Below are 56,918 nucleotides of genomic sequence, written 5' to 3'. Positions count from 1 at the left end.
CGACGGCCCGCACCCGGTCCGACACCGGCCCGTAGGTGCGCGCGAGCGGCCCGACTCCCCCGCCGGTCACCGCGTCGGCGACCCGCTCGTTCGGCGTCGGCCCGGTGACGGTGGCCAGCCCGCACCGCGCGGCGGCCTCCGCCAGCCGCCGCCACCGCACCCCGCCGCCGACCCGCGCCCACCCCGCCGGGGACACGGTCACCTCGTCGAGGGCGTCGACGTCGACCACCAGCCCCCGTCCCGCCGCGCGCCCCACGGGGACGCCGTACCGGCCGGCCAGCCGCAGCGCCGCGACGACGTCGCCCGGCCCGGCCGCCGAGACCACCCCGTCGGCCAGGTGCGCCCCCGGGGACAGCCGCCCGCGCAGCGCGGCGGCGAGGTCGGCGGGCAGCACGGGCGGGGGTGCGAGCGGCATGGCGGGTCTCCGGACGGGGTGGCGACGGTGACCCGAGCGTGCGCGCGCGTGCTTGCCGTGACCTTGTCACGGGCTTGGGGAACGGAGCCGGTGCCGAAACCGCAGGTGAGGCCCTAGTCTGCGGAACGATGTCCGCGACCACGTTCCGCGTGCTCGGGCCCGTCGAGGTCTGGCGCGACGGCACGCTGCTGCCCACCCGCTCACCCCGCCACCGCGCCGTCCTGGCGGCGCTGCTCGTCGACGCCGGGCGCACCGTGCCGGTCGACCTGCTCGTCGACCGGGTGTGGAGCGGGCAGCCCCCCACGGCCGTCTCGGCGACGCTGCAGTCGATCGTGTCGCGGCTGCGCCGCGAGCTCGAGCCCGACGTCCCGAACGGCCGGTGGACGCTGCTGGTCACCCGCGAGCCCGGGTACCGGCTGGACGTGGCGCCGGAGGACGTCGACGCCGTCCGCTTCGTCCAGCTGCTGCGCACCGCCCGCGACCTGGCCGCCCGGGACGACGCCGGGCGGGCGCGGGCGGCGGTCACCGAGGGGCTGGCGCTGTGGCGCGGCCCGGCCTACGCCGACGTGTCGGCGACGTTCGCCGGGGAGGAGTCCGAGCGGCTCGAGCAGCTGCGGCTGGCCGCCCGGGAGCTCGCCGCCGAGCTGGACCTGCGGCTGGGCCGGCACGCCGAGATCGTCGACGACGTCCGCGAGCTGCTGCGCGCCGAGCCGCTGCGCGAGGGGCTGCGCGCGTCGCTGGTGCTGGCGCTGTACCGGTGCGGCCGGCAGGCCGAGGCGCTGGAGGTCTACGAGGAGGGCCGCCGGCTGCTCGCCGACGGGCTCGGCGTCGACCCCGGCCGGCCGCTGCAGGAGCTCCACGAGCGGATCCTGCGGCAGGACCCGGCGCTCGCCGCGCCCGTCCCGGCCGTGCCGCGCCCCGCCGCCGCGCCCGCCCCGGCGCCGGCGCCGGCCGCCGAGCCGGCGGCGCCCCGCCCGCTGCGGCCGCTGCCCGTGCCGCTGACCGCCTTCGTCGGGCGCACCCGGGAGCTGGCCGCCGTCGCCGCGGCGCTCGACGGCCGGCGGCTGGTGACCCTGGTCGGCCCGGGCGGCAGCGGCAAGACCCGGCTGGCGCTGGAGGCCGCCCGCCGGCGTCCCGCGGGGTCGCCGCCGGCGGTCCTCGCCGAGCTGGCCGGCGTCGAGGACCCCGACCTGGTGGCCGCGCAGGTGGCCACCGTCCTGGGCGTGAGCCTGACCGCGGGCGACCCGGTCGGCGCCGTCGCCACCGCGCTGCAGGACCGCCCGCTGCTGCTCGTGCTGGACAACTGCGAGCACGTGGTCGTCGCCGCGGCCGCGCTGTGCGCCGAGCTGCTGCCCCGCTGCCCCGACCTGCAGGTGCTGGCCACCTCCCGGGAGCCGCTCGGGCTGCCCGGTGAGGCGGTGCTGCCGTGCGGGCCGATGCCGGCCGGCACCCCGGGCAGCGACGCCGAGCAGCTGTTCCTCGACCGCGCCCGGCTGGTCGCCCCGCACCTGGCCGACCCGTCGGAGGCCGACCTGGAGCGGGTGCGCGACCTGGTGGCCGCGCTCGACGGGCTGCCGCTGGCCGTCGAGCTGGCCGCCGCCTGCCTGACCACGCTGCCGCTGGCCGAGGTGGCCGGGCGGGTCGACGACCGCTTCGCGCTGCTGTCGGGGGGCTGGCGCACCGCCGTCCCCCACCAGCGGACGCTCGCCGCGACCGTGCAGTGGAGCGTCGACCTGCTCAGCCCGGCCGAGCTGGCCGTCTTCCGCGCGGTGTCGGTGCTGCCGGGCAGCTTCGGCCCCGACGCGGTGGAGGCGGTCGCCGGGCCCGAGGTCGGCGGCGCCGCGGTGGCGCTGCTGCGGGAGCTGGTGGCCAAGTCGCTGGTCGAGCTCGACCACGGCGCCGGGCGCTACCGGATGCTGGAGACCCTGAGGCAGTACGCCGAGCAGGGCCTGGACGACGCGCTCGCCCGGCGGCTGCGCGACCGGCTGGCCGCCCACGTCGTCGGCCTGGTCGAGCGCCTCGAGCCCACGCTGCGCCGCGCCGAGTGGACCGCCAGCGCCCGCCGGCTCGACGCCGCGCAGCCGGCGATCCGCGCCGCGCTGGCACACGCGCTGGCCACCGGGCAGGGCGAGCTGGCGCTGCGGATCGGCTCGGCGCTGTCGTGGTGGTGGTACCGCCGCGGGCACGTGCAGGAGGGCCGCCGCTGGCTGTTCACCGCGCTGGAGGCCACGCCCGACGCGGCGCCGCGGGTGCGCAACGGCGCGCTGCTCGGCGACGCGCTGCTGGCCTACCTCTCCGGCGACGTCCCCTCGATCTGGGCGCGGACCAACGAGATCGTGTCGGCCGGCGCCGACGACTCCGACGGCGTCCTGGCGCTGGCGCTGGTGCTGCGCGGGTTCGTGCGGGCGCTGCTCGGCCAGGCCGACCCCGACGGGGAGACCGCCCGCGACATCGCCCGCGGCCTGCAGCTCGCGCAGGCGTCGGGCATCGAGTGGGTGCAGGCCGAGATCGCCATGACCCTCGGCCAGTTCGCCCGCGTCGCCGGGGACGCCGAGGGCGCGCTGGAGCACCTCGGCCGCGCCGAGCGGCTCGCGCTGGGCCTGGGCCACTCGTGGGCGCACTCGTCGGTGCTGTGGATCCGCGCCAAGGTCCTCGTCGAGCTCGACCGGGCCCCCGAGGCGCTGGCCCACCTGTGGCGGATGGTCGACCTGACCCACCAGGAGGGCGACGCCACCGGCACGCTGGCCGGGCTGCTCACCGCCGTCGGGGCGGCCGTCGCCGCCGGGCGGGCCCACGACGGCGCCACCCTGCTCGGCGCGGTGCGGTCCAGCGCCCGGATGGTGGGCTACGACCCGCTGCGGATGGACCCGGTCGACGGCGGGCGCTACGTCGCCGCGCTCGAGGCCGCGCTCGACCCGCACGAGCTGGCCGCCGCGGTGGCCCGCGGGTCGGGGCTCGACCTCGGCGGGGCCGTCGCGCTGGTGGGCCGGCTGGCGGAGGAGGCGCCGGAGTCGCCCGGGGCGCTGGCCGGCTCGGCGCGCTGAGCCGCCGGCCGCAGCGCCGCGTAGTGCCGGGCGAGGTCGGGCAGCTGGTGGTGGGCGTTGAGCCCGCTCGGGTTGGGCAGCACCCAGGTCTCCGCCCCGCCCAGCCGGCGCTCCTGCCGCCCCCAGGGGGCGCCGCGCCGGTCGACGGCCAGCCGCCACGCGGTGCCGCCGAGCACCGCCACCACCCGGGGACGGAACGCGCCGACCAGCTCCTCGAGCGCCGCCACCCCCGCGCGCAGCTCGTCGGGCGTCAGCTCGGCGGCAGTGCGGGTCGGCCGGTCGACCAGGTTGGTGACGCCGAGGCCGTACCGCGGCAGCTCCCGGTCCTCCTCCGGGCGCAGCCGCCGGGGCGTGAGCCCGGCCAGGTGCAGCGCCGGCCAGAACCGGTTGCCCGGGCGGGCGAAGTGGTGGCCGCGGGCCGCCGACAGCAGCGAGGGGTTGATCCCGCAGAACAGCACGTCGAGGCCGGGCGCCACGACGTCGGGCAGCGGCTTGCCCACCCGGGGTCAGCCCGCCGGGAGGGGGACCGGCGTGCCCCAGTCGACGGAGTGGTCGCGCACCCAGGCCTGCGGGTCGCGGCGGCGCAGCACCAGCGGCATGACCAGGTCGCGCACCAGGCGGCCCACGGCCGGCGGCGACTTGGCGCTGCTGGTGCGGAAACCCTGGGCGACGACCCGCTCGGCGCGGGCCCGGCGCAGGTCCTCGAACGCGCGGAGGGCCTGCGCCGGCGGCAGGTCGCGCAGGCAGCGGGCGAGCACGACGGCGTCCTCGATCGCCAGCGACGAGCCCTGCCCGGCGGCCGGCGAGGTGGCGTGCGCGGCGTCGCCGATCAGCACCGTGCGCCCGCGGGACCAGCGGCGCACCGTGGGCACGTCGTGGGTGGTCCACCCGCGCAGCGGTCCGGGCGTGGCCTCGACCAGCGCCGCGACCGGCGAGCGGTCGGCCCCGTAGAGGTCGGCCAGCCGGGCCCGCCACTGCCCGTCCGAGGTGCCCGCGACCTCCTCGGCCGACGGCTCCCGCGCCAGCGGCGGGTTGGCGAACCACCACGTGCCGCCGGTCGGGACGGCCAGGTAGCCGGCGAAGGCGCGGCGGCCGAAGACCATGGTCAGCCGGCCCACCTCGGCGCCGGCCGGCGTGTGCTCGGAGTACCCGGCGGTGTTGAGCACGGGCACGAACCGCGGCGGCGGGCAGTCGGGGTCCACCAGGGCGCGCACCGTCGAGCGGACGCCGTCGGCGCCGACGAGGAGGTCCGCGGTCTCGGTGCGGCCGTCGGCGAACACCGCGGTGACGCCGTCGCCGGTGTCGGAGACGCCGGTCAGCCGCGAGCCGTGGCGCACCTCGATGCCGCGCCGGCGGGCCTCCCCGTGCAGGGCGCGGTAGAGGTCCGAGCGGCGCAGCGACAGGCCCGTCGTCCGCCCGGACGCGGGAGAGCCGGTGGACAGGGTGCCCAGGACCCGGCCGGTGTGGGTGCGGAACTCGATGACCGGCGTGGGGAAGCCGACGGCGCGGACGGCGTCCTCGGCGTCGACGGCCCGCAGCGCGTCGAGGCCGTTGACCTGCACGCCGAGCCAGGCGCCGACGTCCCCGTCCGGGGCGGCGCGGGCCTCGTGGACGGTCGCGGTGATCCCGGCCTTCTGCAGCGCCATGGCCGCCACCGGCCCGGCGACCCCGCCGCCGACCACGATCGCTCGCGTCATGCCGGGCACCTCCCCCCTGACCAGCCCTGCCCCGGCATTCCCTCACACCCGGCGGCCGCGCTCCAGTCCCCGCGGCGCGGCGGTCGGCCCGGGGTCAGTCCATCGCCCGCACCGCCAGCGCCGCCGCGCCGTAGACCGCAGAGCTGGCCACCGCCCGCACCGTGGTGGGCCGGCCGGAGCCACGGGCCGCGCCCAGCGCGGTGAGGACGTCGAGGAGGTTCATCGCGGCGACCAGGAGCAGGCCCCGGTCGACCTCCTCCGGGGTGCGCGCGGTCAGCCCTGCCACCGAGACCGCCAGCGCGCGGCTGCCGAACAGCCGCTGCAACTGCAGGCCCTGCGGTGTCGGGGGGACGCCGTACCCGGCGGCGATCACGCGAGGGGCCAGCACGCTCACCGCCCCGAACGCCGCGCCGACGGCGCCGAGCGCCCGCGCTGCTGTCTGCTTGTCCACACCGGCGATGGTCGTTGCCACGGTGGTCTCCCGCTCCGATCAGGGTGGCCGACTGCTGAGCCGCCCTTGGAGCCAATCAGTCGCGCGGCCGCCGCGCACGCGGGAGGGAGCGCGGCCAGACTGGCCTCGGCGCCGCGGAGCCCTCGCGCCCGCCGTCCGGCTGCCGGAGGTGTGTGCTGACGACCGACCTCGTCCGGACCGACCGGGAGACTCCGTTCGGCCGGATGCACAGCCGCTCGGTGGGCACGCCCCGCGACGGCGTCGCCGAGGTGGTGCTCGTCCAGGGCATCGGGGTGGCCGACTACCTGGTCCCCGGGTTGCGGGCGCTCGGGACGTGGACCCGCGCCCACCTGGTGGAACTGCCGGGGTTCTCGGGCAGCGGGGAGCCGCCGCACGATCTGGACGTCGTCGAGTTCGGGGACGCCCTGGTCGCCTGGCTGGCGGCGGCCGGGCTGGACCGGGTGGTGCTCGTGGGGCACTCCGGCGGCACCCAGGTGGCCGCGCGAGCGGCGGTGCGGCACCCGCCGGGCGTGCGGGGTCTGGTGCTGGCCAGCCCGACGGTCGACCCGGCGTTCCGGAGCCTCGGCGGCGTGCTCCGGGCTTGGTACCGCAACCACCGGCGGGAGCCGCCGGACCTCGACGAGGTGCACCGGCCCGAGCGGCAGCGGGCCGGCATGCGCCGGGTCCTGCACGCCGTCCGGGCCTCCCTGGCCGACCCGCTCGAGGACGTCGTCACCGACGTCCCGGTCCCGGTGCTGGTGCTGCACGGCGCGCAGGACCTGCTGTGCACCGAGGAGTGGGCCCGCTCGCTGTGCCGGCTGGCCCGGGACGGCCGGTTCGAGTCCCTGCCCGGCGCGCACAGCTTCCCCTGGACCCATCCCGCGGCGTGGTCCGCCCCGGTGCGCCGGTTCGCCGAGCGGGGCGGCTGACGGCCGGTCCGGTCAGTCCAGGGTCCCGGCGAGCCGGTCGGCGGCCTCCCGGGCCACCTCCGGCGGCACCCGGTGGCCGCCGGCGAACTCGCGGTAGGTCACGTCGTAGCCGTCGTCGCGCAGCGCCGGCACCACCTCCCGGCTGGTGCGCTCGACCGGCAGCACGTCGTCGTCGGTGCCGTGGGAGACGAACACCGTCGGCCGCCCGGCGCGCGGGCCCGGCGGCACGAAGCCGGGCGAGAAGGCCACCACCTGGCGGAACAGCCGGCCGTTGGCGAGGCCCAGACCGAGGGCGTAGGACGCGCCGTCGGAGAAGCCCGCGAGGGCGACCCGGCCGGCGTCGACCGGCACCGCGGCGAGGACCGCCGCCAGCGCCCGGTCGACGACCGCGACGTCCGGTCCGTAGCCGCGGGCGACGGCGTCCCAGGTCGGCCCCCGGGACGCCGGGGCGAGCAGGACGAGTCCGCGCTCGTCGGCCAGCGGCCGCAGCAGGCCGAGGCCGGACTCCGCGTCCCCGCCGGCGCCGTGCAGGACGACGACCAGCGGGGCCGGCCCGGGCACGCCCGCCGGCGGCAGGTGCAGCAGCGGGTCGCGTGTCTCCTCCAGGCCGAGCGGGGAGGTGCCCGCCGGCGGCAGCGGCGTGCCGGGGGACGGCGGCGCCGGCCGGGCGGCCAGCGTGGCCGCACCGTCCCCCTCCCCCGCGCCGGGCAGCCGCCCGCCACACCCGGCCAGCACGCCGGCGGCCAGCCCGGCGGCCCCGAGGAACCCGCGCCGGGTGAGTTCCTGGTCGGAGCTCAGCCCCTCGGCCCGTCCTCGACGTCCGGCCCGCCCATGACCGCCTCCTCGTCCCCGTCGACGGGGCAGGACTGCCCGCCGGCGACCGGCGCCACACCCGGACCGGACCGGTGCCAGGCTGGCCGCGTGCTGCTCGCCGACGTCGCCGCCGCCTCGGCCGCGGTGGCCGCCACCCGCTCGCGCACCGCCAAGGCAGCGGCCGTGGCCGACGTGCTGCGCCGCGCGGAGCCCGGCGAGGTCGGGCCGGTCACCGCCTGGCTGGCCGGCGACGTCCGGCAGGGCCGCCTCGGCGTCGGCTGGCGCACGCTGGCCCGGCTCGCGCACGACCCGGCGGCCGCACCGGCACTGACCGTCGCCGCCGTCGACGACGCGCTCACCGGGCTGGCCGCCACCTCCGGCGCCGGGTCGGCGGCCCGCCGCGAGGCGCTGCTCGGTGCGCTGTTCGGCGCGGCGACCGCCGACGAGCAGCGCTTCCTCGTCCGGCTGCTCACCGGCGAGCTGCGGCAGGGCGCGCTCGAGGGCGTGGTCCTCGACGCGGTGGCCGCGGCGGCCGGCGTCCCGGCCGAGGCGGTCCGGCGGGCCGCGATGCTGTCGGGCTCGCTGCCGGCCACCGCGGCCACCGCGCTGGGCGGCGGCACCGACGCGCTCGCCGCGGTGCGGCTGGAGGTGGGCCGCCCGGTGCGGCCGATGCTGGCCAGCCCCGGCGCCTCCCTGGACGACGCGCTGGCCGACCTCGGCGCCGAGGTCACCGTCGAGCACAAGCTCGACGGCGCGCGCATCCAGGTGCACCGCGACGGCGACGAGGTGCGGGTGTGGACCCGCACGCTGCGCGAGGTCACCGGCGCGGTGCCCGAGCTGGCCGACCGGGTGCGGGCGCTGCCGTGCACCACCGCCGTCCTCGACGGGGAGACCCTCGCCCTGGACGACGACGGCGCCCCGCGGGCCTTCCAGGACACGATGAGCCGCTTCGGCAGCGCCGGCCCCGACCCGGCGGTGCTGCTGAGCCCGTTCCTGTTCGACGTCCTGCACCTCGACGGCCGCGACCTGCTCGACGAGCCGCTGGCCGTCCGCCTCGACGCGCTGGAGCGGCTGCTCGCCGCCCCCGAGCACGCGCCGCTGCGGATGCCGGGCGTGCGCCGGCCGACGCCGGAGCAGGCCGCCGGGGTGCTGGCCGAGGCGCTCGCCGCCGGGCACGAGGGCGTCGTCGTCAAGGCGCTGCGCGCGCCCTACGCCGCGGGCCGGCGCGGCCGGGCCTGGCAGAAGGTCAAGCCGGTGCACACCCTCGACCTCGTGGTGCTGGCCGCCGAGTGGGGCTACGGACGGCGCACCGGGCGGCTGTCGAACATCTCGCTGGGCGCCCGCGACCCCGACGGCGGCGAGCCGGTGATGGTCGGCAAGACGTTCAAGGGCATGACCGACGAGCTGCTCGCCTGGCAGACGGCCACCTTCCCCGGGCTCGCGGTGGAGGCCCCCGCGTGGGGCGTGCGGCTGCGGCCCGAGCTGGTGGTCGAGGTGGCCCTCGACGGCGTGCAGCGCAGCCCGCGCTACCCGGGCGGGGTGGCGCTGCGCTTCGCCCGCGTCGTCCGCTACCGGCCGGACAAGACGCCGGCCGAGGCCGACACCATCGACGCCGTCCGCGCCCTGCTGGCCGGCTGACCCTCCGTCGGCGGCCCCTGCACCGGCTGCGAGCATCGCCCGGTGCGGGGACGGACGGCGGAGATGCCCCGCGAGGTCGGCGTGCTCGCCGTCGTCGCCTTCGTGGTGGCGCTGGGCTTCGGCATCGTGGCCCCGGCCATCCCGCTGTTCGCCTCCTCCTTCGGCGTCGGGACGACGGCGGTCGGCCTGGCCGTGAGCGCGTTCGCCCTGTTCCGGTTCGTGTCGGCGTTCGGCGGCGGCCGGCTGGTGGAGGTGCTCGGGGAGCGCACCGTCCTCGCCGCGGGGCTGGCGATGGTGGCGGTGACCACCGGGCTGGCCGGGCTGGCGACGTCCTTCCCGGTCTTCCTGTGGCTGCGGGCCGCCGGCGGCGTCGGCAGCGCGATGTTCACCGTCGCCGCGCTGGCGCTGCTGCTGCGGGTGGCGCCGCCGACGGCGCGCGGCCGGGCCGCGGCCACCTACCAGGGCGGGTTCATCCTGGGCGGCATCGCCGGGCCGGCCGCGGGCGGGCTGCTCACCACGCTGTCCCCGCGGCTGCCGTTCTTCCTCTACGCCGCCGCGCTGCTCGCCGCCGGCGCGGTGGCGCTGGTGCTGCTGCGGTCGCCGTCGCGGGCGGCCGCCGACAGCGCCGCGGCCGCGGCACCGGACCTCGCCGAGGGGCCGGTGCCGCTGCGGGCGGCGCTGCGGTCGCGGGCCTACGTCGCGGCGCTGGTGACCAACCTGGGCATCGGCTGGGTGCTGTTCGGCGTCCGCAACTCGCTGGTCCCGCTCTACGTCACCGAGGAGCTCGGCCGGACCGCGGCCTGGGCGGGGGCCGGGCTGCTGGCCGGCTCGGCGGCGCAGGCGCTGGGCCTGCTCCGCTCGGGCCGGCTGGCCGACACGTGGGGACGGCGGCCGAGCCTGGTGCTGGGGGCCTCGGTGGGCACCGTGGCCCTGTCGGTGCTGGTGCTGCCGCCCTCGACGGGGGCGTTCCTGCTGTCGATGGCCGGCTACGGCCTGGCCGCCTCGCTGCTGGCGAGCGTGCCCGCGGCGCTGGTCGGCGACGTCAGCCCCGCCCGGGGCGGCCGGGTGGTGGCCGTGTTCCAGATGGCCGCCGACCTCGGCGCCGTCGTCGGCCCGCTGGTGGCCGGCTGGCTCACCGACGTCGCCTCCTACCAGGTGGCGTTCGCGGTGAGCACGGCCGTGGTCGGGGCGGGGCTGGTCGCCGCGCTGGCGCTGCCGCGCCGCTGAGGGCTCAGACGGCGTCCTCGCCGCGGCCGGCCAGCCGGTCGACGAACCGGTCGACCGGGCGCGGCTGCTCGCCCGGGGCGAGCGGCTCGGCGGGCGTGAGCACCCACAGGACGGCGTAGAGGACCAGTCCGGCACCGCCGGCCAGGGTCAGCGCGACGACGGCGGCGCGCCACAGCACGGCGTCGACGCCGGTGTAGCGGGCCAGGCCGCCGCAGACGCCGCCGAGCATCCGGTCGGACCGGCTGCGCCGGAGCTCCCGCTGCGGGGCGGGGGCGGTCGGGAGGACGGTGGGGGGAAGGGGGTTCGAGGTCATGGCACGAGCCTGCCGACGCCGGCGGCCGCGGGACATCGGGGGACGCCCGGAACCGCCCCGGATCCGACCCTGGCCGCCGACCCCGACCCGACCCCGATCCCGGCCCCGATCCCGGCCCCGATCCCATCAGCCGACGCCGCCGGGTCGCTCCCCCGACGCCGGGGTCGGTCACGGGCCGGGGCTCACCGCGGCCTCCGCCAGGGCAGCATCCGCGGGTCGACGGGCGCGCCGAACAGGCAGGCGATCCACCTCAGCTGCACGCCGATCGGTCCTAGGCTCCGGGGCGGTGACGGGTTCATGGCGTCCTCCTGACGGGTCCCTGCCGGACGAGCGTCGAGCCGGCGGGCACCCCGTCGCGTCGGGGGGAACCCTCGACCTGGTCGGGCGGACGGCCGAGCTGGACCGCGTCGCCCGGCTGCTGGACGGGGCCCGGGCCGGGCACCCGGGCCTCCTGCTGGTCGAGGGCGACGCCGGCGTCGGCAAGACGGCGGTGCTGCGGGCCGCCGCCCGGGCCGGCGGGTTCCGGCAGGTCACCGCCTGCGGCGTCGAGTCGGAGGCGGCTCTCCCGCACGCGGCCCTCGGCGAGCTGCTCGGCCCGCTGCGCCCGCTGCTGGGCGAGGTGCCGCCCGGGCAGGCGGCGGCCCTCGCGGCGGCCCTGGGGTGGGGTCCGGCCGACGTCCCGGGCGACCGGCACCTGGTCGCCGCGGGCACCCTGTCGCTGCTGGCCGCCGCCGCGGTCCCCGCGCCCCTGCTCGTCGTCGTCGACGACCTGCAGTGGGTCGACCCCCAGTCGGCCGGCGCCGTCCTCTTCGCCGCCCGCCGGGTGCACGTCGACCGCATCGCCGTGCTGCTCGCCCGGCGCCCGGGTCCGGACCCGCCCGCCGGCGCCGACGTCCTGCGGCTGGCCGACCTCGACGCGGGCGCCGTCGAGGAGCTGCTGGCCGGCACCGTCGCGGGGCCCGTGGCCCGCCGCCTGGGCGCGCGCCTCGGCGGCAACCCGCTCGCCCTCCTCGAGGTGGCCGGCTCGCTCACCCCCGGCCAGCGCGCCGGCCGCGAGCCGCTGCCGGCCCACCTCCCCGCGGGCCCCGCGCTGACCGCCGCCCTCGAGCCGGACGTCGCCGCGCTCCCGCCCGGTGCCCGGCAGGCGGTGCTGCTCCTCGCCGCCGCGTACGACGGCCGCGCCGGCGCCGTGGCCGCCGCGCTGACCCGGGCGGGCACCGACGCCGACGCCGCCCTCGACGCGGCCGAGGACCGGGGCGTCGTCGTCCGGTCCGGTGACGCCCTGCAGTTCCGGCACCCGCTGCTGCGCAGCCTGGTCTGGAGCCGGGCGACCCCCGCCGACCGCCGCCGGGCCCACCGGCTGCTGGCCGAGACGGCGCGCACCGGGGACGACGTCGCGCGCACCTGGCACCGTGCGCTGGCCGCCACCGGGCCGGACGAGGCGCTGGCCGGTCAGCTCGCGGCGCTGGCCGGCCGGGCGCGCGGACGGCGGGGGTTCGCGGCGTCGTCGGCCGCGCTGGAGCGGGCCGCGGCGCTCACCGGGGACGCCGCGCGGGCCGCGGGCCTGCTCGCGGCCGCGGTCGGGGACGCCGCCGTGGGGGGCGACGCCGCCCGCGCCCGCTCCCTGGCCGAGCAGGTCCTGCGGGCCGAGGCGCCGGCGGCGGCCCGCGCGGAGGTGCTGCACGTCCTCGGCCGCGTCGAGCAGGACACCGGCTCGGTGCCCGCGGCGCGCGACCTGCTGCAGGCCGCCGCCGAGCTCGCCACCGGCCGCACCGCCGCCTGGGTGCTCACCGACCTGGCCGTCGTGCAGCACCGCCTCGGGGACGTCGCCGGCCTGCAGGCGACCGCGCGACGGGCGGCGTCCGCCACCGACGACACCGATCCCCTGCAGCGGGCGCTGGCCGCCTGGGTGGCCGGCGCGGCCGCCGCCCACCGTGGGGGACCCGACCGCGGGGAGCCGCAGCTGCGGCAGGCCCTGCACACGATGGAGGCCGACCCCGAGGCGCGCGCCGACCCGCGGCTGCTCCCCCTCGTCACCCTCGCGGTGGGCTGGCTGCCCGACGGGCCGGCCGCCGTCCCGGTGGTCGAGCGGCGGCTGCGGGAGACGCGGGACCTGGGCGCGCTCGGCGTGCTGGTCGCCGTGCTGGCGATGACCGCCCACGGCCGGGCGCACCTGCTCGGCGACCACGCGGGCGCCTTCGCCGACGCCGGGGAGTCCGTCGAGCTCGCCGGGCAGCTCGGCTACGTCGCCGACGCCGCGCCGGCCCTGGAGCTGCTGGCCTGGGAGTACGCCGCGCGCGGCCGGCACGACGAGGCGGCCGCACACCTCGACCGCGCCCGCGACCTCGTCGTCCGGGCGGGCACGGCCGGCGTCGCCGCCCACCTGGCGCTCACCGCGGCCTTCTGCGCGCTGTGCCGCGGCGACCCCGCCGGGGCGGCGCGGCTGCTGGAGGAGCGGCTGGCGGCCGACGGCGGCGTCGGCGCGCTCGGCGAGCCGCTGGGCGTCGCGCCGCTGCTGGTCGAGGCCTGGGTGGGGCTGGGCAGGCAGGCCGAGGCGGCGGCGCTCGCCGAGGAGTACGCCCGGGTGGCGGGGTCCGCACCGGCGACCGCGGCACTGGCCCACCGCTGCCGGGCGCTGGCCTGCCCCGACGACCGCGCGGCGACCGTGCTGTTCGAGCACGCGCTCGCCGCACACCCGCGGGCCCCCGACCGGTTCGAGGAGCCGCACACCCGGCTGCTGTTCGGGGAGCGGCTGCGCCGGTCGGGGCAGCGCACGCGGGCCCGCGAGGAGCTGGCCGCCGCGGCCGACGCCTTCGCCGCGGTCGACCTGGCCCACTGGGCGCGGCGGGCCGAGGACGAGCTGGCGGCCACCGGGCGGACCGCGCGGCCCCGCCGCCCGCTGCCCGAGGAGCCGCTGACCCCGCAGGAGACGCGGATCGCCGTCCTGGCGGCGCGGGGGGCGTCCAACCGGGAGATCGCCGCGGAGCTGTTCCTCAGCCCGAAGACGGTCGAGCACCACCTCGGCAGCGTCTACCGCAAGCGCGGCCTGCGCTCCCGCGTGCAGCTCGCCCGGCTGCTGGACTAGAGCGCGGCCACCTGCGGCGCGACCTCGGTGCCGAGCAGCTCGATGCCGCGCAGCAGGTCGGCGTGGGCGAGGCGCGGGTTGGTCATCTGCAGCGCCACCCGGTCGACGCCGCCGAGCTGCTCGGAGACCCGCCGCAGCTTGGCCGCGACGGTGTCGGGGTCGCCCATGAAGAACGCCCCGTTCGGGCCGCTGGTGGCGTCGAACTGGGCCCGGCTGGGCGGGGCGAAGCCGCGCTCGCGGGAGACCTTGGTGAACATCTCGTGCCAGCCCGGGTAGATCGTGTCGGCCGCGGCCCGGACGCTGTCGGCGACGTAGCCGAACACGTGCAGGCCGACCCGCAGCGTCTCGGGCGCGTGCCCGGCCTGCGCGCCGGCGCGGCGGTAGAGGTCGACCAGCGGCGCGAACTGGCGCGGCTCGCCGCCGATGATCGCGACCATCAGCGGCAGGCCGAGCAGCCCGGCACGGACGAAGGACTCCGGCGAGCCGCCGACGCCCACCCAGATCGGCAGCGGGTCCTGCACCGGCCGGGGGTAGACGCCCTGCCCGGTGAGCGCGGGGCGGTGCCGGCCCGACCAGGTGACGTGCTCGGACGCGCGGATGCGCAGCAGCAGGTCCAGCTTCTCGTCGAACAGCTCGTCGTAGTCGGCCAGCGACAGCCCGAAGAGCGGGAACGCCTCGGTGAACGAGCCGCGGCCGACGACGAGGTCGATTCGGCCCTTCGCGATGAGGTCGAGGGTGGCGAACTGCTGGAACACCCGCACCGGGTCGGCCGCCGACAGCACCGCGACCGCGCTGCCCAGCCGGATCCGCTCGGTGCGGGCGGCGGCCGCGGCGAGGATCACCGGGGGCGCGGAGTCGTAGTACTCGGCCCGGTGGTGCTCGCCGATGCCGAAGGAGTACAGCCCCACGCGGTCGGCGAGCTCGATCTCCTCGAGCAGGTGCTCCATCCGCTCCGCGGGGCCGACGACGTGCCCCGTCGAGGGGTCGGTCACCGCTGCCACGAAGCTGTCGACGCCGAGGTGCACGGGGGTCCTCCAGTCCTGCGGGCGCCGGCGGGCTCACCACCGTTCAACGCTCAACCACAGTGAACCAGGTCGGGGCGACGACGGCGCCCCGCCGGCCTGGTCGGCCGGCGGGGCGCCGTCGGGTGCTCGGTCGGTCCGCGCTCAGGCCGCGGGCGCGGTCTCCCGGGCGGTGTCCGCGGTGGGACGGGTGCCGGGCACCGCCGTCCGGTCCTGGCGGCCGGCGCGCAGTCCGGCGAGGTACCAGGCGGTGCAGTCGGGGCAGCTGGCGAGCCAGACGTGCCGGGGGTGACGCAGACAGAGGGCGCGATCGGCCATGGTGGGGCACTTCCTGCCGCCGCGGGGCGGCTCCTGAACTCTCTCGAACAGGCAGTGCAACGCGGGGTGCCGGCCGGGGCATCCGCCTGCCGGTGTGGGCGTCGCCTCAGCCGGCCGCGCCGTCCACCCCTCCGGGTGAGGTGCCGCCGGCCGTCCGGGCACCCCTCGGAGCCCTGCCAGGGCCACCACCTGCACGGATGCCGCGCTTCGTCGAGATCTGCCGGACCGGGGCGCCGTCTTCGTCGGATCTGGCCGCTCCCTGTCGCCGGATCCCTGCCGATCGTGTGGGCATGTCCGCTCGACTCGTCGCGGCCGGCACCGTCGCCGGCCGGCAGCAGTCCCCCTGGCCCGCGCCGGCGCCGTCCGTCGAGGACGCCTGGTGGCGCTCGGCCGTGGTCTACCAGGTCTACCTGCGCTCGTTCGCCGACGGCAACGGCGACGGCATCGGCGACCTCGCCGGGCTGCGCGCCCGCCTGCCCTACCTCTCGTGGCTGGGCGTCGACGCGCTGTGGATCAACCCGCACTACCCCTCGGGTGGCGCGGACGGCGGCTACGACGTCGTCGACTACCGGGCGGTCGACCCGGAGTACGGCGACGTGTCCGACGTCGAGGCGCTGGTCGCCGACGCCCGGCAGCTGGGCCTGCGCGTCGTGCTCGACGTCGTCCCCAACCACACCTCCGACCGGCACCCCTGGTTCCAGGCGGCGCTGGCCGACCCCGACGCCCCCGAGGCGTCGCGCTACCACTTCGCCCCGCCGTCGGAGGAGCCGCCGAACAACTGGCGCTCGCTGTTCGGCGGCCCGGCCTGGTCGCGCACCCCGGACGGCCGCTGGTACCTGCACCTGTTCGCCCCCGAGCAGCCCGACCTCAACTGGCGCGACCCCGTCGTCGCCGAGGACTTCGAGCGGACGCTGCGCTTCTGGCTCGACCGCGGCGTGAGCGGCTTCCGCGTCGACGTCGCCTACGGCCTGTTCAAGGACCCGCAGCTGCGCGACAACCCCGGCAGCTACTCCCCCACCCTCTTCGGCCACGGCCCCGAGCAGGCCATGACCTGGAACCAGCCCGAGGTGCACGACGTCTGGCGCCGGTGGCGGTCGGTCTGCGACGAGTACCCCGGCACGATGCTGGTGGGCGAGGTCTGCCTGGCCGACCTCGACGAGGTGGCCCTCTACTCGCGGCCCGACGAGCTGCACCAGTCGCTGTCGTTCCGGATGCTGAAGTCGCGGTGGGAGACCCCGGCGTTCGCCGAGGCGATCGGCAGCGCGCTGGACGCCTTCGGCCGGGTGGGCGCGCCGGTGTCGTGGGTGCTGGGCAACCACGACAAGGACCGCATGGTCAGCCGCTTCGGCGGCGGCGACACCGGCCTGGCCCGCGCCCGCGCGGCGGCCCTGCTGCTGCTGTCGCTGCCCGGCTCGGCCTACGTCTACGCCGGCGACGAGCTGGGCCTGCCGCAGGCGCACGTGCCCGACGAGGCCAAGCAGGACCCGATCTTCTTCCGCAGCGGCGGCGAGCGCGCCGGCCGCGACGGCTGCCGCGTCCCGATGCCGTGGAACGCGACGGCCGGGGTGGGCTTCTCCCCCGCCGGCGCCGCGCGGCCGTGGCTGCCGGTGCCCGCCGACTGGCGGCGGCACGCCGTCTCCCGGCAGACCCGCGACTCCGGCTCGGTGCTGCACCTCTACCGCCAGGCGCTGGCCGTCCGCGCGGAGCACCCGGCGCTGGGCACCGGCGAGGCCACCGTGAGCACCCGCGGCGACGTCCTCACGGTGCGCTGCACCGGGGAGGGGCGCACCGTCCGCTGCGTGGTCAACATGGGCACCGACACCGCGCTGGTCGGCTCGCGCGGGCAGGTGCTGCTCGCCTCGGGCCCCGGCGTGCACGGCTCGGCCCGCTCGGTGGCGCTGCCGCCCGACACCGCCGTCTGGATCGCCGAGGACCAGCCCGCAGACTGAGCCCGTGCCCCCGACGCGCTGCCCCTGCGGCACCGGCCTGACCTACGCCGAGTGCTGCGGGCGGCTGCACGACGGGACGGCGACCGCGGGCACGGCCGAGCAGTTGATGCGCTCGCGCTACAGCGCCTTCGCCGTCGGCGACCCGGCCTACCTGCTCGCCACCTGGGACCCGGCTACCCGGCCGCGGTCGCTGGAGCTCGACCCGGCGGTGCGCTGGACCGGCCTGGAGGTGCTGGCCACCACCGGCGGCGGGCCGTTCGACGTCGAGGGCACGGTCACCTTCCGCGCGCACGCCCGCGCCCGCGGGGCCGACCACCTGCAGGCCGAGCGCAGCCGGTTCCGCCGGGCCGAGGGCCGCTGGGTCTACCTCGACGGCGAGGTCGGCCGACCGCTCACCGCCAGCGGTACTCCAGCTCCGGCCGGCCGGCGCCGCCGTAGCGGGGCACCCGGTCGACCAGCCCCGCCTCGGCGAGGTACTCCAGGTAGCGGCGGGCGGTGATCCGCGAGGCGCCGATGAGCTCCGCGGTCTCGGCCGCCGACACCCCGGTCGCCTGCCGGACGGCGGTGACGACCGCGTCCAGCGTCTCCCGGCCCATGCCCTTGGGCAGCGGCGCCGACCGCGCCGGGCGGACGGTGCCCAGCACCCGGTCGATCTCGGCCTGCCCGGCCGCGTCGCCCCCACCGGTCAGCTGCGCCCGGTACTCGGCGTAGGCCACCAGCCGGTCGCGCAGCGCCGGGTAGGTGAACGGCTTGAGCAGGTAGCCGACGACGCCGTGCACCGCGGCCGCCCGCACCGTGGCCAGCTCGCGCGCCGAGGTGACGGCGAGGACGTCGACGTCGGCACCGGCGGCCCGGATCCGCCGGCACAGGTCCAGGCCGGAGGCGTCGGGCAGGTGCAGGTCGAGCAGCACCAGGTCGACGGCGGTCCGGCCCAGCGCCGCCAGCGCCGCGGCACCGGTACCGGCGACGCCGACGGTGGCGAACCCGTCGGTGCGGTCGACGTAGGCCCGGTGCGCCTCGGCGGCCACCGGCTCGTCCTCGACCACCAGCACGCGGATCACCGCGGCACCCCCGCCGGCACCGACAGCGGGATGGACACCCGGAACTCCGCCCCCGGCCCGGGCCGCACGCCCACCGTGCCCCCGTGGCGCCGCACCACCTGCTGCACCAGCGCCAGGCCCAGCCCGCGCCCGAGACCCGCCGGGGCACCGTCGGGGTCGGCCTTGGTCGACCAGCCCCGCCGGAACGCCCGCTCGACGTCCTCCTCGGCCAGGCCCGGCCCGCTGTCCTCGACCCGGACCTCCAGGCAGTCGCCGTCGTCCCACACGCCGACCTGCACCTCGCGCGGCGGCTCCCCGGCCAGCGCGGCGTCGATGGCGTTGTCGAGCAGGTTGCCCACGACGGTGACCAGGTCGCCGCCCGGGATGCCGGTGACGCCCACCGACGTGCCCGGGTCGACCTCCAGGCGCACACCGCGCTCGGCGGCGGTGGCGGCCTTGCCGAGCAGCAGCGCCGCCAGCACCGGCTCATCCACCGCGCCGACCACCCGGTCGGTGAGCTCCTGCGCCGCGGCGAGCTGGGCGGTGGCGAACTCCACCGCCTCCCGGCTGCGGCCCAGCTCCACCAGCGAGACGGTGGCGTGCAGCCGGTTGGCCGCCTCGTGCGCCTGGGCGCGCAGCGACTCGGCGAAGGCCCGCACGCTGTCGCGCTCGCCGGTCAGGGCCTGCAGCTCGGTGTGGTCGCGCAGGGTGACCACCGAGCCGGTGCGGCCGGAGGAGCGCGCGGGCGAGCGGTTGACCAGCAGCACGCGGGTGTCGGTCAGGTGCACCTCGTCGACGCCGCGCTCGGCGCTCCCCAGCGCCGCGGCCAGCTCGGCGGGGAGGCCCAGCTCGTCGAGCCGGCGGCCGGCCGGGTCGCCGTCGAGGTCGAGCAGCCGGCGGGCCTCGTCGTTGGCCAGGGTGACCCGGCCGTCGCGGTCGAGCAGCACCAGCCCCTCGCGGACGGCGTGCAGCACCGCCTCGTGGTGCTCGAGCAGCGCCGCCATCGTCGTCGCGTCCAGGCCGCCGGTCTGGCGGCGCAGCCGCCGGCTGACCGCCCAGCTGCCCAGCGCGCCCACGGCGAGGGTGACCGCGGCGGTGCCGAGGATGCCCGGCACCGCGTCCGCGAGGTCGGCGCCCACGACGTCGACGGTGAGGCCGGCCGACACCAGCGCGACGACGTCGCCGTCGGCGCCGAACACCGGACCGGTGGTGCGCAGCGACGGGCCGAGGGTGCCGGTGTAGGTCTCGCTGAAGGTCTCCCCCGCCAGCGCCGGGGCGACGGTGCCGACGAACGGGCGGCCGATCTGCGCCGGGTCGGGGTGGGTGAAGCGGGTGCGGTCGGGCGCCATCACGGTGATGAACGACAGCCCGGTGTCGGCGCGCACCTGCTCCACGAAGGGCTGCAGCACCGCGGTGGCGTCCCCGGCGGCGACCGCGTCGACCACGAGCGGGGAGTCGGCCAGGCTCTCGACCACGGCCCGCGTGCGCTGCTCCGCGGCGCGCTCGAGGGCCGAGCGGGCGTCGAGGTAGGCGACCACGGTCGCCGTCGTCACCACGGTGAGCAGGACGAGCGCCTGCAGCCACAGCAGCTGGCGCGCCAGGCTCGTCCCCCTGCGGACCCGCCCCCGGCGGGTGAGGATCGACACGCTCCGCAGTGTCCCGCCGCGGGCGAGCAGGCGTGAACGCAATGAACGCATGCGTGACGCCGGTCACGGCGTCCGGCCCACTGGGAGCGACCACCGCCCGGACCCCGGGCGCCGTCCTCACCCACCCAGGAGCTCCCATGGCAGCTGGCACCGCGGCCGGCAAGCGCGACCGCACGCACTGGCTCTACATCGCCGTGATCGCCGCCGTCGTCCTCGGCATCGTGGTCGGCTTCGCGTTCCCCGAGTTCGCCGTGAGCCTCAAGTGGCTCGGCACGGCCTTCGTCGGCCTGATCAAGATGCTGATCGCGCCGGTCATCTTCTGCACGATCGTGCTGGGCATCGGCGCCATCCGGCAGGCGGCCAAGGTCGGCCGGATCGGCGGGCTGGCGCTGGGCTACTTCGTGCTCATGTCGACCGTCGCCCTGGCGATCGGCCTCGTGGTCGGCAACATCCTGCACCCCGGTGACGGGCTGCAGCTGTCCGACGAGCTCCGCGGCGCGGGTGCCGAGCTGGCCGGCACGGCCGAGGAGTCCGGCGGCACGACCGACTTCATCCTCGGCCTGATCCCGACCACGCTGGTGTCGGCGCTGACCGACGGCTCGGTGCTCCAGGCGCTGCTCGTCGCCCTGCTCACCGGCTTCGCGATCCAGGCGATGGGCCGCTCCGGCGAGCCGATCCTGCGCGGCATCGGCCACTTCCAGAAGCTGGTCTTCCGCATCCTGGCGATGGTCATGTGGGTCGCCCCGATCGGCGCGTTCGGCGCGATCGCCGCCGTCGTCGGCGAGACCGGGATCGACGCGCTGAAGAGCCTGGCGATCATCATGCTGGGCTTCTACGCCACCTGCGCGGTGTTCGTCTTCGTCATCCTCGGCCTGATCCTGCGGCTGGTGGCGAAGATCAACGTCTTCTCGCTGTTGAAGTACCTGGGCCGCGAGTTCCTGCTCATCGTCTCCACCTCGTCGTCGGAGACCGCCCTGCCGCGGCTGATCGCGAAGATGGAGCACGCCGGCGTCAGCGCGCCGGTCGCGGGCATCGTCGTGCCGACGGGGTACTCCTTCAACCTCGACGGCACCGCGATCTACCTGACCATGGCCTCGCTGTTCATCGCCGAGGCACTGGGCGACCCGCTGTCGGTGGGCGAGCAGATCGGCCTGCTGGTCTTCATGATCATCGCCTCGAAGGGCGCCGCCGGCGTCACCGGCGCGGGCCTGGCCACGCTGGCCGGCGGGCTCTCGGCGCACCGTCCGGACCTGCTGGACGGCGTCGGCCTGATCGTCGGCATCGACCGGTTCATGTCCGAGGCGCGCGCGGTGACCAACTTCGCGGGCAACGCCATCGCCACCGTCCTGATCGCCACCTGGACCCGGGAGCTCGACCGCGAGCAGCTCTCGGCCGCGCTGTCCGGCGACTCCCCGTTCGACGAGGCGACCATGATCGACGACCACGGCGGCCCGTCCGACGCCGAGCTGCCGGAGCAGGCCACCAACGCCGGTCCCGGCCAGCGCGACGGCGCGGACGCGCTGCGCCAGGCGGCGGCCGGCTCGACCCGCTGACGCACTCCCCGCCGGTGCCCGTCGTCCCCTCGGGGGCGGCGGGCACCGTCGCGTCCCGGGCCGGGTGTGCGCGGCCCCGGGGGGTGTGGTCGGCTGCGGTCGTGCCCGCCTCCCTCGACGTCGTGGTCGCGGGCGCCGGGCCGGCGGGGCTGTCCGCGGCGGCCGCGTGCGCGGCGGCCGGGCTGCGCACCGCGCTGGTCGCCCCGTCGCCGCGGGTCTGGCCGGCCACCTACTGCCTGTGGGCCGACGAGCTGGCGGCGGCCGCCCCGGCACTCGACCTGGACCCGGCCGCGGTGGCCGCGACGTACGCGCCCACCGTCGTCCGCACCGCCGCGGGCGGCGAGCGGTGGCTGGACCGGGGCTACGCCCGGCTGCGCAACGGCGTGCTGCACGCCGCGCTGCTCGAGCGGTTCACGGCCGGCGGCGGCGAGCTGGTGACCGGCCGGGTGAACGGGGTGCGGGGCCAGGACGGCGGCGGGGACGGCGGCGAGGTCGCCGTCCTGGCCGGCGGCGGCGAGCTGACCGCGCGGGTGGTGCTCGACGCCCGCGGCGGCGGCCCGGGGACGGCGCAGCAGCGGGCCTGGGGGGAGGTGGTGGCCGGCCCGGTCGAGGACCTGGTGCCGCCGGGCGGGGCGCTGCTCATGGACTGGGCCGCGCTGGCCGACCCCGCGGCGCCGCCGGCGTTCCTCTACGGCCTGCCCCTCGACGACGGCACGGTGCTGCTGGAGGCGACGTCGCTGGCCGCCCGCCCGCCGGTGCCGCTGGACGACCTGCGCGCCCGCCTCGGCGCCCTGCTCGCCGCCCGGGGCCTGCGCCCGGCCGGGGAGACCGAGCGGGTGGCCATCCCGCTGGACGCCCCGCCCCGCCGCCGCGGCACCGTGCTGGGCGCGGCGGCCGGGCTGGTGCACCCGGCCACCGGCTACAGCGTCGCCTCCTCGCTGCGGCTGGGCCCGCGGGTGGCCGCGGCGCTGGCCGCCGGCCGCGACCCCCGGCCGGCGGTGCGCGCGGCCCGCCGCCGGACGACGGCGGGGCTGCTGGGCCTGGGCCTGGAGGTGCTGCTGCCGCTGGACACCGCGGCCACCGACGCCTTCTTCGCCGCCTTCTTCACCCTGCCCGAGCGCGCGTGGGCGGCCTACCTCGACGTCGGCTCCTCCCCCGCCGCCGTCGCCGCCGCCATGGCGCGGACGTTCGCCGCCCTCCCCGCGGCCCAGCGCGCCCACCTGCTGCGCACCGTGCTGCGGGTGGGCGGCCGCGCGGTGACCCGGCGCGGCCGGTGAGGCAGGGCGGGGGCGGCAGGGCGCGGGCGGTCAGGTCCGGCGCCAGCCCGGCAGGCGGTGCAGCCACGGGTGCCGGCGGGCCCGCGCGGGCGGGACCGGCGGCCGGGAGTCCACCGCCGGCGGGTCGGCCGGCGGGTCGACCGGCGGCACCTCCGGCGGCGCCGCGGTCGGCGGGGCGGCGGGGGCCGACGCGGCGCGGGAGGCGGTCGCGCCGTGCGGGTGGGCGTGCGCCCGCTCGGCCACCCGCGCGCGGCTGAGCTGGTGCTGCACGCCGAGGGGGTCGCAGCGCGAGCCGCGGGCAGCCACGTCGTGCTGCGCCTCCCACTGCGCCATCAGCTTCTCACCCGGCGTCATCTCCCACGCCTGGCGGGTCTGCGACGGGTCCATGGTCATCCCTCCCGACGGCCCGGGTCCGGCCCGGGCACCTCGACGCGCTCCGGCCGCTCCCCCGGCCGCGGTGCGGTCCCCGACCGGACGACGGTCACCGGGCACCGCGCCGCCTTGAGCAGCGAGGAGCTCACCGACCCCAGGGAGCGTCCGACCGACGGGCCCCGGCCGCGGGCGCCGACGACGAGCAGGTCGGCGCCGTCCGCGGCGGCCAGCAGCGCGTCGACCGGCGCCCGGTGCTCGGCACGGCAGTCGACGTGCACCCCCGGCGGCACCCCGGCCGCGGCCAGGTCGTCGGCGATCGCCCGGCACACCGCCCGCTCGTACTCCGCGAGCGGTGGCACGTAGCCGGGCTCCCAGCAGTCCGGCCGCGGCGCCGTCGGGATGCTCCAGGCCCGCACCACGGTCAGCGGCATCCCCGCACGCGCGGCCAGGATCGCGGCCCAGGTCAGCGCCTCCCGCGCGCACGCCGAGCCGTCGACGCCCACGACGACGGCTCCGCTGCGTGGCGTCGGGTCCACGGCGCACCTCCTCGCCGGCCGGCGGGGCCGGTCGGGACCAGTGCACTCCCCGGCGGCCGCGCACGGCAGGGCCGGAGGTCCCCGCCGCGGTCAGCCGACGACGTCGAGCACCTCCTCGACCGGACGGCGGTTGGTCGACGGGCTGCGGTCGCCGGAGGGGTAGCCCAGCCGCAGCAGCATCTGCGGGTGCCCGCCCAACGACAGCCGGGAGCGCAGCTGGGTGCGGGTCGCGGGCCAGTCGAGGGCCTGGGTCAGCGGGGAGGCCGCCAGCCCGGCCACGGTGGCCTCGAGCAGCACCCGGCCCAGCGCCCGCCCCGCGGTCAGCCAGGAGGCCCGGCCGTCGCCGTCGGTGCCGAGCACCACGACGGTGGGCCGCTCGACGTCCGGGGGCGGCGCGTCGAGGTCGCCTCCGGGGACCCGCCCGGCCGGCCGCGAGCCGACGACGAAGTCGCGGACCAGCCAGTTCGACGGGCGGGTGGCCGGGTCCTCACCGGGCACCGCGCCGACGGGGATGCCGTCGACCGCGGCGGGGTCGGTGCGCACCCAGCGCTCCAGCTCGGCGAGGTACTCCGGCTCGCCCTGCTCGATCTCCTCGGCGCGGGAGAGCAGGAACACCGTGGCCACCTCCTCGTCGGCGTCGCTGATCGGCTTGAGCCACACCCGGAACGCGCCGGCCACCGCCTGCAGCCGGTCGACGACGCCGGCCGGCACCGCGCGCGGCAGGAACGGTGCCCGCTCGGTGTGCCGCGTCCCGATCGCCCGCGCCAGGTCGCCGTCCTCGTCGTCGGGCTCCCAGTCCCCGGTGACGGTCACCGTGGCCAGCAGGTCGGGGTCGGCGGGGTCGGGCAGCACGTCGACGTCCGTGGCGCGGCCGGCGGCGGTCAGCGCGACCACGGCGAACTCCACCGCCACGCCGCAGCTGACCACCCGCTGCCGGCCCGAGGGGTCGAGGGCCGACAGTGCCCGGGAGGGGTCGGTGCGCACGGTCAGCCGGTCGCCGTCGGCGCGGAACAGCCACGGCTGGGTGTTGTGGATCGACGGCGCGCGGGTGGCCGCCTCCACGACCCGGGTCCACTCCTGCCGGTCCATGCTGTGCCTCCGTCGTCGGGGTCGGGACGGTTGCGGCCCTACCCGTTCCGCGGCGCGGTTCACCCGGCGGCCCGGCGACCGGTCCGGGCAGCGCCCTGCCGGTGGCTCAGACCTCCTCGGTCGCCAGCCCGCCCGCCGACCGCTGCACCGAGCCGGCCACCACCACGGCGCACACCAGCGCGGCCAGCGCGCCGACCACGACCACGGCCGGGAGCTCCAGCAGCACGTCGAGCAGCGCGACCCCGGCCGCCAGCACCGGCCACCACCAGCCCCGGCGGGCGCTCGTCATCGCCGACGTCGTCACGCTCGCCGCCACCAGGAAGAGGGCCACCCCGCCGCCCAGCAGCAGCCGGGTCCCCGCCGGGACCTCCCCGGCCGCGGCCTCGACGACGGCGAGCTCCACCCCGGCGCCGACGGTGGCCAGCGCGAGGGCCAGTGGCAGGTGCCCGAAGACGTAGACGTCGTGCGAGTGCGCGCCGTTGGACTCGCCGACCTCGCCGAGCAGCCGCTTGGCCCGCGCACCGGCGAGGTCGAAGTAGCTCCACCAGAGCGCCGCCGCGAGGACGAACGCCAGCACCGCCACCGGCAGGGCCGAGCCGGACCACTCGGCGTCGTAGAGCCCGTGCGCCACCCCGGCGATCGGCTCCCCCAGGACGAGGATGGTGAACAGCGCGAACCGCTCCGGCAGGTGCTCGACGTGCAGCGGGACGTCGGCCGAGGACCGCGTGGCCAGCAGCGGCACCAGCGCCTCGACCAGGATCGCGGCGGCCCACAGGGCGAACCCGGCCGGCCGCGGCACCGCCAGCGACACCGCCCAGAGCACCGCACCCGCGGCGGCGCCGGCCAGGTAGAGCCGGGTGATGGGCCGCGCCTCGACCACGTGCCGGTGGGCGCGGTGGTACTGGAGCATCAGCATCAGGCGCAGCAGGACGTGGCAGAGCGCGAAGACGGCGAACCGCTTCCCCGTCGCCTCCGACGCCGAGGCGGCGAGGCCGACGACGGCGGCCATGCTGCCGAGCTTGTAGAGCCGGTACACGACGTCGTCGTGGTCGAAGCGGTTGGCGTACAGCGTCGAGCTGACCCACGACCACCACACCGTGGCGAACAGCCCGGCGAAGACGAGGTAGCCGTGCCACGTCACGTCCTCGCGCAGCGCGATCGCCAGCTCCGCCACGACCAGGACGAACGCGAGGTCGAAGAACAGCTCCAGGCGTGAGGCGGAGCGACCGCCGTCGGTCCGCAGCTCCGGCGCCCGGACCGCGTCGCCGCGGCCGGGGAGGACGTCCATCACCCGCCGGGCGAGCCCTCGGTCAGCCACGTGTCTCCCCCATCGCCGGGTGCTCCCGTGCCGAGCCCGCCCCTACCCGCCGCCGCGGCGGTCCACGCCACGACGCGCCGCGGGGCGTCAGGGCGCGGGAGTCGGCTCCGGCATCCGCGCCGAGCGCGACAGCCGCCGCCAGATCCAGCTGGTCGGCACCTGGCGGCCGGTGACGAGGTACTCCACGACCCCGTCGACCAGCAGCGTCGTCTCCAGCGCGCGGCGCATGCCCGGCCGCCCGGCGCACAGCATCTGGTCGTCCGGCGCGAGCAGCAGGTCGTCGCCGGGAGCGAGCAGGGTCTCCTGGCCCCGAAGCACCAGCAGGGGCACCACCGACAGGGGCTCGTCCCGGCGCGCCGGGCTGCGCAGCAGGTCGCCGAGCGTCAACCGGCCGGTGGCCAGCCACGGCTGCAGCGCCGGGGCCTCGGTGTCGGTGAGCCGCACCTTCCACAGCGGCTCGAGGTGCCGGCCGCAGGCGTCGACCAGCCGGTCGACGACGTCGGCCGACCACTCGTCGGTCTGCTGCGGCAGCTCGCGGAGCAGGCGCCACAGCAGGGGCGTGCTCAGCCGGGCGTAGGCGTCGTGGGCGACGACCTGGGTCGGGACGAGCAGCGCGTCGGGCTCCATGGCCGCGAACAGCGCCGCGTTGGTCGGCTGGTTCTGGCGGGCGGCGATGAACAGGTGGCGGTTGGCGCGCCGCGCCTCGGCGATCAGCGAGAGGTTCGTCGTGTCGTTGTCGGTGCCGGCGACCAGGCCGACCGCGGTCGTGAGGTCGGCGCGGCGGATGACCTGGGGCTCCGACGCGTCGCCGACCACGGTGGCCTCGCCGTCGACCGGGTCGACGGTGGTCACCTCCAGGCCCTCGGCGCGCAGGTCGGTGGCGAACTGCCGGCCGAACCGGCCGTAGCCGCACACCACCCACCGGCCGGGGGCCGGGGCGTCGGCCCGCGGGGGCAGCTCCGCGCCGGGCCCGCTCTCCAGCCAGGTGGTCAGCTGGTAGGACGACGGGGCCCGCAGGGCCAGCCGCAGGTGGTCACCGAACCGGTCGAAGGGGTTGATGACCGTGGGGCTGCCGAAGGTGCGCATCCGCTCGGCCACCACCGACGAGGTCGTGCGGGTCACCACGGTCAGGTCGGGGCGCAGCAGGGCGGCCGCCATCGTGACCGCCAGGTTCGCCTCGTCGTCGTTGGTGAGGGCCAGCACGCCCTCGCAGTACGGGTGTCCCAGGCCGGCGACGCCGAGCACGTGGGCATCGCGCGCGTCGCCGACCACTCCGGGGACGTCGGCGTGGGAGGTGTTGAGCTCCAGGGCGTCGATGCGGGCGTCGGCGATGTCGACGACGGTGAACCGGCGGCCCAGCGTGTCGAAGGCGCGCCCGAGGGTCTCGCCGGTCTCCCCGTAGCCGGCGATGAGCAGGAACGGCTCGCGGAGCGCCGTCACCTTGCGCGAGACGTGCCGCAGCGCCAGGGCCTGCCGGAACGCCCGGTCCTGCAGCAGCGCGAGCAGGGCGCCGATCGCGTAGGCCCAGCCGATGACGGTCAGGTAGATGGCGCCGGTGACCCACATCCGCTGGGCGTAGGTGAAGGCGTTCGGGATCTCGCCGAAGCCGATCGTCGTCGCCGTGTAGCTCATGACGTAGAAGGCGTCGAAGACGCTCATCCGCGCCGGCTGCCCGTTCGCGTCCTGCCCGGGGACCAGGGACAGCCCGAGCACGCTGATCGCGAAGATCGTGATGAGCGTGATGAGCGGGGCGCGCATGCGCCGCAGGACCACGAACACCGTGGCCGACCCCTCCGCCCGCGGCACCACCGGCATCCGCCGCCGTCCGCGCCGACCGGGCGCCCTCCCGCTGGCTGCGGTGGCCATCGTCAGTGCCGCTGGAAGGAGACGGTCTCCACGACCAGCAGGACGATGGAGACGAGGTTGGCCAGCAGTGCACCGCCCGAGAGCGAGACCATGCTGGCCGTCGCGCCGGCGGTCAGCCCCTCGCTGGAGATGTACTGCGCCCAGGCCCAGCTGAGCGAGGCCGCGATCAGCTGCAGGTCGGCCACCAGGCTGGTGGCCAGGTGGACGGCGCCGATCTGCGTCCGGTCGCCGAACTTGAGCACCGTGGCGATCAGGTTGACCACGACGGCGGCGAACAGCTCGTAGACGTTGTGCAGCTCGGGGTCGGAGATGTCGCCGATGAAGAAGCCGAAGTTCAGCGTGGCGGCGAGCACCACGAAGAACCCGAAGACCACCTTCTCGAGGTTCATGCGACTCCCGCGGCTGGCTGGCGGCGACCGGGCGACAGTATCGCCGCCGGAGCACCGGCGCCGGGGAGCGCGACGTCTCCCCGGCGCCGGGCGACTCGCCGCGGGCGGTCACCGTCGGCTCAGCGCAGGTGGTGCACCTCCTGCAGGCCGTACACCGGCGTGGGGATGCCGGCGTGGCGGGCCTTGAGCTGCAGCGCGAGGTAGAGGGAGTAGTGCCGCGACTGGTGCAGGTTGCCGCCGTGGAACCACAGCGCCTCCTGCTGGGTGGGCTTCCACATGTTGCGCTGTTCGCCCTCCCACGGGCCGGGGTCCTTGGTGGTGTCCGACCCCAGGCCCCACACCTTGCCCACCGTGTCGGCGACCTCCTGGCTGATCAGGTCGGCCGCCCAGCCGTTCATCGACCCGTAGCCGGTGGCGTAGACGACGAGGTCGGCCGGCAGCTCGGTCCCGTCCTCGAGGACGACGGCGTCCTCGGTGAGGTGGTCGACCTGCCCGTGCGCCAGTTCCACGTCGCCGTTGGCCACCAGGTCGGCCGCGCCCACGTCGATGTAGTAGCCCGAGCCGCGACGCAGGTACTTCATGAACAGGCCCGAGCCGTCGTCGCCCCAGTCCAGCCGGAAGCCGGCGTCCTCCATGCGGCGGTAGAAGTCGGCGTCGCGCTCCTTCATCTGCTCGTAGAGCGGGATCTGGAACTCGTGCATGATCTTGTACGGGATGGAGGCGAACACCAGGTCGGCCTTCTCCGTGGTGACCCCGTTGGCCACGGCCTCCTCGCTGTAGAGCGCGCCGAGCCCGATCTCCATGAGGCTGTCGCTCTTGACGATGTGCGTCGAGGTGCGCTGCACCATCGTCACGTCGGCGCCGTGCTCCCACAGCGCGCCGCAGATGTCGAAGGCGGAGTTGTTGCTGCCGATGACGACCACCTTCTTCCCCGCGTACCCGTCGGGGCCGGGGTGCGCCGAGGAGTGGTGCTGCTCGCCGCGGAACACGTCCTGACCGGGCAGCACCGGCACGTTCGGCTTGCCGCTCATCCCGGTCGCCAGCACCAGGTGCTGCGGCCGCAGCGTGAGCTCCTCGCCGTCGCGCACCACCTCGACGGTCCACCCGCCGTCGTCCGGCGAGTAGGTGGCGCTGCGCACCTCGGTGCCGCCCCAGTACGGGACCTCCATGACCGTCACGTACGACTCGAGCCAGTCGCCGATCTTGTCCTTGGGGGCGAACACCGGCCAGTTGTCGGGGAACGGCAGGTAGGGCAGGTGGTCGTACCAGACCGGGTCGTGCAGGCACAGCGACTTGTAGCGGCTGCGCCACTGGTCGCCGGGCCGGGCGTGCTTGTCGACGACGAGCGCCGGGACGTCGAGCTGCCGCAGCCGCGCGCCCAGCGCGATGCCGCCCTGCCCGCCGCCGACGACGAGCACGAAGGGCTGGGTGGTGCGGCCGAGCTCGGCGTCCTCGCGCGCCCGGCGCTCGGCCCAGGTCTGCCGCTCCCGGTTGACGCCGTGCTCGGCGCCCTTGGGCCGCGCCCGGCCGCGGGGCTCCTCGTGGCCCGTGAGCTCGTACAGCGTGGTGAGGAACGTCCACGCCCTGGCCTGCCCGTCCTCCTCGACGAGCCGCACCAGGCCCCGGCCGCGCCCGACCGCCGTCTCGAAGGTGAACCAGGCGGTGGTGACGCCGTCGGCCTCGTCGGGCTCCTCGGTCACGGTGAAGCCGGACGGGTCGGTGCGGTCGAGGGTGGCGGTGAGCAGGTCGGTGACACCGGCCCGGTCCTCGACGGTGGTGATGTTCCAGCTGAACGCGACCAGGTCGCGCCAGAAGCTGGTGCGGGCGAACAGGCCGGCGGCGCGCTCGACGTCGCGGGCGCGCAGCGCGTCCTCGAGGGCGGCGAACCAGTCCCGGGCCCGCTGGGCCGCCGTACCGGGGGGTGCGTCGAGGGTCTGCGTCATGGAGGGGGCTCCTCGCCGTCGTGCTGACGTGGTGTGATGTGCAGCACAGCGCCTCCGGGACGACGGCGGGAGGGTTGCAGCGGATTGCACGCGGAGGTGCAGGTGCCCGGCTGGTCTGCGGTCGCGCCGGGGACGGACCTCTCCTCCCACGCCCGGGTCCTCACCCGGGTGCACGACGCGGTGATCGGCGGCGGCCGCCCGCCGGTGGCCCCGCGCCGGGTGGTGCAGCGGTCGTGGACGCGGGTGCTGGGCATGGGCCTGGACCCCGGGCGGAGGGGCCCCCGCGACCCGCTGCCGCTGGACGCCGTGGAGGCCCGGCGCCGCCGCTCGGCGCTGTCGCTGGTGATCGGCGAGCTGCGCCAGGTGCTGGGCAGCGTCGCCGACGCCTCCCACTTCCTCGTCGTGGTCACCGACGCCGAGGGCGTGGTGCTGTGGCGGGAGGGCGCGGCGGCCACCCGGCTGCGCGCCGACCGGCTGGGCTTCGCCGAGGGCGCCACCTGGACCGAGGCGGCGGTGGGCACCAACGCCATCGGGACGGCGCTGGCCGAGGCCGCACCGGTGCAGCTGTTCTCCGCCGAGCACTTCGAGCAGGCGCAGCACCCCTGGTACTGCAGCGCCGCGCCGATCCACTCACCGGTCACCGGGGAGCTGCTCGGCGTCGTCGACGTCAGCGGGCCGGCGCTGACCCTGCACCCGGCCATCGGGGCGCTGGTCGAGACCTCCGTGCGGCTGGCCGAGTCGCGGCTGCGGTGGCACCACGAGCAGCGGCTGGAGCGGCTGCGCCGCAGCGCCGACCCGGTGCTGGCCGGGGTGCAGGGGCCGCTGCTCGTGGTCGACGACGACGGGTGGGTGGCGCACAGCTCCGGCGTCGCCGTCCGGCCGCGGGTCGCCGCCCCTCGCGACGACCGCGTCATGACCGTGGCGGGACTCGGGCTGTGCACGCCGGAGCGGCTCGGCGAGGGCTGGCTGGTCCGCCCGCGCGGCGCCCGCGAGCCGGTGACCGCCGAGGTCGACCTGACCGGCTCCCCGGTGCTGCGGGTGCGGGCGGGCGGGCGGCCGTGGGCAGCGGGGCTGACCCGGCGGCAGGCGCAGGTGCTGGTGCTGGTCGCCGACGCGGGCCGGTCCGGCCTGAGCGCCGGGGCGCTGAGCCGCGGCCTGTTCGGCGACGACCAGCACGTGGTCTCCGCGCGGGCGGAGGTGTCGCGGCTGCGCCGGGTGGTCGGCGACCTGGTGGCGACGGCGCCCTACCGACTCGCGGAGGGCGTGACGCTGACGGTGCGTACCGCTCCCGACGGCGGGTAGCCCCGGGGGCGTCCCGTCCCCGGCCCCGAGGAGACCCCGTGGCCCACGCCGTGCCCCCGCAGGACGTCGTCGCGCACCTGGGCGAGGTCGACTACCCCGCCGACAAGGACGCCCTGCTGGCCGCCGCCGAGCGGCACGGTGCCCCCGACGAGGTGCTGCGCGCCCTCCGGACGGTGCCGCCGGGCACCGACTACGCCCACGCCGACGAGGTGGTCCGCGCGCTGGGGCCGGCGTCGGACCCCGGCGAGGACCCGACCCACGCCGCCGAGGCGGCCCGCGCCGACGCGCGAGCGGCCTTCACCGGGCACCCGGCCGACGACGACGGTCCCGGCGCCGGCTGAGCCCGGTCCGGTCACCCGTCCGGGTGGTCCGCCCCCCGACCCCCTGCGGCACGGGACGCCCGGCGCCGAAGACGGCTGCGTGACCAGTCTCGCCGTCCGGCCGGAGGTGGGTCCCGACCCGGGGTCGGGCGTCCTCGCGCAGCTGGGAGCCACCCTCGACGAGCTCGAGACGCTGTCCCGCTTCGACTCGTCGGAGGCCGCCGCCCGCGCCGAGGCGGCGGTCGCCACCGCCGCCTCCCTCGGGCGCACCGACCTCGAGCAGCGCGCCCGGCTGGTGCGCGCGGACCTGCTGCGCCGCCGCGGCGCGGTCGACGAGGCCGGCCGGATCGCCCAGGACGTGCACCGCTGGGCCACCGAGGCGCACTCCCGTCACCTGCTGGCCCGCGCCTCCTTCGTGCTCACCGCCGTCTTCCAGGAGCTCGGCGACCTCTCCGGCGCGCTCGAGCACGCCGTGTCCGCCGTCGACCTGCTGGCCGACGACGCGCTGCCGGCGCTGCGCGTCGACCACCTCGTCCGGCTGGCCGACGTCCTGGGCCTGTCCCGCGACCCGGCCGCCCCGGAGCGCTACGACGCGGTGCTGCGGCTGGCCGAGGAGCTCGGTGACGTCGACCGCCAGGTCCGGGTGCTCAACAACCGCGCCTACACCGACCAGCTCGCCGGCCGGTTCGAGGACGCGCTGGCGGCCAGCACCCGGATGCAGGCGCTGGCCGCCGCGCACGGCACGCCCCTCGACGTGGGCGGGCTCGACACCGTCGCCCGCGCGCTCATGGGTCTGGGCCGGTTCGACGAGGCCGAGGCCGTGCTGCTGCCCGGGCTGGCCCCCGAGGTGCTCGGCGCCTCCGCGGACGGCGACGCCGGCGCCGACTTCCTGCTCACCCTCGCCGAGGTGCAGCGCCGCCGGGGTGCGGTCGACGCCGCGCAGCGCACGCTGGTCGAGTGCGTGCGCCGCTGCCGGCGGCACGGGCTGACCGCGATCCGGGTGCGCGCCCGGGCGGAGCAGGCCGAGCTGCACGCCGCCGCCGGTGACTTCCGCGCCGCCTACGCCGAGCACAAGCGCCACGTCGCCGAGCTGACCGAGCTGCAGTCGGCCCAGCGCGACGCCCGCGCCCGCACCCTGCAGGCGATGTACGAGACGACGGAGGCCCGCCGGCAGAGCCGCCGCTGGCGCGAGCTGTCGCTGCGCGACCCGCTGACCGGCCTGTACAACCGCCGCCACGTCGACGAGGAGCTGCCCCGCCTGCTCGACGCGCCCGGCGCGGAGCTGGTGTGGGTGGCGCTCGTCGACCTCGACCACTTCAAGACCGTCAACGACACCTGCTCGCACGCGGTGGGCGACGAGGTGCTGCGGGTCGTCGCCGGGCTGCTGCAGGAGACCGGCGCGCCGGGTCCCGGCTCCTTCGCCGCCCGGCTCGGCGGCGAGGAGTTCGTCCTGGTGCTGCCCGGCCCGGACGCCGGCGCGGTGGCCCGCCACCTCGAGGTGGTCCGCGCCGCGGTCGCCGCACACCCGTGGGAGCCGCTGACCGGCGCGCTGCCGGTGACGGTGAGCATCGGCGCCGCGAGCACCGCCGAGGTCGCCGACCGCACGGCCGCCCAGCTCCTCGGCCGCGCCGACGCCCGGCTGTACCGGGCCAAGCGCGAGGGCCGCGACCGCGTCGTCGTCACCGGCTGACCGCCGCCGACGGGCCGGCAGCCGACCGGGGACCGCACGCGCGGCCGCCGCGGGGCAGGCTGGGCGGCGTGAGCACCGACACCCCGATCAGCCGGTTCCCCGTCGCCGACCCCGCGGGCCTGCCCGCCGACCTCGCCGAGCGCTACGCCGACGTGCAGGAGCGCTCGGGCTTCCTGCCCCACGTGTTCGCCGCGCTGGCCTGGCGCCCCGACGAGGCCCGCGCCTTCTTCGCGATGCACGACGCGCTGATGGACAAGGACACCCCCGGCCTGTCCACCGGCGAGCGCGAGCTGATCGTGGTCGCCACCAGCGCGGCCAACGACTGCGCGTACTGCGTCGTCGCGCACGGGGCCATCGCGCGCATCCGGATGCGCGACCCGCTCCTGGCCGACCTGGTCGCCGTCGACTGGCGCAAGGCCCCGCTCGACGACCGCCAGCGCGCGGTGCTCGACGTCGCCGTCCGGCTGGCCACCGACCCCGCCGCGGTCACCCCCGAGGACCTCGACCGGCTGCGGGCGCACGGCCTGACCGAGGACGACGTGTGGGACGTCGGCGCCATCACCGCCTTCTTCGCGCTGTCCAACCGGCTGGCGCACTTCGCCGCGATCCCGCCCAACCCGGAGTTCCACTTGCTGGGCCGCCTGCCGCGCTGAGCGGGACCGTCCCCGCCCCCGGCTACCGTGGTGCCGGTGACCAGCACGGACGGGCCGGCCGACGACCCGGTGATCGCCGACGCCGACTTCGACCGGCTCGTCGCGCTGGTCCGTACCCTGCTCGACGTCCCCACCGCCCTGGTGACCCTGGTCGAGCCCGACGAGCAGGTCTTCCCCGGCGCGGTCGGCCTGCCGCTGCCGTGGCAGACCCTCCGGCGCACCCCGCTGTCGCACTCGTTCTGCCAGTACGTGCGGCACAGTGCGCAGCCGCTGGTGGTCAGCGACGCCCGCCAGGTGGAGGTGCTGGCCGACAACGGCGCCGTCGGCGACCTCGGCGTGATCGCCTACTGCGGCGTGCCGCTGCTCGGCCCCGACGGCGAGGTCGTCGGCGCGGTCTGCGCCATCGACGGCCGGCCGCGCGAGTGGACCGACACCGACGTCGCCGTGCTCACCCAGGTCGCCGGGCTCGCCACCTCGGAGCTCCGGCTGCGCGCCGCCACCCGGGACGCCGAGACGGCGCGCCGGGCCGCGGAGCAGGCCGGCGAGCAGAACCGCCTGCTGCTGCGGTTCGCCGAGTCCCTGGCCGACGCCGTCACCCTCCCCGACGTCGCCGCCGCCGTCACGTCGGCCGCCACGGAGGTCCTCGGCACCTCGCGGAGCTACCTCGGGCTGGTCGACCCGCGCACCCGCCGGCTGCAGCTGGTGCCCGCCGCGGGCCGGCGGGACGACGAGGCCGGCGAGTGGCCGTCGCTGCCGCTCGGGACCGACCACCCGCCGTCGGCGGCGCTGGCGGCCGGCCGCCCGCTCTTCCTGCCCGACGCCGCCACCACGCTGGCGCGCTTCCCTGCGGCCTCGTCCGCGGCCGGGGGTCCGGTGCCCTTCGAGGCGTCGGCGCACCTGCCGCTGCCGGTGGCCGGCGACGTGCCCGGCACGCTGAGCCTGGTCTGGGACGCGCCGCGGGCGTTCACCCCCACCGAGGAGGGCCTCGTCCTGGCCCTCGCCCGGTACACCGCCCAGGCCGTGGCCCGCGCGGTGCTGCTGGCCGAGCAGGAGTCGGTCGCCACCACCCTGCAGCGGGCCCTGCTCGGCGAGCTGCCCGCCCCGCCCGGGCTGGAGCTGGCCGCCCGCTACCTGCCCAGCAGCGCCGGCGCGCAGGTGGGCGGCGACTGGTGGGACGCCTTCGAGGACTCCGCCGGCGCCCCGGTGCTGGTCATCGGTGACGTCACCGGCCACGACGTCCGCGCCGCGGCGACCATGGGCCAGCTGCGGTCGATGCTGCGCGGCTTCGCCTTCGAGTCCGGGGAGCCGCCCGAGCGCGCCCTCGGCCGCCTCGACGCCGCGGTGGCCGGGCTCCGGGTGGGCGCGCTGGCCACCGCCGTGGTGGCCCGCGTGGACCCCGGCGACGGCGGCGGTCGCGTGCTGGCGTGGAGCAACGCCGGCCACCCGCCGCCGCTGCTGCGCCATCCCGACGGCACCGTCGAGGTGCTCGCCTCTCCCCCCGACCTGCTGGTGGGCCTGGACCCCGACCGCCCGCGCGCCACCCACCGCACCCGCCTGGCGCCCGGCAGCACCGTGCTGCTCTACACCGACGGGCTGGTCGAGCGGCGCCGCACCGACCTCGACAGCGGCATCGCCCGGCTCGCCGGGGCGCTCGCCGGGGACGACCCCGGGTCGCTCGACGACCTGCTCGACCGGCTGCTCACGGGCGTGCCCGGGTCCACCGACGACGACGTCGCGCTCCTCGCCCTCCGGGTGACGCCCGCCTCCTGACCCCGGGCACGCGTGGACGGGTCAGGGGCCGGGCACGATCGCACCCATGCCCGCCCCCGGCACCCCGCTCGAGCAGCTCGGCTTCCTCACCATCGGCACGTTCGACCCGGCCGACCCGCGCGCCGGCCACGAGGCCACGCTGCGGATGGTCGAGCTCGGCGAGCGGCTCGGGTTCGACAGCGCGTGGCTGCGGCACCGGCACCTGCAGTACGGCATCTCCTCGCCCGTCGCCGTCCTCGCCGCCGCCACCCAGCGGACCTCGCGGATCGCGCTGGGCACCGCGGTCACCCCGCTGGGCTGGGAGAACCCGCTGCGGCTGGCGGAGGACCTCGCCACCGTCGACGTCCTCTCCGGCGGCCGGCTGCAGCCCGGCGTCAGCATCGGCCCGCCGATGCACTGGGACGACGTCAAGGCCGCGCTCTACCCCGACACCGCCGACGCCGAGGACCTCACCCACACCCGCGTCGAGCGGCTGCTGCGGCTGGTCGCCGGGGAGCCCGCGGCGTCCTTCTCCGGCCGCGAGGGCCTGGTCGAGGAGTGGTCGGACCGGGTGCAGCCGCACTCCCCCGGACTGCGCGCGCGGCTCTGGTACGGCGCCGGCAGCACCCGCTCGGCGGAGTGGGCCGGGCGGGCGGGGATGAACCTGCTGACCAGCAGCGTGGTGCGCGCCGAGGGCGGCAGCACCGACTTCGCGGAGATCCAGGCCGGGCAGATCCGCTCCTACCGGGCGGCGGGGGGCGCCGGGCGGGTGTCGCAGGGCCTGGTGGTCGTGCCCACCGACACCGCGACGCCCGACCAGCGGGAGCGCTACGCCGCCTACGCCGCGGCGCGGGCCCCGCGGGTCGGCGTCCCGCAGGGCCCGGGCCGGCTGCTGTTCGCCCCCGACCTGGTGGGCACCTCCGAGCAGGTCGCCGAGGCGCTCTACGCGCACGCCGGCTTCCGCGAGGTCACCGAGGTCGTCTTCGCGCTGCCGTTCAGCTTCGCCGAGGCCGACTACGAGCAGATCCTCACCGACACCGCCACCCGGCTGGGCCCGCTGCTGGGCTGGTCACCGGCCGGGAGCTGAGGGGACCAGCACCGACCAGGCGGCCGGCTGCACGCGCCAGGTCCGCGCGGTCACCGGGTCCTGCAGCTCGCCGTCGGCGTCGAGCCCGACCGGCTCGCCGGACAGCGCCACCTCCCGCCCGCGGACGACCACGACGTCCTCGCGCCCGGCGTGCCGCCCGGTGGCCAGCGCCGCGGCGAACGCCGCCCGCGCCGCCGGGCCGGTCGCGGTGACGACGACGACGTCGGCCAGGCCGTCGTCCGGGCGGGCGTCGGGGGCCAGCGCGGTGCCCCCGCCGATCGTCGGCCCGTTGCACACCCCGGCCATCAGCACGGGGGTGCCGCCGTCGGCCACGGCCGTGCCGTCGACCTCCACCCGCAGCCGCCAGCCGGGGGTGGTGACGCCGGCGACGGCGGCGCCGACGGGGTAGGCGACCGCGCCGAGGGTGTCCTTGAGCCGGTGGGCGCGCTCCCCCGCGTCGGCGCCGACCCCGGCGTGCACCGCGTTGACCACGATGCCGCCGGCGTCGTCGCGCAGCAGGTCCAGCGGCCGCGCCGTCCCGCCGAGCACCACCCGGGCGGCCGCGGCCGGGTCCAGCGGCAGGCCGAGCGCCCGCGCGAGGTCGTTGCCCGTCCCGAGGGGCAGCACCCCGAGGGGCCGGTCGAGGGCACCGGCGCGGTCGAGCGCGGCCACCGCGGCGTGCAGCGACCCGTCGCCGCCGGCCACCACCGGCCGGCGGCCGTCGAGACCGGCCAGCACCCGGTCGAGCTCGGCGGCGTCGGCGGTGGCGGCCACCTCGACGTCCGTGTCGTCGCGGAGGACGTCGAGCGCGGTGTCCAGCGCCTCGTCGTCCGCCGTGCCGGCCGACCGGTTGACCACCACGAGCAGCGCCATGCCCGGATCGTCGCAGCCGGGCAGGATCGGCACGTGGCCGACGACCTCATCGAGCGACTGCGGGCACGCGGTGGGCTGAAGTGGACCCGTCACCCCGGCGCGCTCGGCGCGTGGGTGGCCGAGTCCGACCTGGGGACGGCGCCGGCGGTGACCCGGGCGCTGCACGAGGCGGTCGACCGCGGCCTGCTCGGCTACCTGCCCGACTGGCTGGCCGCGGACATGGCGCGGGCCACCGCCGGCTTCCTGCTCGACCGGCACGGCTGGGCGGTGCCGCCGGAGCGGGTGCGGCCGCTGCCCGACGTGCTGGCCGGCCTGTCCGCCGCGATCACGCACCTCTCCCGGCCCGGCTCGCCGGTCGTGCTGCCCACCCCGGCCTACATGCCGTTCCTGGAGGTGCCGCCGGCGCTGGGCCGCGAGGTGGTCGAGGTGCCGATGGCCCGCGACGGCGACCGGTTCGTCTACGACCTCGACGCGCTCGACGCCGCCTTCGCCGCGGGCGGGCACCTGCTGGTGCTGTGCAACCCGCACAACCCGATCGGCCGGGTGCTCGAGCCGGCGGAGATGCTGGCCGTCGCCGAGGTGGTCGACCGGCACGGCGGGCGGGTGTTCGCCGACGAGATCCACGCGCCGCTGGTGTACCCGGGGCACCGGCACGTGCCCTACGCGTCGCTGGGCGAGGTGCCCGCCCGGCAGGCGGTGACGGCGACGTCGGCGTCCAAGGCCTGGGACCTGCCCGGGCTCAAGTGCGCGCAGCTGGTGCTGACGGACGAGGCCGACGCGGCGCTGTGGGCGGAGGTGGGCCACCCGGTCGAGCACGGCGCCTCGACGCTGGGCGCCGTCGCCAACACCGCGGCCTACACCGACGGCGGAGCCTGGCTCGACGAGCTGCTCGTCGTCCTCGACGGGCACCGCCGGCTGCTCGCCGACCTCGTCGCCGCGCACCTGCCCGGCGTCCGGTACACCCCGCCGGAGGGCACCTACCTGGCCTGGCTCGAGCGGTGGGACGTGGACGGGCCGGGGGACCTGCTGCTGGAGCGGGCCGGGGTCGCGGTGGTCGACGGCGGGCGGTGCGGCGCGGCCGGCCGGGGCGCGGTGCGGCTGAACTTCGCCACGCCGGCGCCGGTGCTCGAACGGGTCGTCGAGCGGATGGGCGCGGCGCTGCGGTGACCGGTCAGCCGCGGGTGTCGGCCTCGACCGCCTCGAACGCCTTGCGGGCGGCGATGAGCACCGGGTCCCACACCGGCGCGAACGGCGGGGCGTAGGACAGGTCGAGGGAGAGCACCTCGTCGACGGTCATCTCGTTCCAGATGGCGATCGCCAGCGCGTCGACCCGCTTGGCCGCGCCCTCCTCGCCGACCACCTGGGCGCCGAGCAGCCGGCCGCTGCGGCGCTCGGCGATCATCTTGACGCGGATCGGGCTGGCGCCCGGGAAGTAGCCGGCCTTGGTCGTCGAGTCCACCGCCGCGGTGACGAAGGAGTACCCGGCCGCCTCCGCCTCGGCCTCCGACAGCCCGGTGCGGGCGGCCTCGGTGGCGCAGATCTTGGTGATCGCCGTCCCGATGACGCCGGGGAAGGTGGCGTACCCGCCGCCGATGTTGATGCCGGCCACCCGGCCCTGCTTGTTGGCGTGGGTGCCGAGCGCGACGACCACCCGCTGCCTGGACAGGCGGTGCACCGACTCGACGCAGTCGCCGGCCGCCCACACCCCGGGCACCTGGGTGCGCATCCGCTGGTCGACGGCGATGCCGCCCGAGGTGCCCAGCGGGATGCCGGCCTCCCGGGCCAGCCGCACGTTCGGCCGCACCCCCAGGCCGAGGACGACGAGGTCGGCGGGCAGCTCGCGGCCGCTCTGGGTCACCACCGCGCGGGCCCGGCCGTCGGGGCCGACGTCGATGGCCGCGACGCCGTCGCTGAGCACCAGCTCGATGCCCTCGCAGCGGACCGCCTCGGCGATGATCGCGCCGACGTCGGGGTCGAAGGTGCCCACCGGCGTGGCCGACAGGTCGACGACGGTGACCGCCAGCCCGCGGATCCGGCAGGCCTCGGCGATCTCCAGCCCGATGTAGCCGCCGCCGACGACGACCACCCGCTCCACCCGCCCGCTGTCGAGCTCGGCGCGCAGCGCCACGCCGTCGTCGAGCACCTGCACCCCGTACACGCCCTGCGCGTCGATGCCCTCCACCGGCGGGCGCATCGGCACGCTGCCGGTCGCGTAGACGAGGTCGTCATAGGGCTCGGTGCCCTCGGCGCCGGTCTCCAGGTCGTGCCAGTGCACGATCCCCTTGTCGGTGTCGATGCCGACCACCTCGGTGCGCATCCGGACGTCGAGGCCGGCGGCGCGGTGCTGCTCGGGCGTGCGGGCGACCAGCTGCGCCTCGCGCTCCACGGTGCCGGCGATCCAGTAGGGGATGCCGCAGGCGGAGTACGACGTCGCCCGGCCGCGCTCGAACACGACGACGTCGAGGTCGGGCCGCCGCTTCTTCGCCTGCGACGCCGCGCTGCCACCCGCGGCGTCCCCTCCGATGACGACCAGGCGCGTGCTCACCCCGTGGAGGCTAGAGGCTGACGGCGACCGTCGCGGCGAGTTCGCGGACGGCCTCGAGGTCCGCCCTGCTCGGCGCGCCGGTGAGGCTCAGCGGTGCGGCGACCTGCCTCCACCGCAGCGCGCCGGTGACCGTGCCGATGGCCCTGAGCGCGCCGGCGGTGTCGTCGCCGCCGTGCACGTAGACGCCGAAGGGCAGGCCCACGGTGGCGTCCAGGCAGGGGTAGTAGACGGTGTCGAAGAAGTGCTTGAGCGCGCCGCTCATGTAGCCGATGTTGGCCGGGGTGCCGAGCAGCACGCCGTCGGCGGCGAGCAGGTCGGCCGCGCCGGCCGACAGCGCGGGGCGCTCGGTCAGCTCGGCCTCCTCCACCATCGCCACGCCCTCGCGGACCGCCTCCAGCACCGCCTGCAGGTTCGGCGAGGGCGTGTGGTGGACGACGAGCAGCCGCGGCATGCCGCCCATCCTGCCCACGGCGGGGCCGCGACCGGCTGGTGCCGCCGGGCCCGCGCTGGTCTGATGGCCGCGTGCCCGGAGCAGACGGCGGCAGGACCCTGGTCGGCAGCGTCCTCGCGACCCTGGACGGGCGCCTCGCCGGCGCCTCCGACGCCCCGGCCTGGGCGGTGCCGCACCTGGGCAGCGACGCCGTCCGCGAGCACCGGGAGCGGCTGCACGCCGCGGCAACGACCGCGCTGCTGGGCGAGGGCGACTTCGTGCGCGCCCGGGAGTCCTGGCCGGCGGTGGCCCGCGACGACGCCGCCGACGCCCGCGACCGCGCGTTCGCGAGCTGGCTGGAGCAGGTGGAGAAGATCGTGTTCTCCACCACGATGACCGAGCCGGGGTGGGACAACACCTGGGTGCTCGAGGTCGACCCGTCCCAGGTCGCCTCCCACCTGCGCCGCCGCCGCGGGGACGACGTCCTGGTCCTCGGCGGGAGCGTCGTCACCCGGCTGCTGGCCGTCGACGCCCTCGACCGGCTGGCCGTCGTCTGGTGCCCCGAGGTGGTCGGCGACGGCCCGCGGCTGTTCGGCGACGGCCCGTCGGCCGCCCGCTGGGCGCTCACCGGCAGCACCGTCTCCGACACCGGGGCGCACTGCGCCGTCTACGACCGCGCGCGCTGACGACCGCCGGTGGACGGCCGGCGCTGTGGGCGACCGCGGCCTCAGCCGGGGCCGCGGTGGGCCGACCAGAGCTGCGCGGCGCGGTCGGCGGCCCCGGACACCAGCGCCGCCAGCTCCTCCCGGTCGGGGACGGGGAAGGAGACGTAGGCGCCGCGCCCGCCCGCGGTGGGCCGGCCGTAGGCCTTCGCCGCGAGGCGCCCGTCGGGCAGCAGGCGGACGTTGAGCGTGGTCAGCAGGAACTCCTCGCCGCGCCGGGTGTCGGTCCAGCGCAGGTCCTCGGGGACCACGACGTTGATCGCCAGGGCGCTGACCTCGACGGCGACGTCGCTGCTGCTCATGGCGCATGGTGGCACGGGTCCGGCCCGGGTCGTCCCGTCCCCCGTGCGGCGGGACGACCCGGGCGGGGCGGATCAGTCGAAGAGGACCAGCCCGCGGATGTTCCGGCCCGCCTTCATGTCGTCGAAGCCGTCGGCGACCTGGTCGAGCGTGTAGGTCCGCGTCACGAGCTCGTCGAGCTTGAGCGTGCCCGCCTGGTACTGGGCCAGCAGGCTGGGGATGTCCCACCGCGGGTTGCAGCCGCCGAACAGCGCACCCTGCAGCCGCTTCTGGAAGACCGTGAACATGGTGTTGTTGATCGGGATGCCGCCGCCGTTCCGCATGCTCCCGGTGCCGGTGAGCACCACCGTGCCGGCCTTGCGGATCGAGGCCACCGCCTCGGCGATGTGCTCGCCGGTGACGGTGCCGACCGCCACGACGGCCGCGTCGGCGCCCTGGCCGTCGGTCAGGGAGCGGGCGATCTCGGTGGCCTCGCCCATGGTGGCCGCACTGTGCGTCGCGCCCAGCCGCTCGGCGCACTGCCGCTTGAACTCGACCGGGTCGACGGCGATGACCGCCCGGGCGCCGATGGCGTGCGCGGCCTGCACGCTGTTGATGCCGACCCCGCCGACGCCCATGACGATGACGACGTCGCCGGCCCGCGCGTCGGACATGTGGGTGACCGACCCCCACCCGGTGGGGACGCCGCAGCCGACGAGCGCGGCCTTGTCCAGCGGCACGCGCGGGTCGATCTTGACCGCCGACCGGGCGTCGACGACGGTGTGCTCGCTCAGCGCGGCCAGGCCGTAGGCCTGACCCACGGGCCTGCCCTGGTAGGACATCCGGAAGCTGGTCGGGTCCTCGATCCGGGCGCCGCTGAACAGGCGCGCGCCGAGGTCGCAGAGGTTCTGCCGGCCGGTGGAGCACATCCGGCACTTGCCGCACACCGCGACGAAGCTGAGCACCACGTGGTCGCCCTCGGCCCACCCGGGCGTGTGGGGGCCTACGCCGACCACGACGCCGGCGCCCTCGTGGCCACCGGCGAGGGGCAGCCGGAGCGGCGGGGCGGACCCCGGCGGGACGTCGTGGTCGTCGGTGTGGCACAGCCCGACGGCGGCCATCTTGACGAGCAGCTCGCCCTCGCGGGGGTCGTCGAGGTCGACCTCGGTGGCCTCGTACCGGCCGGGCTGCGTGTGGAGTACGGCACTGCGTGTCTTCACGACTGCTCCTTGTCCCCCAGCGGACTCCCAGGTGGTTCATAGCGGACTTACAGGTTCGTGTCACCGGGGAGCGGAGCGCCGCGTCGCCGTCCCGACGCCGGCGGACCGGTGATCAGCCGCCCGGGATGCGCGACACGGTCGGGTGACCCGGGGACGTCGTGACCCGGCCGGTGGTCCGCTCGCCCCGGAGGGGAGCGACCCGGACCAGCCTCCCGCCGTGGCGGTCGATCTCTTCGCGGGCATCCCGGTGAGCGACCACGAGCGGGCGCCGGCCTGGTACGAGCGGCTGCTCGGCGCGACACCCGCTTCCCTGCCCGACGGCGTCGAGGCCGTGTGGGAGCTCGCCGAGCACCGGTACCTGGACACCGACCTGCGGCCCGCGCACGCCGGCCACGCGGTGCACACGCTGTTCGCCGACGACCTCGACGCGTGGGTCGGGGGGATCGCCGCCCGCGGCATCGAGACCGCCGAGCGGGGGACGTACGCCAACGGGGTCCGGATGGTCACCTACCCCCGGACAGCGACGAGATCCCGTCGCCCGCGAGGCGACCGCCATCGGGTGGCTCCGCCTGGTCACCGGCCTGGTGCTCCTCCTGGCCGTCATCGTGACCACGCGGCGCCGGCGCAGCGGCTCCGCCCGGCACCCGCGTGAGCCGCACACCGCCGGCCGGGCGACCGGTCCACGAACGGCTCTCGCCGCTAGCGTGTCCGGATGGGCATCGAGGTCCGGCCGGCCACGGAGGAGCTCTTCGACGACGTCGCCACGGTTCTCGGGCCGAAGAACCCGGACTCCACCGTCTGCTGGTGCCTCAGCCACCGGGTCGACTCGCGCACCAACCGCGAGCTGGTGGGGACGGCCCGCCGCGAGTACGTCCACGAGCTGACCCGCCGTCCGGTCGCCCCGGGTGTGCTCGCCTACGACGGCGGTGAGGTGGTCGGCTGGGCTGCCGTCGCGCCGCGGGCGGAGCTGCCCTTCGAGCGGTCGACGAAGATCCCGCACGTCGACGACCTGCCGGTGTGGTCGTTGTGGTGCGTGCGCGTGCGCCCCGGCCACCGCGGGCAGGGCATCGCGCACGCGCTCGTCCGCGGCGCCGTCGACTACGCGGCGTCGCAGGGCGCTCCCGCCGTCGAGGGCTACCCGGCCGACAGCGGGGACCAGCGGGTCGACACCACGATGGCCTATGTCGGGACGCGGAGGCTGTTCGAGTCGGCCGGCTTCACCAAGGCCGCCGACACCGACGCCGTCGCCGGTGGCTTCCCCCGGGTGCTCATGCGCCGCTCCCTCGGCTGAGCCGTCGGACGGCGGACCCGTCAGCCGTCCAGCGCCGCGAGCAGCTCCGCGCGGGCGGTGGCCAGCGACGGCCCGTACCAGGTCAGCGCCCGCCCGGACACCAGTACCGACCGCAGGCCGGGGAACGCCTCGGGGCCGTCGTCGGCGGTGAAGAGGTAGGGCTCGTCGGGCAGCAGCACGACGTCCGGCGCCGCGGCGGCGACGTCGTCGACGGAGACGTGCGGGTAGCGGTCCTCCCCCGCCCCGAACACGTTGACCAGCCCGAGCCGCGCCAGCACGTCACCGGTGAAGGTGCGCGGGCCGACCACCATCCACGGGTCGCGCCACACCGGCACGGCCACCCGGCGGGACGGCGCGGGCGCCGCGCGGGCCCACTCGCGGGCGGCAGCCGCGAGCCAGGCGGGCTCCCCCACGTCGAGCACCTCGGCGAACAGCCGGCGCATCGAGGCCAGCGCCTCCTCGACGGTCTCGATCACCGTCACCCACACCGGCACGCCGGCCGCGCGCAGCCGGTCGACGTCGAGCTTGCGGTTCTCCTCCCGGTTGCCGACGACGAGGTCCGGCCGCAGCGCCGCGATCGCCGCCCGGTCGGGGTTCTTGGTGCCCCGCACCCGGGCGACGTCGAGGTCCGCCGGGTGGGTGCACCAGTCGGTGGCGCCCACCAGCCGGTCGGGCACGGTGGCCGCCAGCGCCTCGGTCAGCGACGGGACGAGCGACACCACCCGCCGCGGCGGCCGCGGGAGGTCGACCGGGGAACCGAGGTCGTCGATCAGGACCGCCATCCGGTTCTCCCGGCCCCCGTGCAGGGGCCCGCCGTGAGCCTGCGAGCGGTGGGGGGCACGGGGGTCCTTCACACATTCCGGCGGTACTGGCCGCCCACCTCGAAGAAGGCCTCCGAGATCTGGCCCAGCGAGCACGACCGGACGGCGTCCATCAGCGCCTCGAACACGTTGCCGCCCGACGTCGCCGCCTCCTGCAGCCGGGCCAGCGCGGCCGGCGCCTCGTCGGCGTGCCGGGCCTGGAAGTCGGCCAGCCGCTGCAGCTGCGACTGCTTCTCCGCCTCGGTCGCCCGGGCCAGCTCCACCGGCTTGGGTGCTTCGGTACGCGAGCGCGGGTCGAGGAAGGTGTTGACGCCGACGATCGGCAGCGACCCGTCGTGCTTGCGGTGCTCGTAGAGCATCGACTCGTCCTGGATCCTGCCGCGCTGGTAGCCGGTCTCCATGGCGCCCAGCACGCCGCCGCGCTCGGCGATCCGGTCGAACTCGGTCAGCACCGCCTCCTCGACCAGGTCGGTGAGCTCGTCGACGATCGCCGAGCCCTGCAGCGGGTTCTCGTTGCCGGCCAGGCCCCACTCCTTGTCGATGATCATCTGGATGGCCAGCGCGCGGCGCACCGAGTGCTCCGACGGCGTCGTCACCGCCTCGTCGTAGGCGTTGGTGTGCAGCGAGTTGGCGTTGTCGTAGATCGCGCACAGCGCCTGCAGCGTGGTGCGGATGTCGTTGAAGTCCATCTCCTGCGCGTGCAGCGACCGGCCCGACGTCTGCACGTGGTACTTCAGCTGCTGCGAGCGGGCGTTGGCGCCGTAGCGGTCGCGCATCGCCACCGCCCAGATCCGCCGCGCCACCCGGCCGATCACCGTGTACTCGGCGTCCATCCCGTTGCTGAAGAAGAAGCTCAGGTTGGGCGCGAAGTCGTCGATCGCCATGCCGCGCGCCAGGTAGGCCTCGACGTAGGTGAACCCGTTGGCCAGCGTGAAGGCCAGCTGGCTGATGGGGTTCGCCCCGGCCTCGGCGATGTGGTAGCCGGAGATCGACACGGAGTAGAAGTTGCGCACCCGGTGCTCGATGAACCACTGCTGGATGTCGGCCATGCAGCGCAGCGCGAACTCGGTGGAGAAGATGCAGGTGTTCTGGCCCTGGTCCTCCTTGAGGATGTCGGCCTGCACCGTGCCGCGGACGGTCGACAGCACCCAGGCGCGGATCTCCTCGGCCTCGGCCTCGTCGGGCTCGCGGCCCTCGTCGGCACGGAAGCGGTCCAGCCGCTGCTCGATCGCGGTGTTCATGAACATGGCCAGCACCGCCGGTGCCGGGCCGTTGATCGTCATCGACACCGACGTGGTGGGGGCGCACAGGTCGAACCCGTCGTAGAGCACCCGCATGTCGTCGAGCGTGGCGATCGAGACGCCCGACGTGCCGACCTTGCCGTAGACGTCGGGCCTCGGGTCGGGGTCGCGGCCGTAGAGGGTGACCGAGTCGAACGCCGTCGACAGCCGGGTCGCCTCGTTGCCCGCCGACAGCACCCGGAACCGGCGGTTGGTGCGGAACGCGTCGCCCTCGCCGGCGAACATCCGCGCCGGGGCCTCGCCCGAGCGCTTGAACGGGAAGACGCCGGCCGTGTACGGGAAGGCGCCGGGCAGGTTCTCCCGCCGCAGGAAGCGCAGCAGGTCGGCCTGGTCGGTGGTGCGCGGCAGCGCCACCCGCGGGACCTTCGTGCCCGACAGCGTCTCGCGGGTCAGCGGCGTGCGGATCTCCTTGCCGCGCACCGTGTAGACGTACTCGTCGCCCGAGTACTGCTCCACCCGCGCGGGCCACTCCTCCAGCAGCGTGCGCACCTCGGGCAGCAGCTCGCGGTCGGCGGCCTCCGCCGCCGCGCGCGCCGCCTCGGCCGCGTCCCCGTCGAGCACCTCGGCCGCGGTGGTGAGGTGCTGACGGCGGCGGACGAGGGCGGCCTGCTCCTCGGTGACCCGGTGGTGGCCGCGCACCGCCTCGGCGACGTCGGCCAGGTACCGGGCCCGCGACGAGGGCACGACGCTGGACAGCCCGGTCGAGGCGCGCACGTCGACCCGCGGCAGCACCCCCGCGCCGGCGGGCAACCCCTTCTCGACCAGCAGGCCCAGCAGCTCCTGGTACAGCGCGGTGACGCCGTCGTCGTCGAAGCGGGCGGCGCTGGTGCCGAACACCGGCATCTGCTCCCACGGCTGGCCGAACGCCTCGCGGTTGCGCACCATCTGCCGGGCGACGTCGCGGCGCGCGTCCTCCGCACCCCGGCGCTCGAACTTGTTGATCGCCACGACGTCGGCGAGGTCGAGCATGTCGATCTTCTCGAGCTGGCTGGCCGCGCCGAACTCCGGCGTCATGACGTAGAGCGAGACGTCGCTGAACGGCACGATCGCCGCGTCGCCCTGCCCGATGCCCGGCGTCTCCACGACCACGAGGTCGAAGCCGGCGGCCTTGACCGCGGCGAGCACGTCGTCGAGGTGCTCGGGCACCTGCGCGCCGGCGGTGCGGGTGGCCATCGACCGGAAGAAGGTGTGCGAGCCCTCGCCGGACTCCAGCGCGTTCATCCGGATCCGGTCGCCGAGCAGCGCGCCGCCGCCGCGCCGGCGGGTCGGGTCGATGGCGAGGACGGCGACGCGGAGCTTGTCCTCCTGGTCGCGGCGCAGCCGGCGCAGCAGCTCGTCGGTGAGCGAGGACTTGCCCGAGCCCCCGGTGCCGGTGATGCCCAGCACCGGCACGGTGCGCGCCGCGGCGGCCTCCCGGACGCGGGCGGCCAGCGCCTCGTCGGCACCGGCCTCGAGCACGGTGATCGCCCGGGCCAGCGCCCGCGGGTCGCCGGTGAGCAGCGCGTCGGCGTCGGGCCGGTCGGTAGTCAGGTCGACGTCGCAGGTGCGGATCAGCTCGTTGATCATCCCGGGCAGGCCGAGGCGGGCGCCGTCCTCGGGGCTGAAGACGCGCACTCCTCGACGTGCGAGGAGAGCGATCTCCTCGGGCACGATCACGCCTCCGCCGCCGCCGAAGACGCGGACGTGCGAGGCGCCGACGTCCGCCAGCCGGTCGACCAGGTAGCCGAAGTACTCGACGTGCCCGCCCTGGTAGGAGGAGATGGCGACGCCCTGGACGTCCTCCTCCAGCGCGGCCCGCACGACGGCGTCGACGCTGCGGTCGTGCCCGAGGTGCACCACCTCGGCGCCCTGGCTCTGCAGCAGCCGCCGCATGACGTTGATCGCCGCGTCGTGCCCGTCGAACAGGCTCGCTGCGGTGACGAAGCGGACGGGGTGGACGGGCACGTGCAGCTCCGCGGAGGCCATGGCTGCACGGTAGGCGGGATTTAGTAGGACGTCCAACCATCTCGGCGTGTCCGGGTGGCCGGACCTGGGCAGGGGGAGATCGTGAGCGAGCTGCCGGTGCCTGACTGGGAACGGGTGTTCGACGTGGCGCCGGTGCCGCTGGTGTTGCTCACCCCGGACCTGGTGATCGTGCGGGCGAACCGGGCGCTGCTCCAGGCGGCCGGGATGACGCACGAGGACACCGTCGGCCGGTTGCTGTTCGACGTCTTCCCCATGCCGCCCGACGACCCGGGGGCCGACGGGCTGGTCAACCTGCGGACGACGCTGGAGGAGGCACGGGACACCGGCCGGCCGGTGGTGATGCCGATCCAGGAGTACGACATCCCGCGGCCCGACGGCACGTTCGAGGAGCGGTACTGGAGCCCCGTGCACGTGCCGGTCCTCGACGACGACGGCCGCGTCGTCCTCCTGGTGCACCGCACGGAGGACATCACCGACTACGTGCGGCTGCGGGACGAGGCGCGCGGCGAGACCGACCGGGAGCAGCGCCGCGTGGCCGACGTCGAGGCCGACCTGTTCCGTCGCACCCGGGAGCTGGAGGACGCCGTCGCCGAGCTGCGCGCGCTCGGGGCCCGGCAGCGGCGCACCGCCCAGTCGCTCGCCGGCCTGGCCGCCATCGTCTCCGCCCTCGCCGCCGCCGAGGACCGCCGCCACCTGGTCGACCTGCTCGGCGAGCACGGCGGCGCTGCGCTGGGTGCGTCCCTGCTCGCCCTCGCGCTGCCCGGGCCGCGCGGCGGGGAGCTGGTGCTCACCGCGTCCGGTGCGCCGGTGGTCCGCGGGGCGGCCGCCGACGGACAGCACCCGGCGGCCGTCGCCGCCCGGGGGCGGGTGGTCCTGGTCGGCGAGGCCGGCGCGCAGCCGCCGCCGGCTCCCGGACTGCGGTCCTGGGCGGCGCTGCCCCTGCGCTCCGGCGAGCGGCTGCTCGGCTCGCTCGTCGTCGGCTGGCCGGGTACCCGGGCGTTCGAGGACCACGACGTCCGGGTGCTCGAGGCGCTCGCCGTGCAGACCGTGCAGGCCCTGGAACGGGTGACCCGCCTGGAGGACGAGCGGCGGGTCGCCTCGGCCACCCGCAGCCTGGCCGAGACGCTGCAGCGCTCGATGCTCACCGAGCCGCCGCGCCGGCCGGCGCTCGACCTCGCGGTCCGCTACCGCCCGGCCGCGGTCGAGGCGCAGGTCGGCGGCGACTGGTACGACGCCTTCGCCTCGGGCGAGGCCACCACGGTCGTCATCGGCGACGTCACCGGCCACGACCGGCTCGCCGCCGCGGTCATGGGCCAGGTGCGCAACGTGCTCCGCGGCATCGCGGCGGCCGTCGGCGGGCCGCCGTCGCGGGTGCTCGCCACCCTCGACCGGGCACTGAGCGGGTACGGGACGGCGACCCTGGCCACCGCCGTCCTCGCCACCGTCGGCCCGGCGCCTGCGGACGACCCCGCCGGCGCGCGGACCCTCACCTGGTCCAGCGCCGGGCACCTGCCCCCGCTGGTGGTGCCGCCGGGCGGCCCGCCCCGGCTGCTCGACCGCCGCCCCGACCTGCTGCTCGGAGTGGACCCCACCAGGGCCCGGCACGACAGCGTGGAGACGCTGACGCCCGGGACGACCGTCGTCCTCTACACCGACGGGCTCGTCGAGCGCCGCGACGCCGACCTCGACGCCGGCCTCGACCGGCTGCTCGCGGCGGCCGGCGACCTCGCGCAGCTGCCGGCGGAGGAGGTCTGCGACGCGCTGCTCGCCCGGCTCGCCCCCCAGCGGGCCGACGACGTCGCGCTGCTGACCCTGCGGGTGCACCGAGGGCCGGGACCGCGCGCGGAACCCTCCCCGTCCCCCGCGCGTGGTGCCAGAGTGCCCGCCGTCCCCGAACCGAACGGAGCACTCCCCCCATGGCCTTCCGCAACCTGATGGCGAAGCTCGGCGCCGGCAACGCCAGCGTCGACACCGTCCTCGACTCCCCCGTCACCACACCCGGCGGCACCGTCACCGGCACGGTGCACCTCACCGGCGGCCAGGTCGCCCAGGACATCGCCGAGTGCCGGGTGTCGCTGCAGGCGCGGGTCGAGGTGGAGAGCGGCGACCACGAGTGGCGCGAGGACGTCGTCTTCGGCACCGCCGTGGTGGCCGGCGCCGGCCGGATCGAGCCGGGCGTCAGGGCGGCCGTCCCGTTCAGCTTCCCCGTGCCCTGGCAGTGCCCGTTCACCGCCGTCGACGGGTGGACGCTGCGCGGGGTCTCGATCGGCCTGCGCACCCGGGTCGACATCCCCGGCGGCAGCGACCCCGGCGACCTCGACGCGGTCGTCGTCGAGCCGCTGCCGGTGCAGCGCACGGTCATCGCGGCGCTGTCCGGCCTGGGCTTCGCCTTCCGCGGCGCCGACGTGGAGAAGGGCCGGCTGGCCGGCAGTGACCTGCCCTTCTACCAGGAGGTCGAGTTCGCCCCGCCGTCGTCGCTGCGCGGGCGGGTCAACGAGCTGGAGGTGACCTTCCTGGCCGGCCCGCACGGCGTGGAGCTCGTGCTGGAGGTCGACCGGCGCGGCGGGCTGTTCACCGAGGGCCGCGACGTCGGCGCCCGGCTGCAGCTGCGCCACTCCGACACCGACGTGTCCGCGGTGGCCGCGCAGCTCGACGCGGCGGTCCGCCAGCTCGGCGCCCGGCGCGGCTGGCTCTGAGCACCCCCGACCGGGAGACGACGGCCGCGCGGCTGCGGGCGTTCCCGCGCCGCGCGGCCGACCGGCCCGACCTGCGCCAGGCCGCCGTGGCCGTCTGCGTCACCTGCACCGACGACGTGCCCGCCCTGCTGGTCACCCTCCGGGCGGCCGGGCTGCGGACGCACGCCGGCCAGTGGGCGCTGCCGGGCGGGCGGCTCGACCCCGGCGAGGGCCCGGTGGAGGCGGCGCTGCGCGAGCTGGCCGAGGAGGTCGGGCTGCACCGCGGACCCGGGGACGTCCTGGGCCTGCTCGACGACTACGTGACCCGCTCGGGCTACGTGATGACGCCGGTGGTGGTCTGGGCCGGCGCCACCGGCGAGCTCGCGCCGGCCGAGGCCGAGGTGGCCGCCGCCTACCAGGTGCCGGTCGCCGACCTCGACGTCGAGCCGCAGCTGGTGCCGATCCCTGAGTCCGACGCCCCGGTCATCCGGCTGCCGCTGCTCGGCGGGTGGGTGCACGCCCCGACGGCGGCGGTGGTCCACCAGTTCTGCCGGCTGGCCTGCCGCGGGGAGACCACCCGCGTCGCGCACCTCGAGCAGCCGGTCTTCGCCTGGCGCTGACTCAGCGGCGGTGCCAGCGGGCGGTGCCGTAGGAGGCCACCGCCAGCACGATCCCCGACAGGACGGCGCTGCGGCGGGCCACGTCGCCCTCGGCGCGGGAGGTCCACACCGCGGCGGCGTCGAGGGCGGTGAGCAGCAGCGCCACCTCGGTGGTGCGGCGCGCCTGCGGCGGCGGCGTCACCAGCAGCGCCGCGCCCATGGCGATGTTGCGGGCGGCCGCGAGCCGGACCAGCAGCGGCAGCGCGACGTCGCCGCGGGCGGCGTCGGGCCGCACCCCCAGCGCGCCGGCGATCCAGCGCGGCGCGAACAGCGCCGCGCTCCCGATCCACATCGACAGCGACCCGACGGTCTTCCGGGTGACGTCCCAGTCCCTGCTGCTCAGGCTGCTCACCCGCCGCCCTTGCCCGCGAAGTGCCTGGTCGAACCGGCGACCAGCACCAGCACCAGCGCGAGGAAGGGCAGCGTCAGCGCGCTGGCCACGACGTCGCTGACGGTGGCGACGGTGAACGCCGCCGCCGACGGGGCGTCCAGCGGGCCGACGACGCCGTCCACCCCGAGCGCCGCCACCGACGGCGGGATCGTCACGAGCGCCGAGACGGCGCCGCCGAGGACGACGCCGGCGAGCACCGCGGCCGGGGAGGTGCGCACCGCCCGCAGCGCCGTCGCCGTCCCCCGGCCCAGCGCGCCGCGCGGCCGCACCCGGCCGTCGGCGGGCAGGCCGGAGAGCGCGCCGGTGAGCCACAGCTGGGCGACCAGGCCGGTGGTGAAGCCGACGACGTCGGACAGCAGCGCGTGGCCCACGCTCGGGTCGTCGACCACCAGCAGCTGGCGCAGCACGTCGGGCACGGTGTTGACCAGCGTGACCGCGAGCGAGACGGCGTAGACCCGCCCGGCGTGCCGGCGCAGCAGCGCCAGGGCTCCGCGGACGGCGGCCCCCGGGCTCACCTGCGGGTGGCGACGGCCTGCACCCAGCGGTCGCCGGCCGCCCGCCGCAGCCTCTTCGCGGGGACGTCGAGGCCCGCGCGGCCCAGCTCGGCGACCAGCTCGTCGGTGGAGAACCGGTCGGCCGGGTGGCGGGAGACCGCCCGCAGCCACGGCGCGTCGACGAAGCGGGCGGTCATCTCGGTGAGGGCCAGGAGGCCGCCGGGCCGCAGCACCCGGGCGGCCTCGGCGACGGCGGCCCGCCAGTCGGGGATGTGGTGCAGCGCGTGGAAGTCCACGACGAGGTCGACGCTGCCGTCGTCCACCGGGAGCGCGGTGGCGTCGCCGACCCGGAAGGTCACCCGGTCGGCGAGGTCGGCGCAGCGCATCCGGGCCCGGCCGACCGACGCCGGGTGCAGGTCGAAGGCGGTCACCTCGGTGGCGCCGAACTGCTCGACGGCCACCCGCGCGCCCAGCCCGCGGCGGCCGGTGCCGATCTCGACGGCCGTGGTGCCGCGGGCGCCGAGCCGCGCCAGGATGCGCCCCTCGAGCTGGCGGCCGGCGAGGTACCGGAGGCGGGAGTCCACCCACAGCCGGTTGGCGTTGACGTAGGTCGGGGGCACGGTGCTGCTGCCGCGCTGGTCGGGGGCCATGCTGGTCGGGGGCATGGCGCCCGGCTACCCGATCCGCCGCCGGGCAGTCACGACAGCAGCTCCCGGTAGACGTCGCGCGCGTGGTCGAACACGAGGAAGTGCCCCTCCCCGGGGTACCAGCGCGCGTCCACCGAGGGCAGCATCGCCGCCAGCACCCGGCCCAGCGCCACCGGCACCTGCCAGTCCTGCGTGCCGTGCCAGATGCGCACGTGCCGGCGCACCTCGCCCACCGGAAAGCCCCACGGCCGGAACAGCAGCGCCCGGTCCTCGGCCAGCGCGCCCGACCCCTGCCGCAGCCCCTCGGAGAAGGTGCGCGCCAGCACCCGCCGCACGGCCGGCCGGCCGAGCACCCGGCGGTCGGCCGGGTTGAGCCGCAGCTGCAGGTAGCGGGGCAGCAGCTGCGGGCGGACGGTCAGCGGCGCGAACGCCGGCCGCAGCAGCGCCGTCGCCGCCGCGGAGGGGCGGTGCGCGGCCGCGCGGACCGACGTCGGCAGCCAGCCCGGCCACGGCCACGGGACGTCGGGCGGCGGGGCGCCGCCGAGCACCCCGACCGCGGACACCCGGTCGGGCAGCGCGTGCGCGCAGGCCAGCGCGTACGCGGCGCCGCCGGAGAGGCTGAGCACGGCGGTGCGGTCGATGCCGAGCGTGTCGAGCAGCTGGACGACGTCGGCCGGCCAGTCGGTCACCCGCCGGCCCGGCTGCGGGTCGGAGACGCCGAAGCCGGGCCGGTCGGGGACGACCAGCCGCACGCCCCAGCGGCGGTAGGCGGCCGGGTCCTCCACGTGGTGCTCCAAACGGGAGCTGGGCGACCCGTGGCAGCCGAGCACCGGCCGGCCGTCCGGGTCGCCCCACTCGGCCCAGGCCAGCGTGCGGCCGTCGCGGAGCTCGAGCCGGCCCTCGCGGGGGCCGTCGGCGGGGTCGGTGCTGGCGGTGTGCACGTCCCCCGGCTACCCGGTGGGTGCGGGAGTCAGGCGCGGCGGCCGGGCAGCGCCGGGACCCGCGCTTGCCGGTCGGCGTCCACCGGCGCGTGTCCGTGCCGCCGGGCCGGCCTCGTGCGGCAGCCTGGCTCGTGATGGAACCCGACACCGCCCCGTCCCCCGTCCCGGTCCGCCGCGACGCCGTCGAGCGGGCGCACCTGCGCGACCCGCGCGACGCGACCGCCGTCGTCCACCGCTACGAGGTGACCGGGCCGCTGGCCCCGCTGGTGCAGCGGTTCTGGATCCCGGTGTGGTCGGTGCCGCCGGGGCGGGAGTCGGTGCAGCGGGTGCTGCAGTACCCGGCCTGCCTGGTGGTCGTCTCCCCCGACTACGCCCGCTTCTACGGCGTGGTGCCGGGCCTGTCCACGACGACGCTGGTCGGCGAGGGCTGGGCGGTCGGGGTGATGCTCACCCCTGCCGCCGGCGCGCTGGTGGCAGGCGGCCCGGTGGCGCCCCACACCGACCGGCACGTCGACGTCGCCGAGGTGCTCGGGGACGACGGCGCGCGGCTGACCGCGGGGGTGCGCGCGGCGATGGCCGGCGACCCGTCCGCGCCCGGTGCGCACGCCGCCGCGATGGCCGTCTACGAGGACATGCTGGCCCGCTTCCTGCCCGTCGACGACGAGGGCCGGCTCGTCGACCGCGTCGTGGCGCTGGTGGAGTCGCGGCCGGACCTCACCCGCGTCGACCAGCTGTGCGCCGAGACGGGGCTGTCGGAGCGCGCGCTGCAGCGGCTGGTGTCGCGGCGGCTGGGCCTGACGCCGAAGTGGCTGGTGCAGCGCCGCCGCCTGCAGGAGGCGGCCGGCCGGCTGCGCGAGCGGACGACGACGGTGGCCCGGGTGGCCGCCGAGCTCGGCTACGCCGACCAGCCGCACCTCACCCGCGACTTCGCCCGGGTGACCGGCATGACGCCGGGCGAGTTCGCCGCCCGCTACGGGGACCGGTAGCCGCCGTCAGCCGGAGACGACCTGCCGCTCGGGCTCGATCCAGATCGTCACCCGCTCGGTGGTGATGTTCTCCGCCGGGTAGGGCCGCCCGTCGTACTTCTGCGACAGCTCGTCGATCTGCGCGCGCGCCTCCGGGCCGGTGGACGTCTCGGCCACCCGGCCGCGCACCTCGGCGAAGCGGTAGGGGTTGGCCTCGTCGCGGATCGCCAGCGTCACGCGGGCGTCGCGCTGCAGGTTCTCGAACTTGCGCCGTCCGGTCTCGGTGTTGACGTAGACCCGCTGCCCGTCGGTGCCCACCCAGATGTACTGCGTCTGGATGCGCCCGCTGGGCAGCAGGGTGCTGATCGCCGCGTAGTTGGGGCCCTCCGCCAGCTCGCGGGTGACCGGGTGCAGCTCGGGTCCGTCCTGGGTGTCCGCCACGGCGCTGCCCTACCCGCGGCGGGCGCCGCCACGCGCGACGGCCGTGTCGCCGGCCGGTTCGGGACGACGGCGTATCGTCTCCCCCACGCGTCACACAGCCGGCGCTCCGGGGCCTCGCCCCGCCGTCCGAGGGTCCTGCAGCAGCCGGGGCCCCGGTGTCCACCGCCGGCTCCCGCTGTCGGCACCGCCTGCTCGGAGTGACTCGCGTGAACCCCGCGGACGGCCGGCTGTCCGGCGTCCTCCTCGACCTCGGCCTGGTGCCCGTGGACCGGCCGCTGCCGCTGGTGCTCGAGCAGGTGGCCGGCCTGGCCACCGAGGCGCTGGGCGGCCTGCCGGCGGTCTCGGTGACCGTCGTGGGCCCCGACGGCGCGAGCACGGTGGGGACCAGCGCCCAGGTGGCCGCCGACCTCGACGCGGTGCAGTACCGCGCCGGGCGGGGGGCGTGCCTGGAGGCGGCCACCACGGGCGGGCTGCGGGTGCTGCCCGACGCGGTGTCCGAGCGGCGCTGGCCCGAGCTGGCGCGGGCGGCGGTGTCCGCCGACCGCCGGGGGCTGGTCTCGGCGGGCTTCCCCGCCGGCCGGACGGTGCCCGGCGGGCTCAACCTCTACCTGCAGCCGCCCCTGCGGCCCGACGCCGGGCTGCGGGAGCGGGCCGAGCGGTTCGCCGCGCACGCCGCCGTCACCGTGGGCAACGCGGTGCTCCACGGGCGGACCGCCCAGCTGGCCGGGCACCTGCAGCTGGCGCTGGACTCGCGGGCGGTGATCGACCAGGCCAAGGGCATCCTCATGGAGCGCTTCCGGCTGACCGCGGCGCAGGCCTTCGAGGCGCTGACCCGGGTGTCGAACCAGACCAACACCAAGGTGCGCGACGTGGCGGCCGACGTGGTGCAGACCGGGCAGTTCCCGCCGGTCTGAGCCCGCGACACCGTCAGCCGCGCAGGCCCTCGACGACCGCGGCCAGGTCCACCGCGCCCGGGTCGGCCACCCGCTCCGCGGCGGCCTCCATCGTCGCCAGCACCGCGGCGGTGAGCCGGTCGGCGACGCCGGCGCCGCGCAGCGCGTCGCGGATCAGCCGGGCGTCCTTGGTGGCGCCGGGGAGGGCGAAGCTCGGCGGGTACTCGCCGGAGAGCATCAGGCCGCCCTTGAGGTGGGCGTAGGGCGAGTCGACCGGCCCGCCCGCGATGGCGTCGAGGAAGCGCTGCGGGTCCACGCCCAGGCCGCGGGAGAGGGCGATGGCCTGCGCGGCGCCGGTGGTGAGCATGAACAGCCACGAGTTGCAGGCCAGCTTCAGCCGGCTGCCGGCGCCGGCCGCCCCGAGCCAGACGGTCTTCGAGCCGAGCGCGTCGAACACGGGAGCCAGCCGCTCGCGTGCGTCCTCCGGCCCGCTGGCCAGCAGGGTGAGCGCACCCTTCGCGGCGGGCTCCCTGGTGCCGAGCACCGGGCAGTCGACGAGCACGAGGCCGAGCTCCCGGGCGGCCGCGACGGTGCGGTCGGCGCCCTCGACACCGACGGTCGACGTCTGCAGCCA

General features: G+C 77.2%; 53 protein-coding genes and 1 pseudogene (2 of these 54 running past the window's edge). 24 read left to right on the top strand and 30 right to left on the bottom strand.

The features are described 5' to 3' along the window. Positions 1-415: the 5' portion of an FAD-binding oxidoreductase gene (locus tag LY71_RS07460; protein WP_106276333.1), read on the bottom strand. 854 nt of this gene lie to the left of the window's left edge; 415 of the gene's 1,269 nt are visible here — the first part of the coding sequence; the start codon lies at positions 413-415; its stop codon lies beyond the left edge, outside the window. A gap of 128 nt (positions 416-543) precedes the next feature. Between LY71_RS07460 and LY71_RS24785 the strand changes: the two are divergent. Next, positions 544-2,355 (top strand): annotated as a pseudogene (locus tag LY71_RS24785) (AfsR/SARP family transcriptional regulator); the annotation flags it as partial. Between the two features lie 944 nt (positions 2,356-3,299). On the opposite strand, the gene mug reads toward LY71_RS24785, so the two are convergent. The 3 genes from mug to LY71_RS07440 form a co-directional block, all read right to left on the bottom strand. Beyond that, the gene (gene mug, locus LY71_RS24005) at positions 3,300-3,959 is read right to left on the bottom strand and encodes a G/U mismatch-specific DNA glycosylase (protein WP_245887744.1); all 660 of its coding nucleotides are present in this window, start codon (positions 3,957-3,959) and stop codon (positions 3,300-3,302) included. Positions 3,960-3,965: 6 nt separating this feature from the next. Further along, on the bottom strand, positions 3,966-5,156 hold the full coding sequence (locus LY71_RS07445) for an FAD-dependent oxidoreductase (protein ID WP_106276331.1): 1,191 nt from the start codon (positions 5,154-5,156) through the stop codon (positions 3,966-3,968). Between the two features lie 94 nt (positions 5,157-5,250). Then, positions 5,251-5,628 (bottom strand): hypothetical protein, encoded by a 378-nt coding sequence (locus LY71_RS07440; protein WP_146146074.1) that lies wholly within the window; start codon positions 5,626-5,628, stop codon positions 5,251-5,253. Positions 5,629-5,780: 152 nt separating this feature from the next. Here LY71_RS07440 and LY71_RS07435 point away from each other — a divergent pair, with 152 nt between their 5' ends. Then, positions 5,781-6,536: an alpha/beta fold hydrolase gene (locus LY71_RS07435; protein WP_106276329.1), complete on the top strand. Its 756-nt coding sequence runs from the start codon at positions 5,781-5,783 to the stop codon at positions 6,534-6,536. A 12-nt stretch (positions 6,537-6,548) separates the two neighbouring features. On the opposite strand, the gene LY71_RS07430 is transcribed toward LY71_RS07435, so the two are convergent. Further along, complete coding sequence (locus tag LY71_RS07430) at positions 6,549-7,271, bottom strand: alpha/beta hydrolase (RefSeq protein WP_245887743.1); 723 nt, start codon at positions 7,269-7,271, stop codon at positions 6,549-6,551. A gap of 186 nt (positions 7,272-7,457) precedes the next feature. Here LY71_RS07430 and LY71_RS07425 point away from each other — a divergent pair, with 186 nt between their 5' ends. After that, positions 7,458-8,987, top strand: coding sequence for an ATP-dependent DNA ligase (locus tag LY71_RS07425; RefSeq protein WP_106276501.1), 1,530 nt, complete (start codon positions 7,458-7,460; stop codon positions 8,985-8,987). Positions 8,988-9,050: 63 nt separating this feature from the next. Next, positions 9,051-10,214, top strand: a complete 1,164-nt coding sequence (locus tag LY71_RS07420) for an MFS transporter (RefSeq protein ID WP_106276328.1) — start codon at positions 9,051-9,053, stop codon at positions 10,212-10,214. A 4-nt stretch (positions 10,215-10,218) separates the two neighbouring features. Here LY71_RS07420 and LY71_RS07415 read toward each other — a convergent pair whose 3' ends face one another. Further along, positions 10,219-10,527: a PspC domain-containing protein gene (locus LY71_RS07415; RefSeq protein WP_106276327.1), complete on the bottom strand. Its 309-nt coding sequence runs from the start codon at positions 10,525-10,527 to the stop codon at positions 10,219-10,221. A gap of 286 nt (positions 10,528-10,813) precedes the next feature. On the opposite strand from LY71_RS07415, the gene LY71_RS07410 reads away from it, so the two are divergent. Next, complete coding sequence (locus LY71_RS07410; RefSeq protein ID WP_170121257.1) at positions 10,814-13,612, top strand: helix-turn-helix transcriptional regulator; 2,799 nt, start codon at positions 10,814-10,816, stop codon at positions 13,610-13,612. Here LY71_RS07410 and LY71_RS07405 read toward each other — a convergent pair. Then, positions 13,609-14,637: an LLM class flavin-dependent oxidoreductase gene (locus tag LY71_RS07405; RefSeq protein WP_106276325.1), complete on the bottom strand. Its 1,029-nt coding sequence runs from the start codon at positions 14,635-14,637 to the stop codon at positions 13,609-13,611. The genes LY71_RS07410 and LY71_RS07405 overlap by 4 nt on opposite strands. A 141-nt stretch (positions 14,638-14,778) precedes the next feature. Then, positions 14,779-14,952 carry a hypothetical protein gene (locus tag LY71_RS23370; protein WP_170121256.1) on the bottom strand — a complete coding sequence of 58 codons (174 nt, stop codon included), beginning with the start codon at positions 14,950-14,952 and terminating at the stop codon, positions 14,779-14,781. 290 nt (positions 14,953-15,242) lie between these two features. Between LY71_RS23370 and LY71_RS07400 the strand changes: the two genes are divergently transcribed. Next, positions 15,243-16,901 (top strand): glycoside hydrolase family 13 protein, encoded by a 1,659-nt coding sequence (locus tag LY71_RS07400; protein ID WP_106276500.1) that lies wholly within the window; start codon positions 15,243-15,245, stop codon positions 16,899-16,901. A 4-nt stretch (positions 16,902-16,905) separates the two neighbouring features. Then, positions 16,906-17,400 carry a YchJ family protein gene (locus LY71_RS07395; RefSeq protein ID WP_106276324.1) on the top strand — a complete coding sequence of 165 codons (495 nt, stop codon included), beginning with the start codon at positions 16,906-16,908 and terminating at the stop codon, positions 17,398-17,400. Here LY71_RS07395 and LY71_RS07390 read toward each other — a convergent pair. Together LY71_RS07390 and LY71_RS07385 are read right to left on the bottom strand one after the other, a co-directional pair. After that, positions 17,294-17,962 (bottom strand): response regulator, encoded by a 669-nt coding sequence (locus tag LY71_RS07390; protein ID WP_106276323.1) that lies wholly within the window; start codon positions 17,960-17,962, stop codon positions 17,294-17,296. The genes LY71_RS07395 and LY71_RS07390 overlap by 107 nt on opposite strands. Beyond that, positions 17,959-19,587, bottom strand: a complete 1,629-nt coding sequence (locus tag LY71_RS07385) for a sensor histidine kinase (RefSeq protein WP_245887742.1) — start codon at positions 19,585-19,587, stop codon at positions 17,959-17,961. Before LY71_RS07385 ends, LY71_RS07390 begins: the two co-directional genes overlap by 4 nt. 137 nt (positions 19,588-19,724) lie before the next feature. On the opposite strand from LY71_RS07385, the gene LY71_RS07380 reads away from it, so the two are divergent. Together LY71_RS07380 and LY71_RS07375 are read left to right on the top strand one after the other, a co-directional pair. Continuing rightward, a complete protein-coding gene (locus tag LY71_RS07380) occupies positions 19,725-21,140 on the top strand; it encodes a cation:dicarboxylate symporter family transporter (protein ID WP_106276321.1) in 1,416 nt (471 codons plus the stop codon). A 101-nt stretch (positions 21,141-21,241) separates the two neighbouring features. Beyond that, positions 21,242-22,417, top strand: a complete 1,176-nt coding sequence (locus LY71_RS07375) for a lycopene cyclase family protein (protein ID WP_170121255.1) — start codon at positions 21,242-21,244, stop codon at positions 22,415-22,417. Positions 22,418-22,447: 30 nt separating this feature from the next. On the opposite strand, the gene LY71_RS23060 is transcribed toward LY71_RS07375, so the two are convergent. The 7 genes from LY71_RS23060 to LY71_RS07340 all read right to left on the bottom strand — a co-directional run bounded on the left by LY71_RS23060 (position 22,448) and on the right by LY71_RS07340 (position 29,930). Further along, the gene (locus tag LY71_RS23060) at positions 22,448-22,804 is read right to left on the bottom strand and encodes a hypothetical protein (protein WP_146146073.1); all 357 of its coding nucleotides are present in this window, start codon (positions 22,802-22,804) and stop codon (positions 22,448-22,450) included. A 2-nt stretch (positions 22,805-22,806) separates the two neighbouring features. Further along, on the bottom strand, positions 22,807-23,325 hold the full coding sequence (locus LY71_RS07365; RefSeq protein WP_106276320.1) for a universal stress protein: 519 nt from the start codon (positions 23,323-23,325) through the stop codon (positions 22,807-22,809). Positions 23,326-23,415: 90 nt separating this feature from the next. After that, complete coding sequence (locus LY71_RS07360) at positions 23,416-24,414, bottom strand: Acg family FMN-binding oxidoreductase (protein WP_106276319.1); 999 nt, start codon at positions 24,412-24,414, stop codon at positions 23,416-23,418. A gap of 106 nt (positions 24,415-24,520) precedes the next feature. Beyond that, on the bottom strand, positions 24,521-25,732 hold the full coding sequence (locus LY71_RS07355) for a low temperature requirement protein A (RefSeq protein WP_211297196.1): 1,212 nt from the start codon (positions 25,730-25,732) through the stop codon (positions 24,521-24,523). An 87-nt stretch (positions 25,733-25,819) separates the two neighbouring features. Beyond that, positions 25,820-27,547 (bottom strand): potassium channel family protein, encoded by a 1,728-nt coding sequence (locus LY71_RS07350; RefSeq protein ID WP_245887741.1) that lies wholly within the window; start codon positions 27,545-27,547, stop codon positions 25,820-25,822. A 53-nt stretch (positions 27,548-27,600) separates the two neighbouring features. Beyond that, a complete protein-coding gene (locus LY71_RS07345; protein ID WP_106276317.1) occupies positions 27,601-27,987 on the bottom strand; it encodes a DUF6394 family protein in 387 nt (128 codons plus the stop codon). Positions 27,988-28,106: 119 nt separating this feature from the next. Beyond that, positions 28,107-29,930, bottom strand: a complete 1,824-nt coding sequence (locus LY71_RS07340) for a flavin-containing monooxygenase (RefSeq protein WP_106276316.1) — start codon at positions 29,928-29,930, stop codon at positions 28,107-28,109. A gap of 102 nt (positions 29,931-30,032) precedes the next feature. Here LY71_RS07340 and LY71_RS07335 point away from each other — a divergent pair, with 102 nt between their 5' ends. The 6 genes from LY71_RS07335 (at position 30,033) to LY71_RS07310 (ending at position 36,731) form a co-directional block, all read left to right on the top strand. After that, positions 30,033-31,232 carry a GAF domain-containing protein gene (locus LY71_RS07335; RefSeq protein WP_106276497.1) on the top strand — a complete coding sequence of 400 codons (1,200 nt, stop codon included), beginning with the start codon at positions 30,033-30,035 and terminating at the stop codon, positions 31,230-31,232. Between the two features lie 38 nt (positions 31,233-31,270). After that, positions 31,271-31,573: a DUF2795 domain-containing protein gene (locus LY71_RS07330; protein WP_106276315.1), complete on the top strand. Its 303-nt coding sequence runs from the start codon at positions 31,271-31,273 to the stop codon at positions 31,571-31,573. Between the two features lie 79 nt (positions 31,574-31,652). Next, positions 31,653-33,242: a GGDEF domain-containing protein gene (locus LY71_RS07325; RefSeq protein ID WP_106276314.1), complete on the top strand. Its 1,590-nt coding sequence runs from the start codon at positions 31,653-31,655 to the stop codon at positions 33,240-33,242. A 68-nt stretch (positions 33,243-33,310) separates the two neighbouring features. Next, the gene (locus tag LY71_RS07320) at positions 33,311-33,895 is read left to right on the top strand and encodes a peroxidase-related enzyme (protein WP_106276313.1); all 585 of its coding nucleotides are present in this window, start codon (positions 33,311-33,313) and stop codon (positions 33,893-33,895) included. A 36-nt stretch (positions 33,896-33,931) separates the two neighbouring features. Further along, a complete protein-coding gene (locus LY71_RS07315) occupies positions 33,932-35,665 on the top strand; it encodes a GAF domain-containing SpoIIE family protein phosphatase (protein WP_170121254.1) in 1,734 nt (577 codons plus the stop codon). A 46-nt stretch (positions 35,666-35,711) separates the two neighbouring features. Next, positions 35,712-36,731 (top strand): LLM class flavin-dependent oxidoreductase, encoded by a 1,020-nt coding sequence (locus LY71_RS07310; protein ID WP_106276311.1) that lies wholly within the window; start codon positions 35,712-35,714, stop codon positions 36,729-36,731. Here LY71_RS07310 and LY71_RS07305 read toward each other — a convergent pair. Next, the gene (locus LY71_RS07305) at positions 36,714-37,637 is read right to left on the bottom strand and encodes a diacylglycerol/lipid kinase family protein (RefSeq protein WP_245887740.1); all 924 of its coding nucleotides are present in this window, start codon (positions 37,635-37,637) and stop codon (positions 36,714-36,716) included. The two genes, LY71_RS07310 and LY71_RS07305, sit on opposite strands and share 18 nt — an antisense overlap. Here LY71_RS07305 and LY71_RS07300 point away from each other — a divergent pair, their 5' ends adjacent. Next, on the top strand, positions 37,638-38,771 hold the full coding sequence (locus LY71_RS07300) for a MalY/PatB family protein (RefSeq protein WP_106276310.1): 1,134 nt from the start codon (positions 37,638-37,640) through the stop codon (positions 38,769-38,771). 4 nt (positions 38,772-38,775) lie between these two features. Here LY71_RS07300 and LY71_RS07295 read toward each other — a convergent pair whose 3' ends face one another. Both LY71_RS07295 and LY71_RS07290 read right to left on the bottom strand, forming a co-directional pair. Then, complete coding sequence (locus LY71_RS07295; RefSeq protein WP_106276309.1) at positions 38,776-40,149, bottom strand: FAD-dependent oxidoreductase; 1,374 nt, start codon at positions 40,147-40,149, stop codon at positions 38,776-38,778. 10 nt (positions 40,150-40,159) lie between these two features. After that, on the bottom strand, positions 40,160-40,600 hold the full coding sequence (locus LY71_RS07290; RefSeq protein ID WP_106276308.1) for an NAD(P)H-dependent oxidoreductase: 441 nt from the start codon (positions 40,598-40,600) through the stop codon (positions 40,160-40,162). A 71-nt stretch (positions 40,601-40,671) separates the two neighbouring features. On the opposite strand from LY71_RS07290, the gene LY71_RS07285 reads away from it, so the two are divergent. Further along, on the top strand, positions 40,672-41,265 hold the full coding sequence (locus tag LY71_RS07285; protein WP_170121253.1) for a dihydrofolate reductase family protein: 594 nt from the start codon (positions 40,672-40,674) through the stop codon (positions 41,263-41,265). 41 nt (positions 41,266-41,306) lie between these two features. Here the strand turns inward: LY71_RS07285 and LY71_RS07280 are convergent, their stop codons facing one another. Further along, positions 41,307-41,603 (bottom strand): hypothetical protein, encoded by a 297-nt coding sequence (locus LY71_RS07280; protein WP_106276306.1) that lies wholly within the window; start codon positions 41,601-41,603, stop codon positions 41,307-41,309. Between the two features lie 72 nt (positions 41,604-41,675). Then, the gene (locus tag LY71_RS07275) at positions 41,676-42,800 is read right to left on the bottom strand and encodes an NDMA-dependent alcohol dehydrogenase (RefSeq protein ID WP_106276305.1); all 1,125 of its coding nucleotides are present in this window, start codon (positions 42,798-42,800) and stop codon (positions 41,676-41,678) included. A gap of 217 nt (positions 42,801-43,017) precedes the next feature. On the opposite strand from LY71_RS07275, the gene LY71_RS07270 reads away from it, so the two are divergent. Together LY71_RS07270 and LY71_RS07265 are read left to right on the top strand one after the other, a co-directional pair. After that, positions 43,018-43,452: a VOC family protein gene (locus LY71_RS07270; protein ID WP_211297195.1), complete on the top strand. Its 435-nt coding sequence runs from the start codon at positions 43,018-43,020 to the stop codon at positions 43,450-43,452. Between the two features lie 60 nt (positions 43,453-43,512). Then, entirely contained in the window at positions 43,513-44,091 is a 579-nt protein-coding gene (locus LY71_RS07265) for a GNAT family N-acetyltransferase (RefSeq protein ID WP_106276304.1), read from the top strand. A gap of 20 nt (positions 44,092-44,111) precedes the next feature. Here LY71_RS07265 and LY71_RS07260 read toward each other — a convergent pair whose 3' ends face one another. Together LY71_RS07260 and icmF are read right to left on the bottom strand one after the other, a co-directional pair. After that, positions 44,112-44,873 (bottom strand): helical backbone metal receptor, encoded by a 762-nt coding sequence (locus LY71_RS07260; RefSeq protein ID WP_106276303.1) that lies wholly within the window; start codon positions 44,871-44,873, stop codon positions 44,112-44,114. Positions 44,874-44,941: 68 nt separating this feature from the next. Further along, on the bottom strand, positions 44,942-48,178 hold the full coding sequence (icmF, locus tag LY71_RS07255; protein ID WP_106276302.1) for a fused isobutyryl-CoA mutase/GTPase IcmF: 3,237 nt from the start codon (positions 48,176-48,178) through the stop codon (positions 44,942-44,944). An 81-nt stretch (positions 48,179-48,259) separates the two neighbouring features. Between icmF and LY71_RS07250 the strand changes: the two genes are divergently transcribed. The 3 genes from LY71_RS07250 to LY71_RS07240 all read left to right on the top strand — a co-directional run bounded on the left by LY71_RS07250 (position 48,260) and on the right by LY71_RS07240 (position 51,473). Beyond that, on the top strand, positions 48,260-50,113 hold the full coding sequence (locus tag LY71_RS07250) for a SpoIIE family protein phosphatase (RefSeq protein ID WP_211297194.1): 1,854 nt from the start codon (positions 48,260-48,262) through the stop codon (positions 50,111-50,113). Then, complete coding sequence (locus LY71_RS07245; RefSeq protein ID WP_106276301.1) at positions 50,095-50,874, top strand: sporulation protein; 780 nt, start codon at positions 50,095-50,097, stop codon at positions 50,872-50,874. Before LY71_RS07250 ends, LY71_RS07245 begins: the two co-directional genes overlap by 19 nt. 86 nt (positions 50,875-50,960) lie before the next feature. Next, a complete protein-coding gene (locus tag LY71_RS07240; protein ID WP_245887739.1) occupies positions 50,961-51,473 on the top strand; it encodes an NUDIX hydrolase in 513 nt (170 codons plus the stop codon). 1 nt (position 51,474) lies between these two features. Here LY71_RS07240 and LY71_RS07235 read toward each other — a convergent pair whose 3' ends face one another. From LY71_RS07235 to LY71_RS07220, 4 genes are read right to left on the bottom strand one after another with little or no spacing between them, the layout of a single operon-like run. Beyond that, positions 51,475-51,864, bottom strand: a complete 390-nt coding sequence (locus LY71_RS07235; protein WP_106276299.1) for a DUF4267 domain-containing protein — start codon at positions 51,862-51,864, stop codon at positions 51,475-51,477. Continuing rightward, a complete protein-coding gene (locus LY71_RS07230) occupies positions 51,861-52,418 on the bottom strand; it encodes a hypothetical protein (protein ID WP_106276298.1) in 558 nt (185 codons plus the stop codon). Before LY71_RS07230 ends, LY71_RS07235 begins: the two co-directional genes overlap by 4 nt. Beyond that, positions 52,415-53,062 carry a class I SAM-dependent methyltransferase gene (locus tag LY71_RS07225; protein ID WP_245887738.1) on the bottom strand — a complete coding sequence of 216 codons (648 nt, stop codon included), beginning with the start codon at positions 53,060-53,062 and terminating at the stop codon, positions 52,415-52,417. The genes LY71_RS07230 and LY71_RS07225 overlap by 4 nt, the downstream gene beginning before the upstream one ends. Before the next feature lie 32 nt (positions 53,063-53,094). Then, positions 53,095-53,985: an alpha/beta fold hydrolase gene (locus LY71_RS07220; RefSeq protein ID WP_106276297.1), complete on the bottom strand. Its 891-nt coding sequence runs from the start codon at positions 53,983-53,985 to the stop codon at positions 53,095-53,097. Between the two features lie 134 nt (positions 53,986-54,119). On the opposite strand from LY71_RS07220, the gene LY71_RS07215 reads away from it, so the two are divergent. Then, the gene (locus tag LY71_RS07215; RefSeq protein WP_106276493.1) at positions 54,120-54,971 is read left to right on the top strand and encodes a helix-turn-helix domain-containing protein; all 852 of its coding nucleotides are present in this window, start codon (positions 54,120-54,122) and stop codon (positions 54,969-54,971) included. 6 nt (positions 54,972-54,977) lie between these two features. On the opposite strand, the gene LY71_RS07210 is transcribed toward LY71_RS07215, so the two are convergent. Then, positions 54,978-55,391 carry a TIGR03618 family F420-dependent PPOX class oxidoreductase gene (locus LY71_RS07210; protein WP_106276296.1) on the bottom strand — a complete coding sequence of 138 codons (414 nt, stop codon included), beginning with the start codon at positions 55,389-55,391 and terminating at the stop codon, positions 54,978-54,980. A 206-nt stretch (positions 55,392-55,597) separates the two neighbouring features. Here LY71_RS07210 and LY71_RS07205 point away from each other — a divergent pair, with 206 nt between their 5' ends. Beyond that, on the top strand, positions 55,598-56,305 hold the full coding sequence (locus LY71_RS07205) for an ANTAR domain-containing protein (protein ID WP_106276295.1): 708 nt from the start codon (positions 55,598-55,600) through the stop codon (positions 56,303-56,305). A gap of 13 nt (positions 56,306-56,318) precedes the next feature. Here LY71_RS07205 and LY71_RS07200 read toward each other — a convergent pair whose 3' ends face one another. Continuing rightward, positions 56,319-56,918 carry the 3' portion of an NAD(P)-dependent oxidoreductase gene (locus LY71_RS07200; RefSeq protein ID WP_106276294.1) on the bottom strand. Its footprint extends 261 nt past the window's final position, so only the last 600 of its 861 coding nucleotides appear in the window; the start codon falls outside the window, past its right edge; the stop codon is at positions 56,319-56,321.

It is taken from the genome of Geodermatophilus tzadiensis (assembly GCF_003002915.1).
GTDB classification, from domain to species: Bacteria; Actinomycetota; Actinomycetes; order Mycobacteriales; family Geodermatophilaceae; genus Geodermatophilus; species Geodermatophilus tzadiensis.
Note: the sequence above shows the minus strand (reverse complement) of the source record. Positions and strands in the feature narration are given on the sequence as shown.

Coding starts and splice junctions, on each gene's coding strand:
- LY71_RS07445 (WP_106276331.1), bottom strand. CDS start 5,156: ATGACGCGAGCGATCGTGGTCGGCGGCGGGGTCGCCGGGCCGGTGGCG.
- LY71_RS07420 (WP_106276328.1), top strand. CDS start 9,051: ATGCCCCGCGAGGTCGGCGTGCTCGCCGTCGTCGCCTTCGTGGTGGCG.
- LY71_RS07415 (WP_106276327.1), bottom strand. CDS start 10,527: ATGACCTCGAACCCCCTTCCCCCCACCGTCCTCCCGACCGCCCCCGCC.
- LY71_RS23370 (WP_170121256.1), bottom strand. CDS start 14,952: ATGGCCGATCGCGCCCTCTGTCTGCGTCACCCCCGGCACGTCTGGCTC.
- LY71_RS07400 (WP_106276500.1), top strand. CDS start 15,243: ATGTCCGCTCGACTCGTCGCGGCCGGCACCGTCGCCGGCCGGCAGCAG.
- LY71_RS07380 (WP_106276321.1), top strand. CDS start 19,725: ATGGCAGCTGGCACCGCGGCCGGCAAGCGCGACCGCACGCACTGGCTC.
- LY71_RS23060 (WP_146146073.1), bottom strand. CDS start 22,804: ATGGACCCGTCGCAGACCCGCCAGGCGTGGGAGATGACGCCGGGTGAG.
- LY71_RS07360 (WP_106276319.1), bottom strand. CDS start 24,414: ATGGACCGGCAGGAGTGGACCCGGGTCGTGGAGGCGGCCACCCGCGCG.
- LY71_RS07350 (WP_245887741.1), bottom strand. CDS start 27,547: ATGCCGGTGGTGCCGCGGGCGGAGGGGTCGGCCACGGTGTTCGTGGTC.
- LY71_RS07345 (WP_106276317.1), bottom strand. CDS start 27,987: ATGAACCTCGAGAAGGTGGTCTTCGGGTTCTTCGTGGTGCTCGCCGCC.
- LY71_RS07340 (WP_106276316.1), bottom strand. CDS start 29,930: ATGACGCAGACCCTCGACGCACCCCCCGGTACGGCGGCCCAGCGGGCC.
- LY71_RS07310 (WP_106276311.1), top strand. CDS start 35,712: ATGCCCGCCCCCGGCACCCCGCTCGAGCAGCTCGGCTTCCTCACCATC.
- LY71_RS07290 (WP_106276308.1), bottom strand. CDS start 40,600: ATGCCGCGGCTGCTCGTCGTCCACCACACGCCCTCGCCGAACCTGCAG.
- LY71_RS07280 (WP_106276306.1), bottom strand. CDS start 41,603: ATGAGCAGCAGCGACGTCGCCGTCGAGGTCAGCGCCCTGGCGATCAAC.
- LY71_RS07265 (WP_106276304.1), top strand. CDS start 43,513: ATGGGCATCGAGGTCCGGCCGGCCACGGAGGAGCTCTTCGACGACGTC.
- LY71_RS07260 (WP_106276303.1), bottom strand. CDS start 44,873: ATGGCGGTCCTGATCGACGACCTCGGTTCCCCGGTCGACCTCCCGCGG.
- icmF (WP_106276302.1), bottom strand. CDS start 48,178: ATGGCCTCCGCGGAGCTGCACGTGCCCGTCCACCCCGTCCGCTTCGTC.
- LY71_RS07245 (WP_106276301.1), top strand. CDS start 50,095: ATGGCCTTCCGCAACCTGATGGCGAAGCTCGGCGCCGGCAACGCCAGC.
- LY71_RS07225 (WP_245887738.1), bottom strand. CDS start 53,062: ATGCCCCCGACCAGCATGGCCCCCGACCAGCGCGGCAGCAGCACCGTG.
- LY71_RS07215 (WP_106276493.1), top strand. CDS start 54,120: ATGGAACCCGACACCGCCCCGTCCCCCGTCCCGGTCCGCCGCGACGCC.